This is a genomic window from Neisseria sp. P0013.S005 (genome assembly GCF_051958425.1).
Taxonomy (GTDB): domain Bacteria; phylum Pseudomonadota; class Gammaproteobacteria; order Burkholderiales; family Neisseriaceae; genus Neisseria; species Neisseria subflava.
This window is the reverse complement of sequence record NZ_JBQCVL010000002.1, coordinates 1-57,671: the sequence shown is the minus strand read 5'-3', so window position 1 is coordinate 57,671 and position 57,671 is coordinate 1. Positions and strand designations below refer to the sequence as shown.

The 57,671-nt window shown below is 47.6% G+C and carries 55 protein-coding genes and 2 pseudogenes (1 of these 57 running past the window's edge); 34 read left to right on the top strand and 23 right to left on the bottom strand.

The genetic code is table 11. The annotated features are described in order from the left end of the window. Nucleotides 1–104: the 5' portion of a class I SAM-dependent methyltransferase gene (locus tag ACTHTA_RS02425; protein WP_313971064.1), read on the bottom strand. 841 nt of this gene lie to the left of the window's left edge; 104 of the gene's 945 nt are visible here — the first part of the coding sequence; its start codon is at nt 102–104; its stop codon lies off the left edge, out of view. Between the two features lie 336 nt (nt 105–440). On the opposite strand from ACTHTA_RS02425, the gene ACTHTA_RS02420 reads away from it, so the two are divergent. After that, nucleotides 441–1,850: a DEAD/DEAH box helicase gene (locus tag ACTHTA_RS02420; protein ID WP_313971063.1), complete on the top strand. Its 1,410-nt coding sequence runs from the start codon at nt 441–443 to the stop codon at nt 1,848–1,850. A 129-nt stretch (nt 1,851–1,979) separates the two neighbouring features. Here the strand turns inward: ACTHTA_RS02420 and leuB are convergent, their stop codons facing one another. From leuB to leuC, 7 genes are all read right to left on the bottom strand, one after another. Beyond that, on the bottom strand, nt 1,980–3,050 hold the full coding sequence (gene leuB / locus ACTHTA_RS02415) for a 3-isopropylmalate dehydrogenase (RefSeq protein WP_004520344.1): 1,071 nt from the start codon (nt 3,048–3,050) through the stop codon (nt 1,980–1,982). A gap of 66 nt (nt 3,051–3,116) precedes the next feature. Beyond that, nucleotides 3,117–3,980: a DUF1444 family protein gene (locus ACTHTA_RS02410; RefSeq protein ID WP_308888243.1), complete on the bottom strand. Its 864-nt coding sequence runs from the start codon at nt 3,978–3,980 to the stop codon at nt 3,117–3,119. Between the two features lie 38 nt (nt 3,981–4,018). Further along, nucleotides 4,019–4,480, bottom strand: coding sequence for a YhcH/YjgK/YiaL family protein (locus ACTHTA_RS02405; protein ID WP_308888242.1), 462 nt, complete (start codon nt 4,478–4,480; stop codon nt 4,019–4,021). Nucleotides 4,481–4,544: 64 nt separating this feature from the next. Further along, nucleotides 4,545–5,186, bottom strand: a complete 642-nt coding sequence (gene leuD / locus ACTHTA_RS02400; RefSeq protein WP_308888241.1) for a 3-isopropylmalate dehydratase small subunit — start codon at nt 5,184–5,186, stop codon at nt 4,545–4,547. Between the two features lie 45 nt (nt 5,187–5,231). Continuing rightward, on the bottom strand, nt 5,232–5,597 hold the full coding sequence (locus ACTHTA_RS02395; protein ID WP_049331002.1) for a VOC family protein: 366 nt from the start codon (nt 5,595–5,597) through the stop codon (nt 5,232–5,234). Between the two features lie 104 nt (nt 5,598–5,701). Beyond that, nucleotides 5,702–5,956 carry a hypothetical protein gene (locus tag ACTHTA_RS02390; protein ID WP_254342292.1) on the bottom strand — a complete coding sequence of 85 codons (255 nt, stop codon included), beginning with the start codon at nt 5,954–5,956 and terminating at the stop codon, nt 5,702–5,704. A 124-nt stretch (nt 5,957–6,080) separates the two neighbouring features. Beyond that, a complete protein-coding gene (gene leuC, locus ACTHTA_RS02385; protein ID WP_295862918.1) occupies nt 6,081–7,490 on the bottom strand; it encodes a 3-isopropylmalate dehydratase large subunit in 1,410 nt (469 codons plus the stop codon). Nucleotides 7,491–7,755: 265 nt separating this feature from the next. Here leuC and gshA point away from each other — a divergent pair, with 265 nt between their 5' ends. From gshA to ACTHTA_RS02350, 7 genes are all read left to right on the top strand, one after another. Further along, nucleotides 7,756–9,114 (top strand): glutamate--cysteine ligase, encoded by a 1,359-nt coding sequence (gshA, locus tag ACTHTA_RS02380; RefSeq protein WP_070632374.1) that lies wholly within the window; start codon nt 7,756–7,758, stop codon nt 9,112–9,114. A gap of 111 nt (nt 9,115–9,225) precedes the next feature. After that, complete coding sequence (corA, locus tag ACTHTA_RS02375; protein ID WP_308888056.1) at nt 9,226–10,296, top strand: magnesium/cobalt transporter CorA; 1,071 nt, start codon at nt 9,226–9,228, stop codon at nt 10,294–10,296. A 117-nt stretch (nt 10,297–10,413) separates the two neighbouring features. Beyond that, nucleotides 10,414–10,896 carry an acyl-CoA thioesterase gene (locus tag ACTHTA_RS02370; protein ID WP_308888057.1) on the top strand — a complete coding sequence of 161 codons (483 nt, stop codon included), beginning with the start codon at nt 10,414–10,416 and terminating at the stop codon, nt 10,894–10,896. 127 nt (nt 10,897–11,023) lie between these two features. Beyond that, a complete protein-coding gene (gene gyrA, locus ACTHTA_RS02365) occupies nt 11,024–13,795 on the top strand; it encodes a DNA gyrase subunit A (RefSeq protein ID WP_440364118.1) in 2,772 nt (923 codons plus the stop codon). Between the two features lie 64 nt (nt 13,796–13,859). After that, entirely contained in the window at nt 13,860–15,701 is a 1,842-nt protein-coding gene (uvrC, locus tag ACTHTA_RS02360; RefSeq protein WP_440364117.1) for an excinuclease ABC subunit UvrC, read from the top strand. A gap of 27 nt (nt 15,702–15,728) precedes the next feature. Beyond that, a complete protein-coding gene (gene aroD / locus ACTHTA_RS02355; protein ID WP_440364116.1) occupies nt 15,729–16,478 on the top strand; it encodes a type I 3-dehydroquinate dehydratase in 750 nt (249 codons plus the stop codon). 134 nt (nt 16,479–16,612) lie between these two features. Next, entirely contained in the window at nt 16,613–17,182 is a 570-nt protein-coding gene (locus tag ACTHTA_RS02350; protein ID WP_070632386.1) for an acetate uptake transporter, read from the top strand. A 76-nt stretch (nt 17,183–17,258) separates the two neighbouring features. Here ACTHTA_RS02350 and yfaE read toward each other — a convergent pair whose 3' ends face one another. The 4 genes from yfaE to nrdA form a co-directional block, all read right to left on the bottom strand. Continuing rightward, nucleotides 17,259–17,558 (bottom strand): class I ribonucleotide reductase maintenance protein YfaE, encoded by a 300-nt coding sequence (gene yfaE, locus ACTHTA_RS02345; protein WP_440364115.1) that lies wholly within the window; start codon nt 17,556–17,558, stop codon nt 17,259–17,261. Between the two features lie 105 nt (nt 17,559–17,663). After that, nucleotides 17,664–18,797: a class Ia ribonucleoside-diphosphate reductase subunit beta gene (gene nrdB / locus ACTHTA_RS02340; protein ID WP_137041604.1), complete on the bottom strand. Its 1,134-nt coding sequence runs from the start codon at nt 18,795–18,797 to the stop codon at nt 17,664–17,666. 145 nt (nt 18,798–18,942) lie between these two features. Further along, nucleotides 18,943–19,683 (bottom strand): NYN domain-containing protein, encoded by a 741-nt coding sequence (locus ACTHTA_RS02335; protein WP_070747802.1) that lies wholly within the window; start codon nt 19,681–19,683, stop codon nt 18,943–18,945. Between the two features lie 66 nt (nt 19,684–19,749). Then, the gene (gene nrdA / locus ACTHTA_RS02330) at nt 19,750–22,029 is read right to left on the bottom strand and encodes a class 1a ribonucleoside-diphosphate reductase subunit alpha (RefSeq protein WP_440364114.1); all 2,280 of its coding nucleotides are present in this window, start codon (nt 22,027–22,029) and stop codon (nt 19,750–19,752) included. Nucleotides 22,030–22,433: 404 nt separating this feature from the next. On the opposite strand from nrdA, the gene ACTHTA_RS02325 reads away from it, so the two are divergent. Continuing rightward, the gene (locus ACTHTA_RS02325) at nt 22,434–22,766 is read left to right on the top strand and encodes a stress response protein (protein ID WP_308888066.1); all 333 of its coding nucleotides are present in this window, start codon (nt 22,434–22,436) and stop codon (nt 22,764–22,766) included. A 51-nt stretch (nt 22,767–22,817) separates the two neighbouring features. Here ACTHTA_RS02325 and ACTHTA_RS02320 read toward each other — a convergent pair whose 3' ends face one another. Both ACTHTA_RS02320 and ACTHTA_RS02315 read right to left on the bottom strand, forming a co-directional pair. Further along, on the bottom strand, nt 22,818–23,552 hold the full coding sequence (locus ACTHTA_RS02320) for an epoxyqueuosine reductase QueH (RefSeq protein ID WP_004464372.1): 735 nt from the start codon (nt 23,550–23,552) through the stop codon (nt 22,818–22,820). A gap of 112 nt (nt 23,553–23,664) precedes the next feature. Next, nucleotides 23,665–25,107: a patatin-like phospholipase family protein gene (locus tag ACTHTA_RS02315; protein ID WP_440364113.1), complete on the bottom strand. Its 1,443-nt coding sequence runs from the start codon at nt 25,105–25,107 to the stop codon at nt 23,665–23,667. 140 nt (nt 25,108–25,247) lie between these two features. Here ACTHTA_RS02315 and recO point away from each other — a divergent pair, with 140 nt between their 5' ends. The 11 genes from recO (at nt 25,248) to ACTHTA_RS02260 (ending at nt 37,800) form a co-directional block, all read left to right on the top strand. Then, nucleotides 25,248–25,991 carry a DNA repair protein RecO gene (recO, locus tag ACTHTA_RS02310; protein ID WP_440364112.1) on the top strand — a complete coding sequence of 248 codons (744 nt, stop codon included), beginning with the start codon at nt 25,248–25,250 and terminating at the stop codon, nt 25,989–25,991. Between the two features lie 68 nt (nt 25,992–26,059). Beyond that, nucleotides 26,060–26,788 carry a pyridoxine 5'-phosphate synthase gene (gene pdxJ / locus ACTHTA_RS02305; protein ID WP_440364111.1) on the top strand — a complete coding sequence of 243 codons (729 nt, stop codon included), beginning with the start codon at nt 26,060–26,062 and terminating at the stop codon, nt 26,786–26,788. 88 nt (nt 26,789–26,876) lie between these two features. Continuing rightward, complete coding sequence (gene acpS, locus ACTHTA_RS02300) at nt 26,877–27,254, top strand: holo-ACP synthase (protein ID WP_003686416.1); 378 nt, start codon at nt 26,877–26,879, stop codon at nt 27,252–27,254. Nucleotides 27,255–27,405: 151 nt separating this feature from the next. Then, a complete protein-coding gene (locus ACTHTA_RS02295) occupies nt 27,406–28,212 on the top strand; it encodes an NUDIX domain-containing protein (protein ID WP_440364110.1) in 807 nt (268 codons plus the stop codon). 1 nt (nt 28,213) lies between these two features. Then, nucleotides 28,214–28,636: a hypothetical protein gene (locus tag ACTHTA_RS02290; protein WP_440364109.1), complete on the top strand. Its 423-nt coding sequence runs from the start codon at nt 28,214–28,216 to the stop codon at nt 28,634–28,636. A 764-nt stretch (nt 28,637–29,400) separates the two neighbouring features. Then, entirely contained in the window at nt 29,401–30,276 is an 876-nt protein-coding gene (gene prpB / locus ACTHTA_RS02285) for a methylisocitrate lyase (protein WP_308187193.1), read from the top strand. 84 nt (nt 30,277–30,360) lie between these two features. Continuing rightward, on the top strand, nt 30,361–31,515 hold the full coding sequence (prpC, locus tag ACTHTA_RS02280) for a bifunctional 2-methylcitrate synthase/citrate synthase (protein WP_440364108.1): 1,155 nt from the start codon (nt 30,361–30,363) through the stop codon (nt 31,513–31,515). A gap of 388 nt (nt 31,516–31,903) precedes the next feature. Next, a complete protein-coding gene (gene acnD, locus ACTHTA_RS02275; RefSeq protein WP_308888072.1) occupies nt 31,904–34,510 on the top strand; it encodes a Fe/S-dependent 2-methylisocitrate dehydratase AcnD in 2,607 nt (868 codons plus the stop codon). Between the two features lie 85 nt (nt 34,511–34,595). Further along, complete coding sequence (locus ACTHTA_RS02270) at nt 34,596–35,042, top strand: hypothetical protein (protein WP_308888075.1); 447 nt, start codon at nt 34,596–34,598, stop codon at nt 35,040–35,042. Between the two features lie 163 nt (nt 35,043–35,205). Next, a complete protein-coding gene (gene prpF / locus ACTHTA_RS02265) occupies nt 35,206–36,375 on the top strand; it encodes a 2-methylaconitate cis-trans isomerase PrpF (RefSeq protein ID WP_308888076.1) in 1,170 nt (389 codons plus the stop codon). 213 nt (nt 36,376–36,588) lie between these two features. After that, nucleotides 36,589–37,800 carry an acetate kinase gene (locus ACTHTA_RS02260; RefSeq protein WP_283121816.1) on the top strand — a complete coding sequence of 404 codons (1,212 nt, stop codon included), beginning with the start codon at nt 36,589–36,591 and terminating at the stop codon, nt 37,798–37,800. 75 nt (nt 37,801–37,875) lie between these two features. On the opposite strand, the gene purM is transcribed toward ACTHTA_RS02260, so the two are convergent. Next, nucleotides 37,876–38,910, bottom strand: a complete 1,035-nt coding sequence (gene purM / locus ACTHTA_RS02255) for a phosphoribosylformylglycinamidine cyclo-ligase (RefSeq protein WP_308888077.1) — start codon at nt 38,908–38,910, stop codon at nt 37,876–37,878. Between the two features lie 206 nt (nt 38,911–39,116). On the opposite strand from purM, the gene ACTHTA_RS02250 reads away from it, so the two are divergent. Both ACTHTA_RS02250 and ACTHTA_RS02245 read left to right on the top strand, forming a co-directional pair. Continuing rightward, entirely contained in the window at nt 39,117–40,187 is a 1,071-nt protein-coding gene (locus tag ACTHTA_RS02250; protein WP_308888078.1) for an AI-2E family transporter, read from the top strand. Nucleotides 40,188–40,253: 66 nt separating this feature from the next. Next, nucleotides 40,254–40,970 carry an S-methyl-5'-thioinosine phosphorylase gene (locus ACTHTA_RS02245; RefSeq protein WP_308888079.1) on the top strand — a complete coding sequence of 239 codons (717 nt, stop codon included), beginning with the start codon at nt 40,254–40,256 and terminating at the stop codon, nt 40,968–40,970. A gap of 46 nt (nt 40,971–41,016) precedes the next feature. Here ACTHTA_RS02245 and ACTHTA_RS02240 read toward each other — a convergent pair whose 3' ends face one another. The 3 genes from ACTHTA_RS02240 to ACTHTA_RS02230 form a co-directional block, all read right to left on the bottom strand. Further along, on the bottom strand, nt 41,017–41,523 hold the full coding sequence (locus ACTHTA_RS02240; protein WP_308888080.1) for a hypothetical protein: 507 nt from the start codon (nt 41,521–41,523) through the stop codon (nt 41,017–41,019). 133 nt (nt 41,524–41,656) lie between these two features. Next, nucleotides 41,657–42,091, bottom strand: coding sequence for a hypothetical protein (locus tag ACTHTA_RS02235; protein WP_308888081.1), 435 nt, complete (start codon nt 42,089–42,091; stop codon nt 41,657–41,659). Beyond that, nucleotides 42,084–43,391, bottom strand: coding sequence for a homoserine dehydrogenase (locus ACTHTA_RS02230; protein ID WP_308888082.1), 1,308 nt, complete (start codon nt 43,389–43,391; stop codon nt 42,084–42,086). The genes ACTHTA_RS02235 and ACTHTA_RS02230 overlap by 8 nt, the downstream gene beginning before the upstream one ends. A 206-nt stretch (nt 43,392–43,597) precedes the next feature. Here ACTHTA_RS02230 and ACTHTA_RS02225 point away from each other — a divergent pair, with 206 nt between their 5' ends. From ACTHTA_RS02225 to ACTHTA_RS02210, 4 genes are all read left to right on the top strand, one after another. Further along, a complete protein-coding gene (locus ACTHTA_RS02225) occupies nt 43,598–43,972 on the top strand; it encodes an Mth938-like domain-containing protein (RefSeq protein ID WP_308888083.1) in 375 nt (124 codons plus the stop codon). Between the two features lie 440 nt (nt 43,973–44,412). Then, nucleotides 44,413–44,802 (top strand): AraC family ligand binding domain-containing protein, encoded by a 390-nt coding sequence (locus ACTHTA_RS02220; protein ID WP_250589985.1) that lies wholly within the window; start codon nt 44,413–44,415, stop codon nt 44,800–44,802. Nucleotides 44,803–44,805: 3 nt separating this feature from the next. Next, nucleotides 44,806–45,114, top strand: a complete 309-nt coding sequence (locus ACTHTA_RS02215; protein ID WP_250589984.1) for a hypothetical protein — start codon at nt 44,806–44,808, stop codon at nt 45,112–45,114. A gap of 593 nt (nt 45,115–45,707) precedes the next feature. Then, on the top strand, nt 45,708–46,577 hold the full coding sequence (locus ACTHTA_RS02210) for a ferredoxin reductase family protein (RefSeq protein WP_440364106.1): 870 nt from the start codon (nt 45,708–45,710) through the stop codon (nt 46,575–46,577). A gap of 410 nt (nt 46,578–46,987) precedes the next feature. On the opposite strand, the gene ACTHTA_RS02205 is transcribed toward ACTHTA_RS02210, so the two are convergent. Both ACTHTA_RS02205 and dcm read right to left on the bottom strand, forming a co-directional pair. Further along, entirely contained in the window at nt 46,988–48,223 is a 1,236-nt protein-coding gene (locus ACTHTA_RS02205; protein WP_250589981.1) for a type II restriction endonuclease, read from the bottom strand. Between the two features lie 13 nt (nt 48,224–48,236). Beyond that, nucleotides 48,237–49,490 (bottom strand): DNA (cytosine-5-)-methyltransferase, encoded by a 1,254-nt coding sequence (dcm, locus tag ACTHTA_RS02200; RefSeq protein WP_308888087.1) that lies wholly within the window; start codon nt 49,488–49,490, stop codon nt 48,237–48,239. 94 nt (nt 49,491–49,584) lie between these two features. Here dcm and ACTHTA_RS02195 point away from each other — a divergent pair, with 94 nt between their 5' ends. The 7 genes and pseudogenes from ACTHTA_RS02195 (at nt 49,585) to ACTHTA_RS02165 (ending at nt 53,121) form a co-directional block, all read left to right on the top strand. Further along, nucleotides 49,585–50,145 carry a LysR family transcriptional regulator gene (locus ACTHTA_RS02195; protein WP_250589978.1) on the top strand — a complete coding sequence of 187 codons (561 nt, stop codon included), beginning with the start codon at nt 49,585–49,587 and terminating at the stop codon, nt 50,143–50,145. 36 nt (nt 50,146–50,181) lie between these two features. Then, the gene (locus ACTHTA_RS02190; protein ID WP_250589977.1) at nt 50,182–50,511 is read left to right on the top strand and encodes a LysR substrate-binding domain-containing protein; all 330 of its coding nucleotides are present in this window, start codon (nt 50,182–50,184) and stop codon (nt 50,509–50,511) included. Nucleotides 50,512–50,596: 85 nt separating this feature from the next. Further along, nucleotides 50,597–51,043, top strand: coding sequence for a hypothetical protein (locus tag ACTHTA_RS02185; RefSeq protein ID WP_440364122.1), 447 nt, complete (start codon nt 50,597–50,599; stop codon nt 51,041–51,043). A gap of 259 nt (nt 51,044–51,302) precedes the next feature. After that, nucleotides 51,303–51,647, top strand: a pseudogene (locus ACTHTA_RS02180) (L-aspartate oxidase); the annotation flags it as partial. 708 nt (nt 51,648–52,355) lie between these two features. Next, entirely contained in the window at nt 52,356–52,781 is a 426-nt protein-coding gene (locus tag ACTHTA_RS02175) for a PAAR-like domain-containing protein (RefSeq protein WP_250591202.1), read from the top strand. Further along, a complete protein-coding gene (locus ACTHTA_RS02170; RefSeq protein ID WP_070632444.1) occupies nt 52,742–52,933 on the top strand; it encodes a DUF6531 domain-containing protein in 192 nt (63 codons plus the stop codon). Before ACTHTA_RS02175 ends, ACTHTA_RS02170 begins: the two co-directional genes overlap by 40 nt. Next, complete coding sequence (locus ACTHTA_RS02165) at nt 52,888–53,121, top strand: helix-turn-helix domain-containing protein (protein WP_083311759.1); 234 nt, start codon at nt 52,888–52,890, stop codon at nt 53,119–53,121. Before ACTHTA_RS02170 ends, ACTHTA_RS02165 begins: the two co-directional genes overlap by 46 nt. A gap of 186 nt (nt 53,122–53,307) precedes the next feature. Here the strand turns inward: ACTHTA_RS02165 and ACTHTA_RS02160 are convergent, their stop codons facing one another. The 3 genes from ACTHTA_RS02160 to ACTHTA_RS02150 all read right to left on the bottom strand — a co-directional run bounded on the left by ACTHTA_RS02160 (nt 53,308) and on the right by ACTHTA_RS02150 (nt 57,463). Then, the gene (locus ACTHTA_RS02160; protein WP_308888089.1) at nt 53,308–54,957 is read right to left on the bottom strand and encodes an ATP-dependent helicase; all 1,650 of its coding nucleotides are present in this window, start codon (nt 54,955–54,957) and stop codon (nt 53,308–53,310) included. Continuing rightward, nucleotides 54,954–56,879 (bottom strand): ATP-dependent nuclease, encoded by a 1,926-nt coding sequence (locus ACTHTA_RS02155; protein ID WP_308888091.1) that lies wholly within the window; start codon nt 56,877–56,879, stop codon nt 54,954–54,956. The genes ACTHTA_RS02160 and ACTHTA_RS02155 overlap by 4 nt, the downstream gene beginning before the upstream one ends. Before the next feature lie 182 nt (nt 56,880–57,061). Continuing rightward, on the bottom strand, nt 57,062–57,463 hold the full coding sequence (locus ACTHTA_RS02150; RefSeq protein ID WP_308888092.1) for a hypothetical protein: 402 nt from the start codon (nt 57,461–57,463) through the stop codon (nt 57,062–57,064). A gap of 14 nt (nt 57,464–57,477) precedes the next feature. Here ACTHTA_RS02150 and ACTHTA_RS02145 point away from each other — a divergent pair. Further along, nucleotides 57,478–57,671: pseudogene (locus ACTHTA_RS02145) on the top strand (IS5/IS1182 family transposase); the annotation flags it as partial.

Below are 57,671 nucleotides of genomic sequence, written 5' to 3'. Positions count from 1 at the left end.
CGGTCGTAAATGCGCCAGGCTTCGATATTATTGCGTTTGGCCCATTTCATAAGATGTTTGATGTTTTTGCCCAAGCGGTTGGCAAAGGGGGTAATGTCGGTCATGGTTTCAGACGGCCTGAATAAGTATTGGGAAAGGTTTGGATTTTAACGCACTTGATGTCTTTTTGCTTGACTGTTGTCTATAAAATCTATATTATCCGCAGTTCGCCTTTTGATACGAAGCCATCGTCATCCAACCTAAACCGCCGTTTCGGGCGCGTTTCTTTTATTGCTTGCATATTTGCAAAGCCTTTTCTGTGCAGGTTGTCGTCGATGTTAACCACAAGCAAGATGCTTGCGACAACCCTGTAACTTCACATTTCCCGTATCGTTACTTTCCTTTGCTTCAGGTCGTCTGAAATTGTTCAGGCGTGCGCGTTGTTGTCTCTTAGGATAGATATGTCTATTAAATTTGCCGATTTGAACCTTGATAAAAACATTTTGTCTGCCGTAAGCAGCGAGGGTTATGAAAGCCCGACCCCGATTCAGGCGCAAGCCATTCCGTTTGCTTTGGAGGGCCGCGACATCATGGCTTCGGCGCAAACTGGCTCCGGCAAAACCGCCGCCTTCCTGCTGCCGACGTTGCAGCGGCTGACCAAACGCAGCGAGAAACCGGGCAAAGGCCCGCGTGCTTTGGTGTTGACTCCGACCCGCGAATTGGCGGCTCAAGTGGAAAAAAACGCGCTGGCGTATGCTAAAAATATGCGTTGGTTCCGTACTGTCAGCATTGTCGGCGGCGCATCTTTCGGCTACCAAACCCGTGCTTTGAGCAAACCGGTTGACCTGATTGTCGCCACGCCGGGCCGTCTGATGGATTTGATGCAGAGCGGTAAAGTTGATTTTGATCGTTTGGAAGTGCTGATTCTGGACGAAGCCGACCGTATGTTGGACATGGGCTTTATCGATGACATCGAAACCATCGTGGAAGCGACGCCGAGTGACCGTCAGACTTTGTTGTTCTCCGCCACTTGGGACGGCGCGGTGGGCAAACTGGCGCGCAAACTGACCAAAGACCCTGAAACTATTGAAGTTGAGCGTGTGGATGATCAAGGCAAAATTGAAGAGCAGCTGTTGTACTGCGATGATATGCGCCATAAAAACCGCCTGCTCGACCATATCTTACGCGATGCCAATATCGATCAATGCGTGATCTTTACATCAACCAAAGCCATGACCGAAGTCATCGCGGATGAATTGTACGAAAAAGGTTTCGCCGCCAACTGTCTGCACGGCGATATGCCGCAAGGCTGGCGTAACCGTACGCTGATGGACTTGCGTAAAGGCCGCTGCAAAATTTTGGTTGCCACCGACGTTGCCGCACGCGGTATCGACGTACCGACCATTACCCACGTTATCAACTACGACTTGCCGAAACAGGCTGAAGACTACGTTCACCGCATCGGCCGTACCGGCCGCGCAGGCCGTACCGGTATTGCGATTACTTTTGCCGAAGTGAACGAATACGTCAAAGTACACAAAATCGAAAAATACATTGGCCGCAAATTGCCTGAGCTGACCATCGAAGGCATGGAACCGACACGCAAACGCAAATCTGCCGGCGGCAAACCGAAAGGCAAAGGCGGCTGGGGCGATCGTAAATCCGGCGGCTGGCGCGGCGATAAGAAACCGGCTAAAGAAGGTTTCGGCGGTAAAGCTCGCGGCGAAGGCCATAAAAAAGACGGTTTCAAGAAAGATGGCTTTAAGAAAGATGGTTTCAAAAAAGCTGACGGTTTCAAAAAAGGCGGCGAAGGCTTTAAAGGCAAGCGCAAGTCTAACGACAGCTTTGGCGGCAAACACAAAAGAGGTTGATTGCTTCAATCTTAAGGCCGTCTGAATAAGACATAAGGGCGTGTGAAAACACGCCCTTTTTTATGGTTAAAAGTTTTTGCATATAAAAAAGCGTGGGATTGGTCCCACGCTTTTTTTCAGACGGCCTTCTTACAAAGCGGCCAATACGGCATCGCCCATTTCGGAGCAGGAAACCAGCTTAGTACCTTCTTCATAAATGTCGCCGGTACGCAAGCCTTGTTGCAGTACTTTTTGTACGGCGTTTTCAACTTGTTGTGCGCGGGCTTCGTCGTTCAAGCTGTAACGCAGCAACATGGCAAGAGACAATACGGTCGCCAGCGGATTGGCTTTGTTTTGACCGGCAATGTCAGGAGCAGAGCCGTGGGATGGTTCGTACAGGCCTTTGCCGTTTTCGTCCAAAGAAGCGGAAGGCAGCATACCGATGGAGCCGGTCAGCATGGAAGCTTCGTCAGACAGAATGTCGCCGAATATGTTGCCGGTGGCAATCACGTCAAATTGTTTAGGCGCGCGTACCAATTGCATGGCGGCATTGTCGACGTACATATGGGAGAGCTCGACATCAGGGTATTCTTTGCCGATTTCTTCAAAGATTTCGCGCCACAGTTCGGTGGTTTCCAAAACGTTGGCTTTGCCTACGGAGCAGACTTTTTTGCTGCGTTTTTGGGCGGATTGGAAGGCAACGTGGGCAATACGGCGGATTTCGCTTTCGCTGTATTTCATGGTGTTGTAGCCTTCGCGTTCGCCGTTTTCCAAAACACGGATGCCGCGCGGTTCGCCAAAGTAAATATCGCCGGTCAGTTCGCGTACGATAAGGATGTCGAGGCCGGCTACGATTTCCGGTTTCAAAGTAGAAGCATTAGCCAGCTCTTTATACAAAATGGCAGGGCGCAAATTGGCAAACAGATTCAAGTCTTTACGGATGGCCAATAAGCCGCGTTCAGGGCGCAGCGGACGGTCGAGATTGTCGTATTGAGGAGAACCGACTGCACCAAGCAGAACCGCATCGGCTTTACGGCAAAGGTTTTGCGTGAATTCTGGATAAGGATGGCCGTATTCGTCATAGGCTTCGCCGCCCAAAGGCGCGTATTCGTAGCTGACATCCAAACCTTGTTCGATAAGTTTGTCGAGTACACGGACGGTTTCTGCAACGATTTCAGGGCCGATGCCGTCGCCGCGCAAGATAGCGATATGTTTGGTCATTTCGGGTTTCCTTATGGGAAGGTTTTAAGTAAAGGGCAGGCCGTCAGTTTTTCAGACGGCCTTAAATCAATTTGCTCTGAAAACGCTGATTGTACCATTATGGTACTGGTAAAGCTGGGTAGAAATCGCGTAGGCAGAGTCTTCAAATGCCTGCAGGGCAATATTTGCCATCGCCTGTAAAGCCTCTTCATCGGACGGGCTGCAAACGAGCAGAGCGTTGCGTGCCGGGACTGCAAAAACAGGGTTGGCCGGCAGCATAGGATCGTCTTTAAGTACTTCGTCCAAAAGCAAAATCAGGGAAGCATCATAGTCGTTGTCCAAATGGATTTGAGCCAATGACCAACCTTCGGCATGATGAATTTGGACACGTCCATTCATCCGTTGGCGCAAATTATCCATGGCGGTACGATATAAGGCGTCTTCATCTTCAATACCGGCCTCTTTCATATGCTCACGATTGAGCGTATGCATGGATTCGTCCGTATCCACCATATAAAGCAACATGATATCGCCCGCAATCGGTTTATATACCAGATAATCGGCAGGTTCGGCTTCATCCGTATTTGTAATCAGTCTGGCGTTTTCCAAGTAAATCGTATTTTTAATCGTCGGAAGAATTTGTTGTGCTGAAACACTGGCATCAGTGTCTTGAATCTTATAGATAACCGCTAAATTGGCTGCAACAATAGCTTCCAAGGCCTCAGGATTTTGCAGATAACTTGTGTAATGGTTGCTCAAATATGTGCTGAATGATGCTTCATCGTCTTCGGAAAAATGGACGATGATCGGCGAAGACGCAATATTTTCACCCCAGTCGATTTTTGCCTCAAGATGCAATTCTTCTTGAATGCGACGGGCAAAGTATTCGACAAATTCCTGCCAAGTCATTAATTTAGGTTTGGAGCGGAACAACCTGTTGAAAAAAGACATATTTTGTCCTGAATAAGGGGGTAAGGCCGTCTGAAAAATTATAGACGTTCGGTCTCAACACGGATTTTAAAAACAACTTTGCGTATGTTCGGTCTGTCGCCGACCAATGGGGCATGCGCATCATTCGGGTAAAATAGCGCAAATTCGCCGGGCTCCAAAGTTAACCAGGTTTCCGGCTCGCAGTCGAAAAACTCGATATCGCGCTTTTCGTTGTAGCCTAAACCGTTTTTCAGACGGCCTCTGTCTATCCAGCCATACGTTTCGCTGCCATCAATCGGCGTTTGAATATCAATGTGTTTTAAGTGCGCTTCAGGCCGGGCTTCTCCCTGTGTCCTCATCGGCTCGCTGCCGATAAAAATACGGATATTGGGATTCTCGCATGGCACTTGGCCGTCCGGCAGCTTGGTAAAATCCAAGGTCTGCAACAGATGGAAGGCTTCGGCAAAGTCGGGATGCAAGGCAGCGTAGCGGGTGGCATTGCTTATGGTGTCGGTAATCATAATATATTTGTGTAGATTAAAGGCCGTCTGAAACACTTAAATTTTTCAGACGGCCTTTTGTATATCAACCGTTAAACAGCCAAGGCTGGCTTTGACGGCGTTTTTCTTCGAAGGCGTGGATTTCGTCAGCGTGTTGCAGGGTCAGGCCGATTTCGTCCAAGCCGTTTAAGAGGCAGTGTTTGCGGTGTTCGGTAATATCGAATGTGAATGTTTCGCCGCTAGGGGTGGTCAGGGTTTGCTCGGCAAGGTTGATGGAGAGCTGATAGCCTTCGTTGGCTTCAACTTCTTTGAAAAGCTGGTCCACCTGTTCTTCTGTCAAAACGATAGGTAAAAGACCGTTTTTGTAGCAGTTGTTGAAGAAGATATCGGCAAAGCTGGGGGCGATGATGGCGCGGAAGCCGTAGTCGTCCAATGCCCAAGGGGCGTGTTCGCGTGAAGATCCGCAACCGAAGTTTTTACGCGTCAACAGGATTTGTGCGCCTTGATAGCGTGGTTGGTTCAGGGAGAAATCAGGATTCAACGGGCGTTTGCTGTTGTCCATGCCCGGTTCGCCGTGGTCGAGGTAACGCCATTCATCAAAGGCATTGGGGCCGAAGCCGCTGCGTTTGATGGATTTCAGAAATTGTTTGGGGATGATGGCATCGGTATCGACGTTGCTGCGGTCGAGCGGGGCAACGATGGCGGTAATTTTGGTAAAGGCTTTCATGTCAGATTCTTATAGTAATAATGGGAAATTTTATGGCTATTCGGGTTAGCGTGTACTGTGCAAACCGATTCGGTTGCCTTCTGTATCTTCGATAAATGCTGCAAAGCCGTTGGCAATGCGGAATTTCTCTTGTAACAGTTTGCCGCCTGCTGCAACGGCTTTTTCTGCTGTTTCGGCACAATCCGGGCAATTGAAGAAAATGGTTGTACCGCCGTGGCCGGGCTGAGCGTTGCTGTCGTGCCAAATCATGCCGGCCGTACCGTGTTGGGTGTAATCGGCTGGAAAAATGATGAAACGGAATCCGTTGCCGCCAACGTCTTGCAGGGGTTTGCCGAATACGGATTCGTAAAAGGCTTTGGCGCGATCCAAATCGTGAGCGTGAATACCAAACCAGCTTGACGGATTACTCATTATTTCTTCCTTTTGCTTGGAATCGTGAAAATGTCTGAACAAGTAATAAAGTATCAGGCCGTCTGAAACGGAGTTTGGAGCTTCAGACGGCCTGATTTACCGGTTTATTCGGTAGCGGCTTCAAGTTTTTCGCCGACATGAGTCATGCCCCGACCTACGGCATTGCCGCCTTTTTTAACGGCTTCCTCAGTCTTGTCGGCAACATGTTCAGCGGTTTCTTTGGTTTTATCGGCTACGCGCTCGGCAGTCTCTTTGGTTTTGTCCCAATTGCGGTTGGCATCGTTTTTTGCGCCGGACCAAGTGCTGGAACAAGCTGACAGGATGAGGGCTGCGGCAGCCAATGCAAACAGTTTTTTCATATTAGATTCCTTTCAAGTTATCAATGATTGAGAAGGTTTTCGGACGTTTTGCGCAATAGGAAAACTTACTTGAGCAAGATGTTGTTTCAGACGGCCTGATGAATAAAGGCCGTCTGAAAATATTTTAAGCCATAGTGCGGATGTCGGTAAAGTGGCCGGTAACTGCGGCCGCGGCAGCCATGGCAGGGCTGACGAGGTGGGTGCGTCCGCCGTTGCCTTGACGGCCTTCAAAGTTACGGTTGGAAGTGGAGGCGCAACGTTGTCCCGGGGTCAGGCGGTCGGCATTCATGGCCAAGCACATAGAGCAACCCGGCTCGCGCCATTCAAAACCGGCTTCGATAAATACTTCGTGCAAGCCTTCTTTTTCGGCCTGTTCTTTAACCAAACCTGAGCCGGGAACAATCAATACGCGTTGTACATTGTCCGCTTTTTTGCGGCCTTTGGCGATGGCGGCGGCTTCGCGCAAATCTTCGATGCGACTGTTGGTGCAAGAACCGATAAAGACGATATCGACAGGGATTTCGTTTAATGGCGTACCGGCTTCCAAGCCCATGTATTCAAGGGCGCGTTCCATGCCGCTGCGTTTGACCGGATCGGTTTCTTCGGCAGGATTAGGCACTTTGCCGCTGATGTCCAAAACCATTTCAGGCGAGGTACCCCAAGTTACTTGAGGCTCGATGTCTTCGGCGTTGAAGTGGTATTCTTTATCGAATACGGCGCCTTCGTCAGACACCAGCGTGCGCCAGTATTCGACGGCTTTGTCCCACGCTTCGCCTTTAGGTGCAAAAGGTTTGCCTTTTACATAGTCGATGGTGGTTTGGTCTACGGCAACCATGCCTGAGCGCGCACCGGCTTCGATCGCCATATTGCACAGGGTCATGCGGCCTTCCATAGAAAGGCTGCGGATGGCTTCGCCGCCAAACTCGATGGCGTAGCCCGTACCGCCGGCCGTACCGATTTGGCCGATGATATAAAGTGCTACGTCTTTGGCGGTAACGCCGGGTTTCAGACGGCCTTCAACGGCAATCAGCATGGATTTGGATTTTTTTGCGGTAATACATTGGGTCGCCATGGTGTGCTCGACTTCGGAAGTGCCGATACCGTGCGCCAATGCGCCGAATGCGCCGTGGGTGGAAGTGTGCGAGTCGCCGCAGACAACGGTCATGCCGGGCAGGGTAGCGCCTTGCTCCGGGCCCATAACGTGTACGATGCCTTGGCCTTTATCCATAAACGGAAAGTAGGCGAGTGCGCCAAACTCTTTAATGTTTTTGTCCAAAGTATCGACTTGCAGTTTGGAAATCGGATCTTGGATACCTTTGTCCCAGTCGCCGGTCGGGGTGTTGTGGTCGGCTGTAGAGACCACGCTGTCGATACGCCAGAGTTTGCGGCCGGCCATTTTCAAGCCTTCAAATGCTTGCGGGCTGGTTACTTCGTGAACCAGGTGGCGGTCGATGTAAAGCAGGACAGTGCCGTCTTCTTCTTCGCGGACGACGTGGCTGTTCCAAAGTTTATCGTAAAGGGTTTGTGCGCTCATGATGAGTATTCTTTGCTATTGTTAGGTATGAATGATGGTTTGTGTTTATGGGCGGATTTTAGGCTTTTTATAGGGGCTGTGCAATAGAAATTTGTCCAATTTTTAAAATTTGTTGCAAAGTTTCAAAAAACCTTATTAAAAATTAGACAAATTGTAGAATTGTTGACAAAAAGATGCATCTTATCTGAAAGAATACTTGTCGAAATGCACTAAAAAGTTCTATCATTCTCACTCAATATCCACACTTAACAAAGAGGTATAGAGAATGAAATTACCGGTAATGGCTGCCGAACATCTGTCGCAACTTCAGGCGTTTGAAGCGAAAATCTTGTGCAACCACGCCAAAATCGAAGCATGGTTCCGTTCGCAATGGAACGAACACCGTCCGCCGTTTTATGGTTCGGTTGACATCCGTAATGCCGGTTACAAAATTTCATCTATCGATATGAACCTGTTTCCGGGCGGCTTCAATAATTTGAATCCCAACTTTATCCCGCTGGCGGCGGTTGCCGCGCAGGATGCGGTACAGCGTGCCTGTGAAACAGCCAAATCCGTATTGATTATTCCTGAAAACCACACGCGCAACACGTTCTACCTGCAAAACGTTTACGCACTCAGCGAGATTTTGCGTTCGGCAGGGTATGAAGTGCGTTTGGGTAGCTTGAATCCTGAAGTAACCGAGCCGACCGAGTTTGAAACTGCATTAGGCGATAAAATCCTGCTGGAGCCTTTATTGCGTACCCGCGAGCGCGTTCATCTTGCAGACGGCTTCTCGCCTTGCGTCGTCCTGTTGAACAACGACTTGTCCGCCGGCGTTCCCGATATTCTCAAAGACATCAACCAAACCGTATTGCCTCCGTTGCACGGCGGTTGGACGACGCGCCGCAAAACAGAACATTTCAGCGCATACAACCAAGTCGCCGCCGAATTTGCCAAGCTGATTGACATCGACGAATGGCAAATCAATCCTTATTTTGAAAAAATCAGCGGTTTGGATTTCCAAGAGCGTGAAGGCGAGGATGCGTTAGCAGGCGCGGTAGAGCGCGTATTGGCGAAAATTCAAGCCAAATACGACGAATTGGGTATTACCGACCAGCCTTTCGTTATTGTGAAAGCCGATGCAGGCACTTACGGCATGGGCGTGATGAGCGTTAAATCTGCAGATGAAGTGCGCGGATTGAACCGTAAAAACCGCAATAAAATGGCGAAAGTCAAAGAAGGTTTGGAAGTTAGCGAAGTCATTGTCCAAGAAGGTATTTATACCTACGAAACCATGAACGGCGCCGTGTGCGAACCCGTCGTTTATATGATGGACCGTTTCGTTATCGGTGGCTTCTTCCGCGTACACGAAGGACGCGGCGCGGATGAAAACCTTAACGCCGGCGGTATGGTGTTTGTTCCGCTGTCCAATAGCATCCCCACCGGTAGCGGCGATAATTCCCAAGAAGCGCCTGAAGCCTGCAAACGCGTATTCGAACAATGGGACTCGCTCGGTATGCCGCGCTCCGAAAAAGACTGCGACGTGGACAACGAACACAACCGCCTCTATGTTTACGGCGTAATGGCGCGCCTGTCCTTGCTTGCCGCTGCATTGGAGCTGGAGAAAACCGCGCCTCAAGCCTAATAAAGCCTAATAAAGCGTTGATCGATATTGTCAGGCCGTCTGAAAATCAGTTTTCAGACGGCCTTTTCTGTCTGTACAATTCATTCTAACTAAAAAACATGATTTATCTTTATGAGCAAACCAGCCAATCCAGTTGAAACAACCGACACTTTGCAAGACCAAGCCATACAGCGCAGCAATACCGACAATGCGCCGCGCTCTGCCATTCATCAAACCTTGTATTCCGCCGATACCTTTGTTCAGCATGATTATCTTGCCGGAAAAAACTTGCCCGATATTGTCCGTCCGCAAGAAGGTCAAATCAACTGGCTGCATTTTGTCGGCATCAATGATGTCACCTTGCTTAAACACGCGCTTGAGCCTTATGGTATCCATGAGCTGGTTATTGAAGATATTCTTAGCCGCAAACAGCGTCCGAAAATTGAAGACTACGGCAGCTATGTTTTTACTGCCGCACAGGTTTACCACTATACCTCCACAGGCAAGCTCCATTCTGACCAAGTGTATGTGATTATCGGCAAAGATTTTGTGTTGTCTTTCCAACAAAAACCGCTGGGTTTGTTCAGCCATCTCCGCCGGCAGATGCACGAAAATCCGCACAATATTTTGAACAAAAATACAGCGTTTCTTGCTTATTGCCTGCTTGACCGTATTGTGGACGACTATTTCATTGTTTTGGAGTCGTACAACAACCGTGTAGAAGTAATAGACAAGTCCCTGTTTAAAAATGAAAACAGCGATATTCTCAGTAAGATTCACCGCCTCAAGCGCGATGCCGTCCGTCTGCGGCGCACGCTTTTGCCATTGCGTGATGTGTTCTACCAACTGGCCGTGCGCGGTGATTTTGCTATTTTCAAAGGCGAATCGACCGTCTATCTGCGCGACGTGTACGACCACAATATGCAGCTTATCGAATCGCTTGATGCCTCGCGTGATATGGTGTTGAGCATGATGGACATTTATCTTTCCTTCCAATCCAACCGCATGAACCAGCAAATGCGCGTGTTGACGGTTATCACCATCATCTTTATGCCGCTGACCGTCATCACCGGCATCTACGGCATGAACTTCGACAATATGCCCGAACTGCATTGGCATTACGGCTATTTCATGGTTTTGGGTGTGATGCTGTGCATCATCATCGGACTGCTGATTTTCTTTTCGCGTAGAAAATGGCTATGATCAGGTGCGCCAGATTGAATTTTTCCACTCAAAAACGGTAGAATCAAAATTCCTACAAAACATGCCGTCTGAAATAACAGGCGGCCTTAAAAACAAACCACTTCAAGAGGTCAAACCATGGAACAAGCACGCCAACTTCCTTCTCACGAACTCATCATGTCCGAGCTGATGATGCCGGATACGGCAAACTTCAGCGGCAACGTCCACGGTGGCGAATTATTGCGCTTGCTCGACCAAGTCGCTTATTCCTGTGCCAGCCGATACAGCGGCAACTACTGCGTTACCTTGTCTGTCGATAAAGTTTTGTTTAAAGAGCCTATCCATGTCGGCGAACTGGTAACCTTTTACGCCAGCATTAACTACACCGGCCGCACTTCTATGGAAGTCGGCATCCGTGTAGAAGCGCAAAACATCCGCACCGGTGAAGTGCGTCATACCAACAGCTGCTACTTCACCATGGTTGCCGTTGAGGACGGCAAGCTGGTTCCTGTACCGCCTTTGGAAATCAATACACCGCGCCAACGCTGCCGTTATGAAAGGGCTAAAAAACGCAAAGAATTGAGTTTGCAGGCTGCGGACAAAGATTCTGGCTGCAACTAAATTCAATTTATTAAATAATGAAGGCCGTCTGAAATCCTGTTTCAGACGGCCTTCACGCAAAAGCCATAAACCGCTTGTTTTGTGGTAGAATCAACAAGATTTTTGCCATACGAAATTACAGATAATCATGACCGACGCAACCATCCGCAACGACCATAAATTTGCACTTGAAACCCTGCCTGTCAGCCTTGAAGACGAAATGCGCAAGAGCTACCTCGATTACGCCATGAGCGTAATTGTGGGCCGAGCCCTGCCGGATGTCCGCGACGGTCTCAAGCCGGTACACCGCCGCGTTTTGTACGCGATGCACGAGTTGAAAAACAACTGGAATTCCGCCTATAAAAAATCGGCGCGTATCGTCGGCGACGTTATCGGTAAATACCACCCCCACGGCGATACAGCCGTTTACGACACCATCGTCCGCATGGCGCAAGACTTCTCCATGCGTTATGTACTGATCGACGGTCAGGGCAACTTCGGTTCTGTCGACGGCTTGGCCGCAGCAGCCATGCGTTATACCGAAATCCGCATGGAAAAAATTTCCCATGAAATGCTGGCGGATATCGAAGAAGAAACCGTCAATTTCGGTCCCAACTATGATGGCAGCGAGCATGAGCCGCTGGTATTACCGACCCGTTTCCCTGCGCTGTTAGTCAATGGTTCGTCCGGTATTGCCGTCGGTATGGCAACCAATATCCCGCCACACAATTTGGGCGATACCATCAATGCCTGCCTGCGTTTGTTGGACGAGCCTGAAACTGAAATCGACGAGCTGATCAATATCATCCAAGCGCCCGATTTCCCAACAGGCGCAACTATTTACGGTTTAAGCGGCGTTCGCGAAGGCTATAAAACCGGCCGCGGCCGCGTGGTGATGCGCGGTAAAACCCATATTGAGCCTATCGGCAAAAACGGTGAACGCGAAGCCATCGTTATCGATGAAATCCCATATCAAGTCAACAAAGCCAAGCTGGTTGAGAAAATCGGTGAGTTGGTACGCGAAAAAACGTTGGAAGGCGTATCCGACCTGCGCGACGAGTCCGATAAATCCGGTATGCGTGTCGTGATCGAATTGAAACGCAATGAAAATGCCGAAGTCGTTTTGAACCAACTCTACAAAATGACCCAGCTGCAAGACAGCTTCGGTATCAACATGGTAGCCTTAGTTGACGGTCAGCCGCGTTTGCTGAACCTGAAGCAAATCCTGTCCGAGTTCCTGCGCCACCGTCGCGAAGTCGTTACACGTCGTACTTTATTCCGCCTGAAAAAAGCGCGTCATGAAGGCCATATTGCCGAAGGTAAAGCAGTTGCCTTGTCCAATATCGACGAAATCATCCGTCTGATCAAAGAATCTGCCAATGCGCCGGAAGCCAAAGAAAAACTGCTGTCCCGCCCATGGCGCAGCAGCTTGGTTGAAGACATGCTCAGCCGTACGGATTTAGACCTGCACATGATGCGCCCTGAAGGCTTACCAGAGAATTTGGGTCTGCACAGCCAAGGCTATTACCTGAGCGAATTGCAAGCCGATGCCATTTTGCGCATGAGCCTGCGTAACCTGACCGGCCTCGATCAGGAAGAAATTGTCGGCGAATATAAAAACCTGATGAGCAAGATCATTGATTTCGTGGATATTCTTTCCAAACCTGAGCGCGTTACCCAAATCATCCGCGAAGAATTGGCAGACATTAAAGCCAACTTTGGCGATGAGCGCCGCAGCGAAATCAATCCGTTTGGCGGCGATATCGCCGATGAAGACCTGATTCCACAACGTGAAATGGTCGTTACCCTGACTCATGGCGGCTACATCAAAACCCAGCCGACAACCGATTATCAGGCGCAACGTCGCGGCGGCCGCGGCAAGCAGGCAGCGGCAACCAAAGACGAAGACTTCATCGAAACCCTGTTTGTTGCCAACACGCATGATTATTTGATGTGCTTCACCAATTTGGGCAAGTGCCATTGGATTAAAGTGTACAAACTGCCAGAAGGTGGCCGTAACAGCCGAGGTCGTCCGATCAACAACGTTATCCAATTGGAAGAAGGCGAAAAAGTCAGCGCTATCTTGGCCGTCCGCGAGTTCCCGGAAGAACAATACGTCTTCTTTGCCACCGCACAAGGTATGGTGAAAAAAGTCCAGCTGTCTGCGTTTAAAAACGTCCGCAGCCAAGGCATCAAAGCCATTGCGCTTAAAGAAGGCGATTACTTGGTCGGAGCGGCGCAAACCGGCGGTGCGGACGATATTATGTTGTTCTCCAACTTGGGCAAAGCCATCCGCTTTAACGAATATTGGGAAAAATCCGGTAACGATGAAGCAGAAGATGCAGATATTGAAACCGAAAACGAAGATTCAGACGGCCTGGATGATGAAAATGCCGAAAACGCATTGCCAAGCGGCAAACACGGTGTCCGTCCGTCCGGTCGCGGCAGCGGCGGTTTGCGCGGTATGCGCCTGCCGGCCGATGGCAAGATTGTCAGCCTGATTACCTTTGCCCCTGAGGCCGAGCAAAGCGATTTGCAAATATTGACCGCTACCGCCAACGGCTATGGCAAACGCACCCCGATTGCCGATTACAGCCGTAAAAACAAAGGCGGCCAAGGCAATATCGCCATCAATACCGGCGAGCGCAACGGTGATTTGGTTGCCGCGACTTTGGTCAGTGAAACCGACGACTTGATGCTGATTACCAGCGGCGGTGTCCTGATTCGTACCAAAGTTGAGCAAATCCGTGAGACCGGCCGTGCTGCCGCAGGTGTCCGCCTGATTAATCTGGATGAAGGCGAAACCCTGGTCAGCTTGGAACGCGTGGCCGAAGAGGCTGAAGATGAAGCCGCTTTGGAAAGCGATGTAGTTGAAAACCAAGCAGTAGAAGCTGAAAATACTCCGTCTCAAGAATCTTAAACGTCAATGAAAAAGGCCGTCTGAAAAGTTTTCAGACGGCCTGCTTATTCCAAAAGAAAATCCCGTGAGCGCAACCGAACCGTTCGATTTACCTCTTTTTCTGAAAAATCTGCCTAATCTGCCGGGCGTGTACCGTTTTTTTGACGAAGACAACAATGTTTTGTATGTCGGCAAAGCGGTCAATCTCAAGCGGCGCGTTTCCAGCTATTTCCAAAAAAACGACCATTCGCCGCGCATCGCATTGATGGTAAAACAGGTTCACCACATCGAAACCACCATCACGCGTTCCGAAGCCGAAGCGCTGATTCTCGAAAACAACTTCATCAAAGCCTTGTCGCCGAAATACAATATCCTTTTCCGCGATGACAAAAGCTATCCTTATTTAATGCTCAGCGGCCATCAATATCCGCAAATGGCGTATTACCGCGGCACGCTGAAGAAACCAAATCAATATTTCGGCCCGTATCCCAACAGCAACGCCGTGCGCGACAGCATTCAAGTGTTGCAAAAAGTCTTTATGCTGCGTACCTGCGAAGACAGCGTATTCGAGCATCGTGACCGTCCTTGTCTGCTGTACCAAATCAAACGCTGCACCGCGCCTTGTGTCGGCCACATCAGTGAAGAAGATTATCGTGACAGCGTGCGTGAAGCCGCGACTTTCCTCAATGGCAAAACCGACGAATTGACGCGTACCTTGCAACACAAAATGCAAACCGCCGCCGCCAATCTGCAATTTGAGGAAGCAGCCCGTTACCGCGACCAAATCCAAGCGCTCGGCATCATGCAGAGTAATCAGTTTATCGACAGCAAAAATCCGAACAATCCCAACGATATCGATTTGCTTGCGCTGGCGGTTTCAGACGGCCTGGTTTGCGTACACTGGGTCAGCATCCGCGGCGGACGGCATGTCGGCGATAAAAGCTTTTTCCCTGACACCAAAAACGATCCCGAGCCAAACGGACAAGATTACGCCGAAGCCTTTGTCGCCCAACATTATTTGGGCAAAAGTAAACCCGACATCATTATTAGCAACTTTCCCGTTCCCGATGCGCTGAAAGAGGCTTTGGAGGGCGAACACGGCAAGCAGATGCAGTTTGTCACCAAGACCATAGGCGAACGCAAAGTCTGGTTGAAAATGGCGGAACAAAACGCACAAATGGCGATTGCACAACGCCGCCTGCAACAAAGCAGCCAGCAACACCGTATTGATGAACTGGCCAAAATCCTCGGCATGGATTCAGACGGCCTCAACCGCCTTGAATGTTTCGATATCAGCCACACGCAAGGCGAGGCCACTATTGCGTCCTGTGTTGTGTACGATGAGCAAAACATCCAGCCTTCGCAATACCGCCGCTACAACATCACGACCGCCAAGCCTGGCGACGATTACGCCGCTATGCGCGAAGTGTTGACGCGCCGTTACGGCAAAATGCAGGAAGCCGAAGCCAACGGCGAAAGCGTCAAATGGCCGGATGTCGTGTTGATTGACGGCGGCAAAGGGCAAATCGGCGTAGCCGTATCGGTATGGGAAGAACTCGGGCTGCACATACCTTTGGTCGGTATCGCCAAAGGCCCCGAGCGCAAAGCCGGCATGGAAGAACTCATACTGCCTTTTACCGGCGAAGTCTTCCGCCTGCCGCCCAATAGCCCGGCTTTGCATTTATTGCAAACCGTACGCGATGAGTCGCACCGCTTTGCGATTACAGGCCACCGCAAAAAACGCGACAAAGCACGCGTTACTTCCTCACTCAGCGAAATCCCCGGTATCGGCAGCAAACGCCGCCAAGCATTGCTCACCCGATTCGGCGGTCTGCACGGCGTGATTGCCGCCAGCCGCGAGGACTTGGAAAAAGTGGAAGGCATCAGCAAAGCCTTGGCAGAAACTATTTACGAACATCTGCACTGATAGGTTTAAAAAGCAAAAAGGAACAATATGAAATCTGTCATCATCAAAAATATCGAGATCGGCAAAGGCCTGCCTAAAATTGCCGTGCCGCTGGTGGCCGCTAATACGCAGGAATTGGAGCAGGCTTTGCGCGTATTGAAAGAGACGGCTTTTGACATTATTGAATTTCGTGCGGATTTTTTCCAAACTGCGCTTGATGCCGATTTTATTGCCGAGCAATTAGGCATTGTCCGACAGGCTTTTCCTGACAAGCCTTTGCTGTTTACGTTTAGAAGGACGCAAGAGGGCGGCAATACGCCTTGTTCTGACGACTATTATTTTGAATTATTGGAAAAAATCATCCGTTCCAAACAAGTCGATATTATCGATATCGAGCTTTTTGCCGAGGAAAGCGGCGTAAAACAAACCATTGCTTTGGCGCATGAGTATCAAACTGCCGCCTTACTTTGTAATCACGATTTCCAAGCCACGCCGTCTTTGACAGACATTACAGGCCGTCTGAAAACAATGGCCGAGTGGGGTGCGGATATCTGCAAAATTGCCGTGATGCCGCAATCGCCGCAAGATGTATTGACCTTATTACAGGCAACATATAATGTTTCACAAATTATCGACCGCCCGATTATTACTATGTCTATGGGTAAAATCGGAGCTGTCAGTCGCTTGGCCGGCTCGACTTTCGGCTCGGCCGTAACCTTTGGTGCGGCACAAAAAACGTCTGCACCCGGCCAGATTAATGCCAATGAATTAAGGAAAATTTTGGCAATTTTAGGATAGTTTAATTATTAATATTTAAGGCCGTCTGAAAAATATTTTTCAGACGGCCTGATTTTTTTAAATTTATTTCTTTTAATTTTAAATAAAACCTGTAACAATAGGCTTCCTATTTTAATAACTAGAGGAGAAATAAAATGACTACTACTAAAGAAAATCTGGCGAACCCAGGTCCAGTAGGCCTGTGTGGCTTTGCATTGACAACTTGGTTGCTCAGTCTGATTAACGGCGGCTTTTTTACTGCTCAAGAGGGTGTCGGCTTAGTTTTGGGCATGGCTCTCGCCTTTGGTGGTATCACCCAAGTTATTGCCGGTATGTTTGAGTTCAAGAAAGGCAATACGTTTGGCTTTACCGCTTTTATCAGCTATGGCGCCTTTTGGTGGACATGGGCTTTGTTTACCATCTTTTTTAAAGGTGAAACAGCCCCGGCATTTATCGGCTGGTATCTCTGCGCATGGGGTATGTTTTCGCTGATGATGTTTGTGGCTACCTTGACCAAACCTAAAGTATTAAGTGGTATTTTCTTTTTCTTGACGCTGACTTTCTTTGCATTGGGTATTGGCGATGGCATGGAAAATCATAGCATCGTCCATATCGGCGGTTGCTTAGGCTTGGTAACTGCACTTGGTGCGTTCTACTTGGCAGCGGCAGAAGTCATCAACGAATCTTTCGGCAAGACAGTTTTACCAGTTGGCGAGCGTAAATAAGCTTAACCATAAAAATGCCGTCTGAACAGTGGAAATGAAATTAAAGATTTCGGCCACAATGTTCAGACGGCATTTTTTATTTGTCTTCAAATAAATCGACATCAAATAAATCCGGCTCTTTGATGCGCTCCCGACAATCAAGCTTGATGTCTTCAGTAACTTGGCAGCAGCACGGCAAAATTTCTCCGGGTGCGACAAAAGCGAGTGGAAAATTATCATAAGAGACTTTCCCATCCAAGATTTTGACCCGGCATGAACCGCAATAACCGCTGCGACATTGGTATTCAACTTCGTGTCCAGTGCGCTCCAAGCCCTCCAATAAGGTTTCGCCTTGTTGGAGTTGGAAGGTTTTGTCGTGTGTGCTAATTAGTGCCATGTGATTTGTTTGGATTGGAAAGGCCGTCTGAAACGGTGTAAAGACGAAATCAAAGATTTCTGCCACACCGTTCAGACGGCCTTGATCATAAAACCGAATGTTCAATTACAGCTCGAAATCGCCCAAATCGTCGGCATTGACTTCCGAATCAATCTGACCAATCAGGTAAGAGGAAATTTCCACTTCCTGCGGCGCAACCTGTACATTGTCAGAAGACAGCCATGCGTTGATCCAAGGAATCGGGTTTTGGGTTGCACCTTCAAATCCGGCAGGAAGGCCAACCGCCTGCATACGAAGATTGGTAATGTATTCAACGTATTGAGCCAGAATTTCTTTGTTCAGGCCAATCATTGAGCCGTCTTTAAACAGATAGGCCGCCCATTCTTTTTCCTGCTCCGCTGCTTTTTTGAAGAGTTTGAAACATTCGTCCTGCAATTCGACAGCGATTTCCGCCATTTCAGGATCATCGGCACCGGCACGCATCAGGTTGAGCATATGCTGGGTGCTGGTCAGGTGCAGGGCTTCGTCACGGGCAATCAGTTTGATGATTTTGGCGTTGCCTTCCATCAATTCGCGCTCGGCAAAGGCGAACGAACAGGCGAATGAAACGTAGAAACGGATGGCTTCCAATACGTTGACGCACATCAGGCAGAGATAGAGTTTTTTCTTCAACTCGCGCAAAGACACGGTAACGAGCTTGCCGCCGACATTGTGCGTGCCTTCACCCAACAGATTGTAATACTGGGTGTATTCGATTAAATCATCGTAATAGCAGGCAATGTCTTCAGCGCGGGCGATGATGTATTCGTTCTGCACGATGTCGTCGAACACGACCGACGGATCATTCACGATATTGCGAATGATGTGAGTGTAGCTGCGCGAGTGGATGGTCTCGCTAAAGCTCCACGTTTCAATCCAAGTTTCCAACTCGGGAATCGACACCAAAGGCAGCAAGGCAACGTTCGGACTGCGGCCTTGGATGGAATCGAGCAGGGTTTGGTATTTCAGATTGCTGATGAAAATATGTTTTTCATGTTCGGGCAGGTTGGCATAGTCGATACGGTCGCGCGACACGTCGATTTCTTCCGGCCGCCAAAAGAAAGACAGTTGTTTTTCAATCAGTTTTTCAAATACTTCGTATTTCTGCTGGTCATAACGGGCAACATTTACCGGCTGACCAAAAAACATTGGCTCTTTCAGCGCGTCGTTTTTGGTTTTGGAAAAGGTGCTGTATGACATGACTAGGTGTTCGCAGGACATGGTGTTTCTCTTTTTAAAAAATAATATTTAGTTTTCAGAGTGCCTTTTGATATTTAAAACAAGACCATCTAAAAATTATTCACAAACCTCAATCATAAGCCATTATTTAAATAACTTTCATTTTTTACTTTGCTCTTTTATTTCGGATATACATTTGTGAACGATTTTCTGACAACCTAGTTTCAAAAATATCAATTACACGCACTAAATCTCCCAACTTCGTATAACCATAATTTTTACTATCAAAAGATGATTGGTTATTGATAATCTTCCCAACATTACTTAATGATGCCCAACCGTCTTCATCACAACTATTGGCAATGGCTTCTCTTAATAAATTCATTAATGTAGTATCACATTTAAGTTCATTAGCAGCTCTCTTCCGAATTTCAGCTGGTTGAGCATTTGTCCCACTGCTTTTATCAAAACTTGCATCTAAAAATAAAAATTTGCTACATGCAGCAACCAACGACTTAGGTGTTTTATGTTCGCCAAAACCAATGACTTGTTTCCCTTCCATTTTTATTCTCATTGCTAACGGTGTGAAATCACAATCGGAAGAAACAATGCAAAAAACGTCTATTTTATCTTGAAATAATAAATCCATTACATCTATGGTCATCGCCATATCCGTTGCATTCTTACCCTTTGTATAATCAAACTGTTGAACAGGTGCTAGAGCATAATCCAATAAGACAGCTTCCCAACCTTTTAATTGTTCACTTTTCCAATTCCCATAAATTTTTCTTATCATTACTGAACCATAATTTGCAAGCTCATTAAGAATAAAATCAATTTTCCCAAAAGGTGCGTTATCTGCATCTATAAAAAGAGCGACAATAGATTGTTCAGGTATATTCTTCAATTTGTTTTCCCCCTATGTTATTTATTATTTCAGACGACCTCGTGAGGTCGTCTGAAATCCCTCTTATCAAATCTTACAAGCCCCCCCAGCACAGCCGTCATCCTGAATATCGGTCTGCGTATCATCCGCGCCGTCTCGGGTGTTGTGGTAGTACAGAGTTTTGACGCCGTATTTGTAGGCGGTCAGCAGATCTTTGAGCATTTGTTTCATGGAAACTTTGTTGCCTTCAAATTTACCCGGGTCGTAGGCGGTATTGGCGGAAATTGCCTGATCGACGAATTTTTGCATTACGCCGACGAGTTTCAGGTAGCCTTCGTTGCCCGGAAGCTGCCATAGGGTTTCATAGGCATCTTTCAGGGTTTCAAATTCGGGCACGACTTGTTTCAGGATGCCGTCTTTTGATGCTTTGACCGTTACCAAGCCGCGCGGCGGCTCGATGCCGTTGGTGGCGTTGGCAATTTGCGAACTGGTTTCAGACGGCATGAGAGCGGTCAGGGTGGAGTTGCGCAGACCGTATTTGACGATGTCGGCGCGCAGGCTTTCCCAGTCACACAACAGCGGTTCGCTGCACACAGCATCCAAGTCTTTTTTGTAGGTGTCGATGGGCAGTTTGCCTTGAGAATAAACGGTCTGGTTGAACAGCGGGCATGCACCGTATTCTTTGGCGAGGTTCACCGATGCTTTGAGCAGGTAATACTGCATGGCTTCAAAGGTGCGGTGGGTCAGGCCGAGGGCGGAGTCGTCGCTGTAACGTACGCCGTTTTTCGCCAGATAGTAAGCGTAGTTGATGACGCCGATGCCGAGTGTGCGGCGGTTCATGGTTGCGGTGCGTGCTGCTGCAACCGGATAGTCTTGATAATCCAGCAGGGCATCAAGTGCGCGCACGGTCAAATCGGCAAGCTCTTCCAGTTCGTCCAAGTTGTTCAATGCGCCCAAGTTGAAGGCGGACAAGGTACACAAGGCAATTTCGCCTTCTGCGTCGTTGATGTTGTCCAGCGGTTTGGTTGGCAGGGCGATTTCCATGCACAGGTTGGACTGGTGCACGGGCGCGACGCGCGGGTCAAACGGGCTGTGCGTGTTGCAATGGTCAACGTTTTGGATGTAGATGCGTCCCGTTCCGGCGCGTTCCTGCATCAACGTGGAGAACAAATCGGTAGCCGACAAGGTGCGCTTGCGGATGTTCGGGTCTTGCTCGTATTTCGTGTAGAGACGTTCGAATTCGTCTTGATCGGCAAAGAACGCGTCGTACAGGCCGGGAACTTCGTTGGGCGAGAACAGCGTGATGTTGCCGCCTTTAATCAGGCGGGTGTACAGCAGGCGGTTGATTTGCACGCCGTAGTCCAGTTGGCGGATACGGTTGTCTTCTACGCCGCGGTTGTTTTTCAATACCAACAGGCTCTCGGCTTCGATGTGCCACAATGGGTAGAACAAGGTTGCCGCGCCGCCGCGCACGCCGCCTTGCGAACAGGATTTGACCGCCGCTTGGAACATTTTGAAAAACGGAATGCAGCCGGTGTGTTGCGCTTCACCGCCACGGATTTCGCTACCCAAACCGCGGATACGTCCGGCGTTGATGCCGATGCCCGCACGTTGGGAAACGTATTTCACAATCGCGCTGGTGGTGGCGTTGATGGAATCCAGACTGTCGTCGCATTCAATCAATACACAGCTTGAGAACTGGCGCGTAGGCGTGCGCACGCCGCTCATAATCGGGGTTGGCAGCGATACTTTAAACGTAGAAACGGCGTCGTAAAAACGTTTGACGTAATCCAAGCGCGTCTCTTTCGGGTATTTGCTGAAGAGACACATTGCTACCAAAATGTATAAAAACTGCGGCGTTTCATAAATCTGGCGGGTCACGCGGTTCTGCACCAGATATTTGCCTTCGAGCTGCTTCACGGCGGCATACGAGAAAGTCATGTCGCGGCTGTGGTCGATATAGGCATTCAGCTCGTCGAATTCTTCACGGCTGTAATCTGCGATGATGTGGCGGTCGTATTTGCCTGCTTCGGTCAGTTTTTTAACGTGATCGTAGAGATGAGGCGGTTCGAATTCGCCATAAGCGATTTTGCGCAGATGGAAAATGGCGAGGCGGGCGGCCAAATATTGATAATCGGGCGTATCTTGTGAGATCAGGTCGGCCGCGGCCTTGATGATGGTCTCATGGATATCGTCGGTACGGATACCGTTGTAAAACTGAATATGTGATTTGAGCTCGACTTGCGATACGGAGACGTTTTGTAAGCCTTCCGCCGCCCAAGTAACAACGCGGTGGATTTTGTCTAAATTGATATCTTCCAAGCGTCCGTCGCGTTTGGTTACTTTAATATTCGTTGCTGCATTCATTGTTCAGTCTTCCCATTAAAAAACACAAGATACGGTATGTGATTGCTTTGAACGGCACAATATAATGTATTTTTCTTTGTTTAACTAGACTTGACAATGCGCTTTTTTCGGGATGTGGATTAGGGAATAGGAGGCCTAAACTAGATTTTATGTGGCTTTGTGGCGATTTGGCATTATTTTGCATTTGCATCACATTTATTCAAACATTGGCTAGAGGCTTATGAAATAAAGAAATTTATATTCGGCGTCTGTCTAAATAGAAGGTGTGTTAAATTTTGCAAAGCAAGAAGGATAATGTCGTAATTGATGACAATCGCCTGTCATGCAACACATCAGGCGGTTTGTTGATGTATCAGGCGAGGCATATAATGGAAGAACTATCCAACCTAAACTGGGAGTAAATCATGTTGACACTGAAAACTTTAGGTTCTGCACTGGCTGTGTTTGCCCTATTGAGCTTGGGTACTTATTCTGCCGAAGCGGCGGCCAAACCGCATGGCCATCATGTGAGCAAACACCAGCAGGCGAAGAAAAATAAATTGCATCCTGCTTGTAAGAGATACCTTGAGCGCCGTGCCGCTTGGTATCGCTACAAAGGCAACAAGGCCGAGTTGAGGGAAAACCGTAAAGCGGCCAAAGCGTTCCGAGGTTTGCCTTATGCCGAGCAAAAAATTCAATGCCAAGCTGCTTATCAGGCTTTTGATGATTTTGATCACGGTAAATTCCGCCGCCGTTAATCGTCTGATTTAAACAAAGGCCGTCTGAATGTTTCAGACGGCCTTTGATATTTATTTCTCAACAATGATTTTGTTTTCGGCTTGAGGCTCGTATTGGGTAGATTCATCACCGTAATACAACACGCCCAGCTTAATGGGGATGCGGCCTTGCGATTTGCGGTGGGCATTGGAATCGCGCAGGGAATAGGCGCAACCGCAATATTCTTGTTGGTAGAAATGCTCACGCTTGCTGATTTCAATCATGCGTGCGCTGCCGCCGCCTTTGCGCCAGTTGAAATCCCAATAAACCAAGTCATCATAAGGCTCGGCGGCGCGATGGCCGCAGCCGTTGATCTGTTTCATGTCTTTCCAGCGCGAAATGCCCAGTGAGCTGGTGAAAACATGAAAGCCGTTTTCATGGGCATATTGAGCCGCTTTTTCAAAACGCATGTCGAAACACATGGTACAGCGGATACCGCGTTCGGGTTCGAATTCCATGCCTTTGGCTTTGGCAAACCATTCTTTGCGGTCGTTTTCGTAGTCGTCGTCTTTATCGACAAAGGGAATGCCGAATTTGTCCGCAAAGCGCATGTTTTCTTCTTTGCGTAACATATATTCTTTGTGCGGGTGGATATTGGGGTTGTAAAAATAAATGGTGTAGTCGATGCCGCTGGCAAGCATGGCTTCCATCACTTCGCCGGAACATGGGGCGCAGCAGGAATGCAGCAGGACTTTCTTATGGCCGCCGGGCGGAACGAGGATGGGGCGGTCAATATCGGTAACGATAGGAGTATTTAATTCGGTCATGGTCGGATTCTATTTATTGTTAAGTGTTTCAGACGGCCTTGGATATCGAGGCCGTCTGAAAGATAAAATGAAGCAGATATTTTAACAGAGCTGCACTTTATGGAACAGTTTGCTACTGCTTTTTCTTTTCGTTCAATGGCTTGAACTCTTGCGCATCCGGAGGCGGGGCTGCGAAGATGGTGTCTGGATTGGGGTGTGCCGCAAATTCTGCCAGCAAGTTACGATAGTCCAGCGACTGCTTCATCAGTTCGGCAGCGGCGGTGCGCAGGTTGTCCACGTCTTCCGGCGGCAGATAAAAGCTGGTCGGAATATTCAATACCTTGTCCCTCAGCTGGGATGGCGGAAGGTCTTTGAGGTTGAGGCTGACGAAGGAGAAGCTGATGCCGTCGGTTTGTTTGTCTTTATTCCACTGATCGACGAAGGCACGGAAACGGCGCAGGGATTCTTGCGAGTTTTGGTCGATGGGGATATTGACGATGGAGGAGACGACGTCGCGGAAACCGGGAACGGCTGCGGTTTTGTCCAAATTGCTGCTGACTTGGTTTTGCGCATTGACGTTGATGACGACGATATGGCGGATGTTGTTTTGCAGGATTTTGTTTGTCAGGATTTTTTCCGGATACATTTCCGTCATATCCAAAAGGCTGCGCATACCCAGATTGTCGGTCAGGCCGCCGTCTATCAGGTGGATGTAGGGTCGGTTTTTCCCGTCTGCGTATTTTTGGAAGCGCTCGTAAAATTCTTTTATGGTGCGGCTTTGTTGTCTGCCTGTTTTGCTGTCGTCTGCATCTTCGATTTTGATCGGCGGTGTGTAGTTGCAGCGTCCGCCGTTGTTGTTTAGGGTAATCGGTGCAAATACCATAGGCACGAAGCTTGAAGCTGCGACGGCGCGGGCAAGTCGCAAGTCGCCCAAGTCGATACACATCGGGTCGAAATATTCTTGCGTGAAATTGAAACGCTCGCCTATGCCCATGTCGGTGGCGGAAATGATGGCAAACGGGCCTTTGCGGTTCATTTCCAAATCGCGGAAAGTGGTTTTGCCGAAAAGGTAGTTTTCAAACTGCTCCTGTAACAGATCACCGCGTCCGTATTCAGGCGAGGCCAGTCGGGGCAGGTTGGACATGGAAAATGCTTGTTTGACGACTTGGCGTTGGAAGTTTTGGTGTAGGAAACGTTTATAAAACAAGGGAATGGTTTCTTCGCCCTTGAGTGCAAAATAAGCCGCCAAAACTGAGCCGCCGGATACGCCGACCACCACATCGACATTCGACATCAAAGATTGTTTTTTACCGCCGATGGTAATCTGTTGCTTATGAAGCTGCTCCAACACGCCATAACCCAAGGCCGCCGCGCGCGTACCGCCGCCGGAGAACATCAACACAACAAGCGTATCGTCTTCGTCGTTGTGCTGAGGCCGGCTGGTTTCAAAGCGGTAGCCACGCTGCAGGTCGACCGTATCAATACCGGCGACAGGCTGATATTTCACCAGCGAACAGGCGGATAATAGGGCTGCAGAGAGCAGGGAAAGGGCAGATTTAAAAGGGAATTTCGGCATAAACATAGGAAAGTCGGTTGTTCATTCAAAACGGATTATAAAGGTTTTCAGACGGCCTTTATAGAAGGCAGATTTTCAGACGGCCTTTTTGCGTCGATTTTCCGTTATAATCGACACAATCTTTATCTTTCCAAACCCTTATGGCGCAACCGAACCGCATCAACCACGAACCTATCTTTCTGCTTGCTTCCGCCCCGTGGCGTGAGAGTAGCTTGTGGGTGGAGGCCTTCAGCCGCCGTTATGGGCGGGTGGCTTTGTTGGCAAGAAGCGCGCGTAAACGGCAGAGTGAATTGCGCGGTGTGTTGGTGCCGTTTGTGCCGGTGAGTGCGTCTTGGTATGGTTCGCAAGAGTTGAAGACCCTGCATCGCGCCGAATGGATAGGCGGTTGGCCGCAGCCGCAGGGCAGGGCTTTGTTCAGCGGATTGTATGTGAACGAGTTGATGCTAAAGTTGACCGTCCGCGAAGACCCGTTGCCCGAGCTTTACGATGTTTTGGCGGAAACCATGAAGACCATTTGCTGCGAGGCCAACCACATTGCCGCTTTGCGCCGTTTTGAATGGACGCTGCTGACACGCTTGGGATTTGCCCCCGATTTATTCCATGACGGCAACGGCAATGAAATCAACGGCGAAGAAACGTATTGGCTCACGCCGGAAGAGGCTGTGGTTCCCTTGGAAGAGGCCGACCGTTTTCACGCGCTCAATAAAGGCGTTGCCGTATCGGGTGCGACGTTAATTGATTTGAGGGAAGGCAGCTTCATTCATCAGGAAAGTCTGGGGCAGGCTTTGAAAGTAACGCGGCTTTTGATTGACAACCTTCTGCCCGAGGGCATCAAGTCTCGGCAGGTTTTGCAGCAGTTGCAGCAGTTTGGCTTGGGCAGTTGAATTTTTTCAGACGGCCTTTGATAGGTAATGACTCAGGCCGTCTGAAACCTTAATGAAAGGACATTATTATGTTGTTAGGCGTAAACATCGACCATATTGCCACCGTCCGCAATGCGCGCGGTACGATTTATCCCAGCCCTGTCGAAGCGGCGCTGATTGCGGAAACCCACGGCGCAGATTTGATTACCATGCACTTGCGTGAAGACCGCCGTCATATTAAAGATGCGGACGTGTTCGCCGTTAAAAACACCATCCGCACGCGCCTGAATTTGGAAATGGCGCTGACGGAAGAAATGCTGGAAAACGCGCTCAACGTCATGCCGGAAGATGTGTGCCTTGTGCCTGAAAAACGTCAAGAAGTGACCACCGAAGGCGGTTTGGATGTATTGGCGCAACAGGATAAAGTGGCCGAATTCACCAAAATCCTGACCGACGCAGGCATCCGCGTGTCCTTGTTTATCGATGCCGACAACGCGCAAATCCAAGCCGCTTATGATGTCGGCGCGCCCGTTATTGAGTTGCACACCGGCGCATATGCCGATGCGCACAGCCACGCCGAGCAAATGAAACAATTCGAGCGTATTCAAAACGGCGCGCATTACGCCAGCGATTTGGGTTTGGTCGTCAATGCCGGACACGGCCTGACCATTCACAACGTTACGCCGATCGCTCAAATCCTCGCCATCCGCGAACTGAACATCGGCCATTCGCTGATTTCCCAAGCACTCTTCCTCGGCCTGCCAGAAGCAGTCCGTCAGATGAAGGAAGTCATGTTCAGAGCCAGAATGCTGCCTTAATGGCATCAGCCATACCGGCTAAGGCAATTGGCTTTGGCCGGTATCCACACTTTCAGACGGCCTGACTATTTAAACAAGGAGCAGACCCATGATTTACGGAATCGGTACAGACATTGTTTCCCTCAAACGCATTATCCGCCTGAACAAAAAATTCGGACTGGCATTTGCGCAACGCATTCTCAGTCCGGAAGAGCTGTTGGAATTTCCGCAGGCAGGCAAACCGGTCAACTATCTTGCCAAACGCTTTGCCGCCAAAGAGGCTTTTGCCAAAGCCGTCGGTACGGGCATACGCGGCGTGGTGTCTTTCCGCAATATCGGTGTCGGGCATGACGCATTGGGCAAACCTGAATTATTTTTTGCACCGGCTTTGACCAAATGGCTGGAAGAACAGGGTATCCGAAGCTGCCATCTCAGTATGAGCGATGAAGAGGATACCGTTATGGCTTTTGTCATTGCAGAAAAATAAGGCCGGATTCTAAGTATTCTGAAATAGAGTATCCTTTTCAGACGGCCTGAAGGGTTAGGTATTTGTTGAAGGTCGGGCGTATAGGCCCGACATCGTTTTTTTACGCATAAATCGGCAGGTGTCACTGCCTGCCGTATATAAGAATAATCTCATGATAACTGAAGACACACGTCCATTGGTGCAGGTGGTTGCCGGAATTTTGCTCGACCAAAACGGCCGCTACCTGCTCAGTTCCCGCCCTGAGGGCAAACCGTATGCCGGTTATTGGGAATTTGCCGGAGGCAAGGTTGAGGTAGGCGAAAGCGATTTTCAAGCCTTGCAACGCGAGTTTGAAGAAGAACTCGGCATCCGTATCCTTGTCGCTACGCCGTGGCTGACCAAAGTCCATTCCTACGAACACGCACATGTACGCCTGCATTTTTTATGGGTAGAAGCCGACCAATGGACAGGCGAAATCCAATCAAGGGAAGGGCAGAAATGGGCATGGCAAAAGGCAGGGGATTTTACCGTTGCGCCGATGTTGCCTGCCAATAGCGCATTATTACGCTCCCTATCTATTCCGCGCCAGCTTCAAGGCCGTCTGAAAAGCGGCTTGAGCGGTCAAAACAGCATGGGCGAATATCATGTTGTGCCATATCTGTCGGCTCAGCATCAAACCGCATCAGCGGTATTGCTGGATTTTGCCGATTGGCAACAAGGCAAGCCGATAGAAGCGCCCAGCGTGTGGCCAATCATTGAAAATGTCGAACAATGGTTGCAAGTGCAAAATGCCGATGCTGTCGTATGGAAAGTAGCGAATGAAGTGGCAGCCAAGCAAGTTGTCGATATTTTGGCTCAAGGCGTGGCTATGCCGCTGATTGCGGCTACTCCGGAAAGTATGGTTTCCATTTATCGCGAACAGTGGCAGAGCATGGGTGCGCATGCCGTTTTGACCGATAATGACATTGAGGCCGTCTGAAATGAGTAAAAATCAAAAACTACTAATTGCCGCTGTTTTACTGATTGTGTTTGCGGCGGCCAAACTGCTGCTCCTGGATTGGTGGCAGCGGCAACAGACAAAAGCGAATGTAGTCGAATGTAGTCTGACACAAGGCTGCGTCCTGCCTGACGGTTCAAAAGTGCGAGCGACCTCCATCAATACACACGAGCCGTTTGATATTGTGGTGGAAAATGTGCCGAAGAATACGGGCGCGGTCAGTATCAGTTTCAGTATGAAAAACATGGACATGGGCTTCAATCGTTACAACCTGACGCAACAATCGCCGCAAAGTTGGCAGGCTGTGCAAGTCCGCTTGCCGTTTTGCATCGAAGGCCGCCATGATTACACTGCCGACATTACCATTGGCAAACAGACTTTTCAGACGGAATTTAGTGCAGAGTAGTCATCATGCAAAGGCCGTCTGAAAATTTAAAGGCTAAAATTTTAAATTTTTCAGACGACATATGTAAAAGTTCCTTATAAATGAATCAATTATAAATTATTTTTAGATGGATTGTTTACAATCATTCTGACTATCAGTCAAAAGTACAAAACGAACAGAAGCTAGGCCACATAAGGGTTTGATGTGGTACAGCCTGTCCGTTTTTTACATTTGTTTCAAAAAAATCGTTTATTAATAACTGAATTTTTTATAATTTTTTTGAAAAAAGTGTTTGACAAGACCGGTTTTATTTTTTAAATTTGTTTCCATAAATAAAAACTACATAGCACTACAAAGGAACATCATCATGAATCTGTATCAAACCACTCTCTCTTGTTATAGATTTTCTCCCATCTCTGCCGCTCCCGTCGTCGCCAGCTTATTGGCAGTCCCGACGGTCTGAAGGCTCTCGACCCGAATCTAGTTTCCGCATTTCTACAAACGCTTCGGGTTTTAAAATATCTGTATCCCCAACAGCCATTCATATATTGATTAATAAAAATTAAAAAACGTATACCTCCGCTTCAGCCTTATTGTATTTATTGGTTTTTATAACTACTTGTATTTATTGATTTTAAATTTTCAGATGGTTGATGATTGAAATTTTATAGGCCGTCTGAAAACAGTTTTTAGAACGATTGTTTCTTTTTAAACGGTTCGTTTCAATTTGTGAAAAACCGAGCCGTCCGATTAATACTGAAAAAAGTCTATAAAGGAGAAATATGATGAGTCAACACTCTGCCGGAGCACGTTTCCGCAAAGCCGTGAAAGAATCAAACCCTCTTGCCGTGGTCGGTTGCGTCAATGCTTACTTTGCACGATTGGCGACCCAAAGCGGTTTCAAAGCAATCTATCTGTCTGGCGGCGGCGTGGCAGCTTGCTCTTGCGGTATCCCTGATTTGGGCATTACCACAATGGAAGATGTGCTGATCGACGCGCGACGCATTACGGACAACGTGGATACGCCTTTGCTGGTGGACATCGATGTGGGTTGGGGCGGTGCATTCAATATTGCCCGTACCATACGCAACTTTGAACGCGCTGGTGTTGCAGCGGTTCACATCGAAGATCAGGTAGCGCAAAAACGCTGCGGCCACCGTCCGAACAAAGCCATCGTTTCTAAAGATGAAATGGTCGACCGTATCAAAGCTGCCGTAGATGCGCGTGTTGATGAGAACTTCGTGATTATGGCGCGTACCGATGCGCTGGCGGTAGAAGGTTTGGATGCCGCTATCGAACGCGCTCAGGCTTGTGTCGAAGCCGGTGCGGACATGATTTTCCCTGAAGCCATGACCGATTTGAAAATGTACCGCCAATTTGCAGATGCAGTGAAAGTGCCTGTATTGGCCAACATTACCGAGTTTGGTTCTACTCCGCTTTATACCCAAAGCGAGCTGGCTGAAAACGGCGTGTCGCTGGTGCTGTATCCGCTGTCATCGTTCCGTGCAGCAAGTAAAGCCGCTCTGAATGTTTATGAAGCGATTATGCGCGATGGCACTCAGGCCGCAGTGGTTGACACTATGCAAACTCGTGCCGAATTGTATGAGCATCTGAACTATCATGCCTTCGAGCAAAAACTGGATAAATTGTTTCAAAAATAAGTAACCGCTTTCAGACGGCCTTTCAACAAATCCGCATCGGCCGTCTGAAAAATAAAACCCATAAAAATACAAAGGAGAAATACCATGACTGAAACTACTCAAACCCCAACGTTCAAACCTAAAAAATCCGTTGCGCTTTCTGGCGTTGCGGCCGGTAATACCGCATTGTGTACCGTTGGCCGTACCGGTAACGATTTGAGCTATCGCGGTTACGACATTTTGGACTTGGCACAAAAATGCGAGTTTGAAGAAGTCGCCTACCTGCTGATTCACGGCCATCTGCCCAACAAATTTGAGCTGGCCGCTTATAAAGCCAAGCTCAAATCCATGCGCGGCCTGCCTATCCGTGTGATTAAAGTTTTGGAAAGTCTGCCTGCACATACCCATCCGATGGACGTAATGCGTACCGGCGTATCCATGCTGGGCTGCGTTCATCCTGAACGTGAAAGCCATCCGGAAAGCGAAGCGCGCGACATCGCCGACAAACTGATCGCAAGCCTCGGCAGCATCCTGCTGTACTGGTATCAATATTCGCACAACGGGAAACGCATTGAAGTTGAAAGCGACGAAGAGACCATCGGCGGTCATTTCCTGCACCTGTTGCACGGCAAACGCCCAAGCGAATCACACATCAAAGCCATGCACGTTTCACTGATTCTGTATGCAGAACACGAGTTCAACGCTTCTACCTTTACCGCCCGCGTAATTGCCGGTACAGGCTCTGATATGTACTCCTGCATTACCGGTGCAATCGGCGCATTGAAAGGTCCGAAACACGGCGGTGCGAACGAAGTGGCTTACGATATTCAAAAACGCTACCGCAATGCCGACGAAGCCGAAGCTGACATCCGCGAACGTATCGGCCGCAAAGAAATCGTGATCGGTTTCGGTCATCCGGTGTACACCATTTCCGACCCGCGCAACGTTGTCATTAAAGAAGTGGCACGCGGTTTGAGCAAAGAAACCGGCGATATGCGCCTCTTTGACATTGCCGAACGCTTGGAAAGCGTGATGTGGGAAGAGAAAAAAATGTTCCCGAATCTGGACTGGTTCTCTGCCGTTTCCTACCAAAAATTGGGCGTACCGACCGCTATGTTCACACCGCTGTTCGTAATTTCCCGTACAACCGGCTGGGCGGCACACGTTCTCGAGCAACGCAAAGACGGCAAAATCATCCGTCCGAGCGCAAACTACACAGGCCCTGAAGATTTGGCATTCGTGGAGATTGAAGACCGCTAATACGCGTAACAGCAGGGTGGGCCGCCTGCCCGCCCCATCTCGAAATGCCGTTTGAAAACAATGAATAAATGATGTTTTCGTTTTTCGACGGCCTAGTGCAGTATGCGAGAGAGAGCCGGCCGTTTGGAAAACATGCTGCTCTGCTGTCGTCATTCCCATACAGGCAGAAATTCAAAATTCTGCTGTAAAGAGTACTGAAAGATTTAAGTTTGGATTTCCGTCTATACGGGAATGATGGTAGCGGAGCAGCAATTTTTTTCATACCGCAAATAGATTTCAGATAACAAGCAATAAAACAGAATTTATGGTTTCAGACGGCCTGAAGGTCCGAATCAACAGGCCGTCTGAAACCTCAAACCAAAAAAATAATAGATTTAGGAGAACCGACATGACTGCCAACCAACGCTACCGCAAAGCTTTGCCCGGTACGGATTTGGAATATTATGACGCGCGTCAGGCGTGTGAAGACATCAAACCAGGCTCTTACGACAAGTTGCCTTACACAAGCCGTATCTTGGCTGAGAACTTAGTCAACCGTGCAGACAAAGTCGACCTGCCTACGCTGCAAAGCTGGCTGGGCCAGCTGATTGAGGGAAAACAGGAAATCGACTTCCCTTGGTATCCTGCACGCGTGGTGTGCCACGATATTCTGGGTCAGACAGCGTTGGTGGATTTGGCAGGCTTGCGTGATGCGATTGCCGAAAAAGGCGGCGATCCTTCCAAAGTGAATCCGGTGGTGCAAACCCAGCTTATCGTTGACCACTCTTTGGCCGTTGAATGCGGCGGTTACGATCCTGATGCCTTCCGCAAAAACCGCGAAATCGAAGACAGACGCAACGAAGACCGTTTCCACTTCATCAACTGGACAAAAACCGCATTTGAAAATGTGGACGTGATTCCGGCGGGCAACGGCATTATGCACCAAATCAACTTGGAAAAAATGTCGCCGGTTGTCCAAGTTAAAAACGGCGTAGCATTCCCTGATACTTGTGTGGGTACTGACTCCCATACGCCGCACGTCGATTCATTGGGCGTAATTTCCGTAGGCGTGGGCGGTTTGGAAGCCGAAACCGTGATGTTGGGCCGTGCATCCATGATGCGTCTGCCTGATATTGTCGGCGTGGAGCTGACCGGCAAACGTCAGCCGGGCATTACTGCCACCGACATCGTGTTGGCACTGACCGAATTCTTGCGTAAAGAGCGCGTGGTTGGTGCATTTGTCGAATTCTTCGGCGAAGGCGCAAGAAGCCTGTCTATTGGCGACCGTGCCACTATTTCCAACATGACCCCTGAGTTCGGCGCGACTGCCGCGATGTTCGCTATTGATGAGCAAACCATTGATTATTTGAAACTGACCGGTCGCGACGACGCGCAAGTGAAATTGGTGGAAACCTACGCCAAAACTGCAGGCTTGTGGGCAGATGCCTTGAAAACCGCCGTTTATCCTCGCGTATTGAAATTTGATTTGAACAGCGTAACGCGCAATATGGCAGGCCCAAGTAATCCGCATGCCCGTTTTGCGACCGCCGATTTGGCCAGCAAAGGCTTGGCAAAACCTTATGAAGAGCCTTCAGACGGCCAAATGCCTGACGGCGCAGTGATTATTGCCGCAATTACTTCGTGTACCAATACTTCCAATCCGCGCAACGTTGTCGCTGCCGCGCTGTTGGCACGCAATGCCAACCGTCTCGGCTTGCAACGCAAACCTTGGGTGAAATCTTCGTTTGCCCCGGGTTCAAAAGTAGCCGAAATCTATTTGAAAGAAGCAGGCCTGCTGCCTGAAATGGAAAAACTCGGCTTCGGTATCGTTGCCTTCGCATGTACCACCTGTAACGGCATGAGCGGCGCGCTGGATCCGAAAATCCAGCAGGAAATCATCGACCGCGATTTGTACGCTACCGCCGTATTATCAGGCAACCGCAACTTCGACGGCCGTATCCATCCGTATGCGAAACAGGCTTTCCTCGCTTCGCCTCCGTTGGTTGTTGCCTACGCGCTGGCAGGCAGCATCCGTTTCGATATTGAAAACGATGTACTCGGCGTTGCAGACGGCAAAGAAATCCGCCTGAAAGATATTTGGCCTACCGATGAAGAAATCGATGCCATCGTTGCCGAATATGTGAAACCGCAGCAATTCCGCGACGTTTATATCCCGATGTTCGACACCGGCACAGCGCAAAAAGCACCAAGCCCGCTGTACGACTGGCGTCCAATGTCCACTTATATCCGCCGCCCACCTTACTGGGAAGGCGCACTGGCAGGGGAACGCACATTGAGCGGTATGCGTCCGCTGGCAATTTTGCCCGACAACATCACCACCGACCACCTCTCACCGTCCAATGCGATTTTGGCCAGCAGTGCCGCAGGCGAATATTTGGCGAAAATGGGTTTGCCTGAAGAAGACTTTAACTCTTACGCAACCCACCGCGGCGACCACTTGACCGCCCAACGCGCCACCTTCGCCAATCCGAAACTGTTTAACGAAATGGTGAGAAACGAAGACGGCAGCGTACGCCAAGGTTCGCTGGCACGCGTTGAACCTGAAGGTCAAGTGATGCGTATGTGGGAAGCCATCGAAACCTATATGAACCGTAAACAGCCGCTCATCATTATTGCCGGTGCAGACTACGGTCAAGGCTCAAGCCGCGACTGGGCTGCAAAAGGCGTACGCCTCGCCGGCGTGGAAGCGATTGTTGCCGAAGGCTTCGAGCGTATCCACCGCACCAACTTGATCGGTATGGGCGTGTTGCCGCTGCAGTTCAAACCGGGTACCAACCGCCACACCCTGCAACTGGACGGTACGGAAACCTACGATGTTGTCGGCGAACGCAAACCGCGCTGCGACCTGACTCTCGTCATCCACCGTAAAAACGGCGAAACCATCGAAGTTCCGGTGACCTGCCGCCTCGATACCGCAGAAGAAGTGTTGGTATATGAAGCCGGTGGCGTGTTGCAACGGTTTGCACAGGACTTTTTGGAAGGTGTGGTAGCATAAAGGTAGACGGTCTTTTTATGATTTATGAGAAGACCGTTTGAAAATTATTTATGGTTAAATTTTCAATTTAAATTAAACAGTAAATATGAAGACACAAGAAGATAAGGTAACCAAGCAGAAAATTTTTAATCATATGATTAATAATAAATCATTTTTAAATTTCCAGTTTTGGACATTTGCTGCTTTGAGCGCAGGTTCATTTGCCTTCCTAATAAGTGCAGCAAATATAGATTCTAAAGATAGAGACTTGACACTTGAAATAGCCATTGTTGGATATTCAGTAAGTTTAATATTAAATTCCATACTATGTTTTTTAATAAAAGGTATAGAAGACGATGAGTTATCGATTAAAATGTTAAATGAATTTAACTTAGATAAGCATACTTTTTGGATTCCCATTCTGGCAACGTGGAGTTTTGCGCTTTCGACACTTTTCTTATTGTTTACCATTAGCCTAGTAGGAGCAATTACTGCTCTTATAATGGCTGTTTTAGCAATAATTAGTTTTATAAAATTTACAAAAAAACCATAGATTTTTACAATTTAAAGTGGTGCGTAGGTCGGGCATTGATGACCGACACAGAAGTTGTAGGTTGGGTTAAGACCCAACATTTTGTGAAATCCAACGGTTTTTTGGGGTTTGCAACCCAACCTACCTCTGCTGCTAATCTGCATCACACAAGGAGAAACTCAAAATGCCGCAAATCAAAATCCCTGCCGTTTACTACCGCGGCGGCACATCAAAAGGCGTGTTTTTCAAACGTTCCGACCTGCCCGAGGCGGCGCGGGAAGCGGGTAGCGCGCGCGACAAAATCCTGTTGCGCGTACTCGGCAGCCCCGACCCCTACGGCAAGCAGATAGACGGTTTGGGCAACGCCAGCTCGTCCACCAGCAAGGCGGTGATTTTGGACAAATCCGAACGTGCCGATCACGATGTCGATTACTTGTTCGGACAAGTTTCCATCGATAAACCTTTTGTCGATTGGAGCGGCAACTGCGGCAATCTGACCGCCGCCGTGGGCGCATTTGCCATCGAGCAAGGCTTGGTCGATAAAGGCAAAATCCCTTCAGACGGCCTGTGTACCGTCAAAATCTGGCAGAAAAACATCGGCAAAACCATTATTGCCCATGTACCGATGCAAAACGGCGCAGTTTTGGAAACAGGCGATTTTGAGCTTGATGGCGTAACGTTTCCGGCAGCCGAAGTACAAATCGAATTTTTAGATCCGGCCGATGGCGAAGGCAGTATGTTCCCAACCGGCAATTTGGTCGATGAAATTGATGTGCCGAATATAGGCCGTCTGAAAGCCACGCTTATCAATGCCGGGATTCCAACCATTTTCCTGAATGCCGCAGATTTGGGCTACACAGGCAAAGAGTTGCAAGACGACATCAACAACGATGCCGCGGCTCTGGAAAAATTTGAAACCATCCGCGCGTATGGCGCGCTGAAAATGGGTTTGATCAGCGATGTATCCGAAGCCGCCACCCGCGCCCATACTCCGAAAGTCGCTTTTGTTGCTCCCGCGGCCGATTACACTGCTTCAAGCGGCAAAACCGTCCAAGCTGCCGACATCGACTTGTTGGTACGCGCGCTGAGCATGGGCAAATTGCACCACGCCATGATGGGTACTGCTTCAGTTGCCATCGCTACCGCCGCCGCCGTGCCCGGAACGCTGGTCAACCTTGCAGCCGGAGGCGGAGCGCGTAAAGAAGTCCGTTTCGGTCATCCGTCGGGCGCACTGCGTGTCGGTGCCGCTGCCGAATGTCAGGACGGACAATGGACGGCCACCAAAGCGGTCATGAGCCGTAGCGCACGCGTGATTATGGAAGGACAAGTCCGAGTGCCGGAAGATTGCTTTTAAGTTTTCAGACGGCCGCAGCATTAAACAAGGCCGTCTGAAAACCAAATAAGCAGATTTTAGTCGGGTAGCGATACCTGCAATGGAGATTAGGATTGGGCATTAAGCCTGACTAAACACCAAACCAAAGGCAATCTGGAAAGCGCTCAAAGATTCTTGCTCTTTTCAGACGGCCTGAAGCCAAAAAAACAATCAAAAATTCAAAGGAGAAACACCATGTCCAACCAACTCATTCTTGTTCTGAACTGCGGCAGCTCTTCACTCAAAGGCGCCGTTATCGATCGTAAAAACGGTAAAGTTCTCTTAAGCTGTCTCGGCGAACGTTTGGGTACGCCCGAAGCAGTCATTACGTTCAGCAAAGACGGCAAAAAATGCCAAACAGCTTTAACCGGCCGCAACTGCCACGCCGGCGCGGTGGGTATGTTGTTGAACGAACTGGAAAAACACGGCCTGCACGACCGCATCAAAGCCATCGGCCACCGCATCGCCCACGGCGGCGAAAAATATCACGAGTCCGTCCTCATCGACCAAGACGTCCTTGACGAACTGAAAGCCTGCATCCCGCTTGCCCCGCTGCACAACCCCGCCAACATCAGCGGCATCCTCGCCGCGCAGGAACACTTCCCCGGCCTGCCCAATGTCGGCGTGATGGATACATCGTTCCACCAAACCATGCCGGAGCGCGCCTACACTTATGCCGTTCCGCGCGAATTGCGTAAAAAATACGCTTTCCGCCGCTACGGTTTCCACGGTACCAGTATGCGTTACGTTGCCCCTGAAGCCGCACGCATCTTGGGCAAACCGTTGGAAGACATTCGCATGATTATTGCCCACTTAGGCAACGGCGCATCCATTACCGCCATCAAAAACGGCAAATCCGTTGACACCAGTATGGGCTTCACGCCGATCGAAGGCTTGGTAATGGGTACGCGCTGCGGTGACATCGACCCGGGCGTATACAGCTATCTGACTTCACACGCCGGTTTGGATGTTGCCCAAGTTGATGAAATGCTGAACAAAAAATCAGGCTTGCTCGGTATTTCCGAACTCTCCAACGACTGCCGTTCTTTGGAAATCGCTGCGGATGAAGGTCATGAAGGCGCACGTTTGGCTTTGGAAGTCATGACTTACCGCCTTGCCAAATATATTGCTTCGATGGCTGTGGCTTGTGGCGGCGTTGACGCGCTCGTGTTTACCGGCGGTATCGGCGAAAACTCGCGTAATATCCGCGCCAAAACCGTTTCCTACTTGGATTTCTTAGGTCTGCACATCGACACCAAAGCCAATATGGACAAACGCTACGGCAACTCCGGTATCATCAGCCCGACAGGTTCTATGCCGGCTGTTTTGGTTGTTCCAACCAATGAAGAGCTGATGATTGCCCACGATACGGCTCAGTTGGCCGGTTTTATGGAAGAAGCAGGCTAGGGCGGAGATTTGCTTAGACCATAAACAATAAAAAAGTGCGGATTCATCATCCGCACTTTTTTAATTACATCTTAATCAAGCCACTTGGGTTTGATGTTCGTCGCCGTTGCGCTCACGAACTGCGCCCAAACGGTAAACGGTTTCGCCTTGTTCGCTCAAGAATGCCTGTACTGTATCGGCATCTTCTTTGGCAATGATAACAACCATGCCGATACCACAGTTAAATGTACGGTACATTTCTTGGGTTTCCACATTGCCTGCTTTTTGCAGCCATTGGAACAGTTTAGGCAATTCCCACGCTTTGGCATCGATTTGTGCAACGGTATTTTCAGGTAAAACACGAGGTACGTTTTCGGTAATGCCGCCGCCGGTAATATGGGCCATGCCTTTAATGGTGAATTTTTCCAAAGCGGCAAGGATAGGTTTCACATACAGGCGGGTAGGGGCGATGATAGCTTCGCGCAAGGTTTTGCCGTTGTCGAATTCCGCATCCAAATCGGGGTCGTCGCGCTCGATGATTTTGCGTACCAAAGAGTAGCCGTTGGAGTGTGCGCCGTTGGAAGCCAAGCCCAAAACAACGTCTCCGGCCTGAATGCTGCGGCCGTTGATGACGCGTTCTTTTTCAACCACGCCGACGGCAAAACCGGCCAAGTCGTATTCGCCTTCGGGATACATGCCCGGCATTTCGGCAGTTTCACCGCCAATCAAAGCGCAACCGGATTCTTCGCAGCCTTGGGCGATGCCTTTAATCACATCAGTCGCGCGGGCAACATCCAGTTTGCCGCAAGCGAAATAGTCCAAGAAGAACAAAGGTTCCGCACCTTGAACCAAAATGTCGTTGACGCTCATGGCAACCAAATCGATACCGACGGTATCGTGTTTATCCCAGTCGAAAGCCAGTTTCAGCTTGGTGCCGACGCCGTCCGTACCGGAAACCAATACCGGATTTTTGTATTTTTTGCCGATTTCGACCAAAGCGCCGAAACCGCCCAAATCACCCAACACTTCAGGGCGCATAGTACGCTTGGCAAAAGGTTTGATGTTTTCGACCAGTTGATCGCCTGCGTCGATATCCACGCCTGCGTCACGATAGCTCAAAGAAGTGCTCATTGGATTTCCTTATTCGGGTATGGGGGTAGATTGTCGGAGCGTATTTTATCTTAAATTGGAGGATTCAGGCTGAATTTTTTTTGGCATTATTGTCAACAATTTTTATTTTATCTTAATAGCCTCGCGCATTCAGACGGCCTTTGTGAATCTGTTATACTGCTTATTTATTTTGAAAACCTTAAGCATCAACTGGGGAACACCTTTTTATGTATCAAAAGAAAACGCGCGGTGCAAAACCGTGGATTATTATGGCTTGCGTCATCGCAGCCTTTATTTGGCTTTTATATGCTTTGGGCGATGTTTTGACGCCGTTTATTGTGGCTGCCGTTTTGGCCTATGTTTTGAATCCCTTGGTTGAGTGGCTGCAATTGAAGCGTATCCGTCGCGCGCCGGCCTCTATGATTATTATGGCGTTTGCCTTACTGGTATTGCTGTCGTTGGTACTGATTATCGTACCTATGTTGTTGAACCAGTTTAACAATCTGGCCGAACGCCTGCCGCAAATCGTGGGCTTTGTTCAAAACAAACTGCTGCCGTGGCTTAACAGCGTCAGCGGGGATTATATTCAAATCGATCAAGAATCGATTATTGCATGGTTGCAGTCGCATACGGATGAGTTGAGCAATACGCTCAAAGAATGGATTCCTACCTTGATGCGTCAAAGCGGCAACGTGATCAGCGGCGTCAGCAATTTGGTGTTGTTGCCTTTGTTGCTATATTACTTCTTGTTGGATTGGAAACGCTGGTCTTCCGGAATCAGCAAATTGGTTCCACGCCGTTTTATCGAGACCTACACGCGTATCAGCGGCAATATGGATGAAGTCTTAGGCGAGTTTCTGCGCGGCCAGCTGATGGTTATGATGATTATGGGCTTGGTCTATGGCTTGGGCTTGATGCTGGTCGGTTTGGATTCCGGCTTTGCCATCGGTATGATTGCCGGTATTTTGGTATTTATTCCGTATTTGGGCGCATTTACCGGCCTTTTGCTGGCGACAATTGCCGCGCTTTTGCAATATGGCTCATGGCAGGGCTTGTTGATGGTCTGGGCTGTATTCGGTGTCGGACAATTCTTGGAAAGCTTTTTCATTACGCCTAAAATCGTCGGCGACCGCATTGGTTTGTCTCCGTTCTGGGTGATTTTCTCGTTGATGGCTTTCGGACAGCTGATGGGTTTTGTCGGTATGCTTGCCGGCCTGCCGCTTGCCGCCGTAACATTGGTTTTATTGCGTGAAGGCGCATCTGCCTATTTCGGCAGCCATTTTTACAAACATAAATAAATCGATAATATTAAGGCCGTCTGAAATCCAAGTTTCAGACGGCCATTGATAACAAAGGAAGTCTATATGTTAGCCATTATCGGTGGCAGCGGCTTGACCAAACTGCCGGAACTCGAAATTACTGAGCGAAAAATCGTACGTACTCCATACGGCTTAACCAGCAGCCCTATTTTGTTCGGCAGGTTGGGGCGCTTGGACATTGTTTTCCTTGCACGACACGGCTTCAGTCATACCATCGCGCCACATGAAATCAACTACCGCGCCAATATCTGGGCGTTACATTCTTTAGGCGTTGAAAACATCATTGCCATTTCCTCAGTCGTCGGTATCAATCCTGATTTTGAAAACGGCAGTTTGGTGTTGCCGGATGATTTGATCGACTATACCTATGGCCGTAAAGATACTTTTTTTGAAGGTCAAGAATGCCCGGTTGTCCATACCGATTTTTTCAACCCTTATTGCGATGAATTGCGACAAGAATTGTTGAATATCACGAAAGCGCACAATGTGCCGATTTACGACTCCGCCGTTTATGGCTGCTTGCAAGGCCCACGTCGTCCAACCCGCGCAGAAATCGTCCGTTATCGACGTGACGGCGTAGATGTACTCGGTATGACCGGCATGCCCGAAGCCGTTTTGGTTAGAGAGTTGAAAATGGCCTATGCCCACTTTTGCAGCGTCAGCAGCATTGATTGCTTTGATAATGGAAAAGGAAATGACGGCTGTAACGAACAGGTTTCTATGACAATGACCAAAATCCGACAATTACTGAATGGTTTGTAATTGATAATGCCGTCTGAAATGATGTTTTCAGACGGCATTGTTTTATTTAAGAAGCTGTTTCTCGCGCCCAATGGGGCAGGGAGGCTTTTTGTTTGCGGAACGAGGCAAGTTTCATACCCCGACATTTTTCAAAAATCAATTCAACTCCGCTTTGCAGCTGTAAAATCAAATTAGTATGCGTTTCCGTTTTAATAAAATCGATATTGCGTTGCACCAAGCGCTGAATGACAGCGTATACATCAAGGCAGCCATTTGCAAAAAACCACGGATTCAACTTTACCCAACGGCCGCCGCTTAATGCAGTATCAGGCTGAAAATCAGCACGAATCTGTGTCAAACGATTGTCGGAGAAATGCAGTTCAATGTCACCATAAAGCCAAATATTCCAGCCTTTTTGCACTAACAAGCCTTTAGGGACGCAATCAGGCGCTGGAAACATCTGCAAAATAGACTCTGCCGATTGTCCGATTTCCAAATAGTCAAACCGGCCGGTATACAAAAAATCATAAATATCAATGGCAATAGGAAAATGGTAGCGCATGGCAACAACCATAGAAAGCAATTAACAAAGCTATCTTAAACTTAAAATATAATGAAATCAATTCTTATTACTATTTATTCAATATAAAAAAGGCCGTCTGGAATTTCAGACGGCCTTGTAGCTTTGATTTAAACCGATACTTAGTTTACTCAGCCTTTAAATCAGCCACGCATTTCTTATCGCGTGCCTCAAAAGCTTCCGCGCCACCCAAGAGCTTGAGTTGCTCCTCAGTGCTGATTTTGCCGAAGTTTCGGATTTGCTCGTCAGAGAGTTTGCTCAAAGGCTGATCCCACATGCAGACACAATAGTCTTGAGCCAATTTCTCGTTTTGCGCATCCAAACCTTTTGCCTTCAAATCAGCTTGCCATTTTTCAGCAAAAGGAATGTTTTTCACGCAAGACTCCACCACATTTTGTTTCATCTGCGGCTTGTTCATCGCGCATTGTGAGAGCAGGGCGGTCAGAGCCAGCAAAGACAAAATAATCCATGCCCAAATACGGATGGTGCGGATTTTTGCCTTAGCTTTTTTTCTGGCCGCCAGTTGCTCTTCAGACGGCCTTTCCGTTTGTTGCTCAGTCATGCAGGCTTTCCATGCGGATCATGGTGATCGGAGCATCCACGCAGCTCAGTGCCTCAATTGCTGCGATAGCGCGTTTGATATTGTGTTCCACTGTGGTATGGGTCAGAATCACGATTTCAGCAGTGCTTTGATTGATCACGCCTTTTTGAATCAAAGCCTCGATAGAAACATTTTCTTTGGCCAAAAGTGCGGCAATTTGACCCAAAGTGCCCGGTTCGTCAGTTGCTTGAACGCGCAGATAGTAGCTGCTGGTGATTTCATCCATAGGCAGAATATTTTGCGCTTGAACTTGCGAAGGTTGGAATGCCAAGTGAGGAACACGATGGTCAGTTTCCGCTTCAATCAGTCGGGCGATATCAATGATATCGGCAACCACGGCAGAGGCGGTCGGTAATGCACCGGCGCCCGCACCGTAATACAAGGTTTCACCAACCATATCGGCATTGACGCGGACGGCATTCATCACGCCGTTAACGTTAGCCAACAGACGGCTTTCAGGAATCAGAGTAGGGTGTACACGCAACTCGATGCCTTTGTCGGTTTTACGGGTAATACCCAACAATTTGATACGGTAGCCAAGTTCTTCAGCGTATTTGATATCGCGGCTGTCGAGTTTGCTGATACCTTCTAAATAGCAGGCAGAAAAGTTCATCGGCGTTCCGAATGCCAATGCGCTCATAATGGTAATTTTATGGCCGGCATCATGACCTTCGATATCAAAAGTAGGGTCAGCTTCTGCATAGCCCAAAGCCTGAGCTTCTTTCAATACGTCTGCAAACGCGCTGCCTTTTTCACGCATTTCAGTAAGAATGAAGTTGCTGGTACCATTAATAATACCGGCGATACTGCGGATTTGGTTTGCAGCCAAGCCTTCACGCAAAGCCTTGATAATAGGGATACCGCCGGCAACAGCAGCTTCAAACTGCACCATGACATTTTTTTCTTCCGCCAAAGGGAAAATTTCATTGCCGTATTCAGCCAGCAGTTTTTTATTGGCAGTAACAATGTGTTTGCCGTTTTCAATCGCTTTCAATACCGCATCTTTGGCAATACCGGTACCGCCAAACAATTCAACAACAACATCAACATCTTGATGTTGAACCAGCTCAAACGGATCTTCGATAAAAGCAGCATTCGGGCAAATTTGTTTGGCTTTTTCTTCGTTCAAATCACAAACAGCAGAAATACGGACTTCACGTCCCAAACGGCGGCTGATTTCCGCAGCGTTGTCCTGCAATACAGTAGCCGTACCACCACCGACTGTACCCAAACCTAAAAGACCGATATTTACTGGCTTCATTGTGTCTCCTTTTGAGCCGATACTTTAAAATAATCACGAAAAACCAAGGCTTGTTATAATCGCTTGCAATCGTAAATTCAGAGCAAAGCATCAATGCACAAGGTCAAACGTTGAATCCTACCTGATATTGCTTGATTTTGCACCTTTTTTTGCAAGGTTTCCAAAGGCCGTCTGAAAATCGTTCTACCATAAAAACAGGAATTGCCATGAAAATCACAGAAAACCATATCGATGAAGCCGCATCATTTTTTTCATCCTCACAAGGCATATTGCAAATCGGTGAACAAACATACTCAGAACCCATTTGCTGGCAAGATGGCAAAATTAGCATCATTCCTCAAGCAACCATCGAAGAATTAAACGAACAAATTTTTATATCAGCAATTGAAACAGCAGAAAACCGTCCAGAAGTCATTATCATAGGTACAGGAGCAAAACAAAAATTTCTGCATCCCAAAATTGCTGCAGCCTTATCAGCCTACGGAATCGGCTTCGAATGCATGAACACAGCCTCAGCTTGCCGAACTTTAGTTTTACTGCAAGGAGAAGGACGAAGCACATGGGCTTGGTTGTGGCCATAATCTGTAGAAAAGACTATTGCATCACACTAGTCTAAGTTCGCATAATTTATATTATGTTAAATTAATAATAGTGATATTTAATCCTAACTTGCAACTCTAATTTGTATTTTTTAATTTTTTATTTCTAGTCTCTACCAAAGAATATATTTGTCGCTTTCTTATAATTCAAAAAAGCCGTTTGAACTTCATTCTTCAAACGGCTTTTAATCTATACGTTAGACTATTTTCGCTTTTCCATTGCCATGCGCGACATTTTCAATACAGTTTTACGCGACAGAAACGGTATTACCCAATCTGATGCAAATTTCAATTTGGCGTCGTTAAATGCAACTAACTCACCACGCTGCATTGCCTGATAACCGTATTCGGCAACGGATTGGGCGGATTTGGCATTTTTCCACGCATCAACATCCTGTAAATCACCTGCCTGTACAAATCCCGTGGCAACGGCTCCGGGGCAAAGCCAGCACCCTGATGACGAACAGGCGCGCACCCAGTTAGGCAGCCAACACCGCTTTGACCAATATATTTGGCTATGGGTAACCGAGGGCGAATGTCGGCATCTTTTGGATTTTGAACAGATAGTGCAAAAGACAGGAGAATGGCTGCTGATACGTCCCAATCAGGTACACCATTTTTTATCTATGCAGGGCTGGGATGGCTGGGGATTGTCCTTTCCTGCCGAACTTCTGCCTGCGCATCTGACCCAAGAATGGCAAAACCTTCCCTATCGCCAAGTGGTCGATGCATCACACGCAGAATTGCTGCTGCCTGCCTTGATGCAACTCAAACGTTGCCGCTATGCCGACTGGCAAAACATCAATGCCTAACCTTTGATTCAAGCGCAATTACAGGCTTTTCTCACGCTGTTGATTACGCTCTACGCGCAAAACATGCAGCCTGAAGATAAACAAAACCTGCGTTGGCAACAATTCAACCGATTATTAGAACAGCATTTTTCTACGCAACACCAAGTCGGGTTTTATGCAGCGCAACTGGCGTGCAGCGAAAAAACGCTGGGGACGCTCTGCCTTGCCCAAAGCGGACTGTCTACCAAAACCGTCATCACTGACCGCCTGCTGCTGGAAGCCAAACATTTATTGATTCATACATCGCGAACAAAGTGCAGGCTGCTTTGGTAATGCGCAGTTTATCAATCCAGCTTCACGATTTCTCCGTCTTTCGGAACGTTCACGCGGCTTTCAATGCCTTAACCGCGTATAAATTTACGCGTATCGGCGCGGCTGACGGCGGTATAATTCACGGTATCCATGTGTACGGTGATGATTTTGGCTTACTGTAAAGCCAAATTTAAAATCAATCCCTTTGCCTGTGCTGCACTTGCGGCACAAGCCTTTTCAATCAGCTCTCTGATCCAGTGATACGCAGGATCTTTATGGGTCCTTTCGTGCCAAATCAGTGTTTTGGTAAAGCCTTGAATTTTAAGAGGCGGCTCAAAGCGCTTGAGATTGGACAAGTTAGCAATCAACCACTCAACTTTCAGCAGGTGCTAACTTTGTTTTTGCTACGTTTGGTTTTCATGTAACTTGCAAAGTAGAAGAATTTGATATCAGCGAAGATGGCAATCTTGTTCGCCTTGCGTGGTCCGGCACCTTTGGTGAAGTCGAAGATTTCAGCGATGTGTATCATGCTTGGATTTTAGAAAACCTGCCGAACAACCGCGTGCGTGTACTAACCGAAGAAAGCCAAATCGGCAAACTTGAGCATACTGGCCATGAGTGGCTGTCTAATACTTGCTGTGCGCCCCAAAATACTGGAAACCCCGCTTGGCGGGCTGGACAAAATGTACCGCCTGCATAAATGGCTCGGCATCATTGCCCTTTCAGGCAGCATCCTGCATTGGATCTGCAAACAATTCCCCAAATGGCTTATCGAACTTAGTCTGATTGACGGAAAACGTCCGCCACGCCCGCCGATGCAGGAAATATTGACGTTAAAAGATTGGCTGGCTACCCAACGCCACTTTGCCGAAGAAGTTGGCGAAATTGCTTTTTATGTCGCAATCATCCTGCTTGTCGCCGCCCTCATCAAACGTATACCTTACCGCTGGTTTGCCAAACTCCACATACTTATCGTCCCCAGTTATCTCGCGCTCGTGTGGCACACCATCGTACTGGCAAATTTTGCCTATTGGTCGCAACCGCTGGGCTGGCTGCTCATCGCCGCCTTGCTTGCAGGCATCGCCTGCTCGCTGATTGCCCTATTCAAGCGCATCGGCAACCCGCAAAACGCCACCGTATCCGCCCTGAATCAAAACGACAAACTGCTCTCTCTGACCCTGAACGCCCCGAAATGGCAAGGACACCGCGCAGGACAATTCCTCTTTTTACGCGAACACGGAGAAAGCCACCCCGTCACCATCGCCTCCAACTGGCAGCCTGACAACCAAGAGCTCACGCTCGTGATCAAAGACTTGGGCGACTACACCCACCGCCTGCCGCAGCGCCTGAACATCGGCGACACCGTGCAAATCGACGGCGCATACGGACGATTCGACTTTTCTGATGGAGAAGCGCAAATCTGGGTTAGCAACGGTATCGGTTTTACCCCATTTCTCGCACGACTCAATGAACTGGCCAAATAGCCCGCTACCCAGCCGACAGACTGGTTTCATGCCGATAGAAACCTACCTGCCGAAACGCTCGCTCACTGGCAAAATTTAGCACAACAAGCCAATGTCTATTTCCACTATATCCCCTCCGAAACCCAAAGACTCACCACCGAACATATCGGTCAAACCGTCCGAGACAGTGCAAACCGCAACCTGTGGCTCTGCGGCAGTCGCAGTTTCACACGTAGCATCTCAGACAGCCTGAAAACGCGGTCGCAACATTTGGAGTTGTTTGAATTCCGATAAACGGTCGTAGATGCAAGGCAGCCTGAAAGCATAACTTCAATGAAGTTATAAGTCTAAAGCTACCTGAAACTTAAAAAAGCAGCCTGCACTTTCAAATGAAGTTGCAGGCTGCTTTTTGCTTTATTTGATTTAAGGTGCTAATGCTGAAGGGTCTTCACCCAATCAAGGAAACCGCCCACATCCATCAGCCATTGCTGCTGCTTCTGCGTATAGGTGTTATGCAGGCCTTGGGGTAGGACAAGCTGTATGTTTTCGTCTTGCATTTCCGCCGTTTGGTTTTCGCTGATACTCGGTTCCAAGGTAAGCAGGTGTTTATGTGGGATACGGTCGGCTTCATTTAAAATCTGTCGCCAACGGTCTTTGCAGGTGGATTTCGCGCCCAACATGGTCAGTCGTGAAGCGGGAAATTCGAGATTGTGGTAGTCGGTAATGGAAGGCAGGATAAAATCTGGTTTCTTTTTTCCTTCGGTAACGGGCGTGCGGGAATAGCACAGTTTATGGTCTTGAAAGATTTGTTCCATATGGTTTTCCAGCGCTGAGCCTGCCCGTGATTTACGCCGTTGCAAGGTGCTTTGCACCAGTTTGATAAAGGCTTCGGTGTCTTCCGCGTGGTTTTGGGTCAGTTCGCGCAGGCTGTTGCCCAGCAGGTGTTTCTCCAAAGTTCGGAACAGGATTTCTTCACGCTCCATCCATCTTAAAAGCGCATTGTCGGGGTCTTCAAAACCAGACAAATCAGGTAGGGTGCTTCGTGCGTAAACCGAAAATTCGGTAGTTTTGGGGAACGTACCGTTAAATTTCAACAGCATCTCATCGAGATAATTGGGTGCTTCATCTTCTATCTCTACCCCGATTTGTTCCAAAACTACTCTGGCAGCAAAGCTGATTCTGTCCTGTTCGTTTTCTAATTCGGATTTGACGGAAAATCCGGGATGGGTCAGGTCTGAAAAACCGAACAACCATAAAATCTGATGTTCTATGGTTGTCCCTTTTTCGGCAACAACGGCCAGCAAAGTATCATCGGATTTCTTTGCGATAACCAACAAGTCCCCTTCTGCGGCGCATTGTGAAACCAAATTAGTCGGGAAATAAAGCCGATATTCCCAACGCATGACACCACGTTCGATTCTCGCTCTTTGCCGGGCGTCATACCATGTCAAAAAGCCGTCTTCCGCTATCGGTTCGTCGTCTTGGTCTGTCAGATATAAGAATTTGGCGGCAAAACGCATCTTGCCGCTCGGCTCGCCAAGAATATTTTTCAAACCTTCCACGCCATTAAATTCATGTTGGTTTGAGCGGATAACATCGGCTTCCACCGCACTCAACCTTTTAACGGCAACGCCTTCGAAATAATCGGACAAATAACCGCGTTTCATGAGTTTCCCTTTCTTACACGAATAAAGGCAAGGTAATCGGCGTACTTTCGGCTTCAATCATGGCGCAGATGCGCGGCAGCATAATCCGCGCCACCTCCCGAATAACGGGCATGACGACGCTGTTGCCGAACTGCCTGTACGCCTGCGTATCACTCACCGGTATGCGGAACGTATCGGGAAACCCCATCAGGCGGGCGCATTCGCGCGGGGTCAGACGACGCGGACGTTTGCCTTTCCCCTGCCAAATCAGGATTTCCGAACCGTCTTTGTAATAACGGGCGGAAAGGGTACGGGCGATACCATCGGGGTAAGCCATGCCGAAACCGAAACCGTTGCCTGCGGCGCGGTGTTTTTCCGCATACGCCTGTAAATATGCCCATAGTTTTGGGGTAAGCGTGTATTTGTCCTGCACTTTGCCGCTTTCATGATTGAAAAAACGGTTTTCATCCCACGGCAGTACGGGTTCGTATCCGTCAGTATTATGCAGAATGGTGGCCAGCTTATGATCTTGCTTGGGCAGTTGCAAATCATCCCAAGAAAAATCGGTTTTTTCGCGGAAACCTACAATAATGATGCGTTCGCGGTGTTGCGGCGTAAAGTGTTGTCCGTCAATAACGCGGTAATGGACTTCGTAGCCCAATTCATCGCGTAGAGTATGCAGAATAACGTCAAACGTATTGCCCTTGTCGTGCGACAACAGGTTTTTCACGTTTTCCAATAGAAAGGCTTTCGGGTGTTTGGCAGCAATAATGCGGGCGACATCAAAAAACAGCGTGCCCTGCGTGGTGCATTCAAACCCGTGCGGCCTGCCGAGTGCGTTTTTCTTGCTGACCCCGGCAATGCTAAACGGCTGGCAGGGAAATCCGGCCAGTAGCACGTCGTGGTTTGGGATGCTTTCAGCAGGAAACGGCACGATGTCGCCGACAAACGGATGCCCGTTACCGTAGTTTTCCAAATAGGTTTTTTTGGAAAAATCGTTCCATTCACTGGTAAAAACGCATTCTCCGCCATGTGCTTCAAAACCCATGCGGATGCCGCCGATGCCCGCAAACAAATCGATAAATTTAAACCTGTATGGTTTATTGCTGTGCTCCGTTTGGCCGAGCAAATCACGCAAAGCAGCTTCCAGCATCGGGGGGCAAGGCGTTTCCCCCTTCTCCCACCGCTGGATGGTTTTGGCAGTTTTGCCGATTTTCTGTGCCAATTCCCGCTGCGTATAACGGGTACGCGCCTCTTGGAGCAAGGCGAAAGAAGATGTATGTTCCATAGTTTCCTCTGGGAAATTTTGCGGACATTATGGCTTATTTTTCTCCCCGTATCCAGTATGGATTTCACTATCAGGCAAAATTTTCTAGAAAAGCATGTTATATTTTTCAGGTAGCCTTGCCGTAATTATTCTAAACATGGACAAACTCAACGCCCTAAAATACTTCTGTTCCACCGCCGAAACCCTGCAATTCCGCAAAACCGCACTGCGCCTGTCCGTTTCGCCGCAAGTGGTAACGCGCGTGATTGCCGAATTGGAACAACATCTCGGCGAACAGCTTTTTACCCGCAACACACGCAATATCCACCTGACCGAGTTTGGCGCAGCCTTCCTGCTGCGCGCCCAGCAGCTCCTTGCCGACAGCGAAAACCTGTTTTCTGCCGCCAAAGAAAAAGACGAGATACGCGGCATCGTCCGCATCACCGTACCGCAGTGGAACGATAATGGCCGCATACTCGCCCACCTGCTGGAAAAATGCGCTGACTATCCCGAACTTTATATCGATTGGCGCAGCAACGACGCCAAACTTAACGCGGTGAAAAACCAACTCGACATCGGCATCCGCATCGGCACACAGGCGGAAGATTTGATGATTGTCCACAAAATCTGCGACACCACCGACAAAATCGTCGCCACGGCACGCCGCAAAGCCTAGACGAATTAACCGGCCGTTTCCCCGCATCGTCGCTCATTGACACCAACACCAACCGCCCGTGGGGCTGGCCGCTCAACGCAGAAATGCACGTTTTTCCAAAAAAACATCCGTTTCATCACAGACGACCTTGCCAACGAACTCGCCGCTGCGCTGTCAGGCTGCGTTGCCGCCTATATCCCGGAACATCTGTGCCGAACCTACCTGCAAAACGGCAAACTTGTGGAACTCTTCCCCGAAATCCCGCGCCGCCCGTGGCAACTCTATATCTACTGCCCGCAACGCACAGTAACTTCCGGGCGCGTGTTAAAGGTGTTCGACTGGCTGACGGAGGTGTTGCGGGAAATGTATGATAAAGAGGCTACCTAAAAATCAAGAAGGCTCAAGCGACATTCATCGTCTGTTTCCGCTTGCCTTCAGGTCGTCTGAAAACTACATTTGGAAATTCAAACCGATGAAGATAAACCCTGAAAACGGCAGCATCATCTTGCCGGACTGCAATATTATTAGTGCACGAACCACGCTTGATGACTGGATTGCATGTTTCCCAAAATCAAGCCCGAATCATCTGCAAACGGGAATAACATTTTTCGGTTTGTCATTTACCAAGCAATCCGAACAATACACCCTTACCGCCCAGTTCGATCAGCAGCGGCTGGAGCGCTTATCCATATTCTTCTACCCGATAGGCGAGGACAATAGCTGGGCAGCATGGTCGGAGGAGCGCGAATTGCAACGCAGAAAACAATTTGATCGATGGCTGGATAAGCAGCTGGGCGATGCCCCTTGCTCCATTGAAACATCGGCAGCAGGCAAATGCCGCCGATTTACATGGGGCAATGCGGGCGCGTATTACTACAATAAAGACGGCAGTACGATGATCGTCATCAGTTATCGCTGAACGCCTTTCAAAGGATACACCCCATGCACTACCGATCGCTCAACGCCGTTCTGGAACAATACGCAGCAGACTGCCCCACCATCCCTCCTCCCCAAACAGCCTCGCCCTGCATATCGACCGTCAAACGCAAGTCTACCTGAAACTCCATACACCCGACGGCATCAGCCTGACTTATCAGGACGAACCCGTGTTCTGGTCGTTCTTCAGCCACGATTTATACGACGCTTACCTCATCCGCAGCTACGCCGAAAGCTGGCAGGCATACCAGCCCGTCGCAGATGGACAAGCGTTCCAAACCGCACCGTCCAAAAGGTCGTCTGAAAACCCCTCCGCCGGAGCAGACATCTTTTCAGACGGTCTCCAAAACGCATTCAGCCGCCCCACCCTGCAAGCGTTCAACCAACGCCATCTGGGTATCCTCCGCAACGATACCGACCTGCGCCGCGCCATCGCCCAACTGCAGTTTTGGAAGCAAAACCAAAGCGAGCCGCACACCGCGTCTGAATATGAAAACCGCAACCTACTCGAATGCAGCCTCGCCGTAGCCCAAGCCGCATACAGGCGGAGACAGAACATCGGAGCATATTTTAATAGTGATTGTTAAGGCTGATAGTGAAAACTTTTCTCCAATAAATAACGTCATTGACTGAAAAAGCAAAGGTTCACACATGATTAAGGAAAGATTGAAAAAAAGTAGGAGAAACGGTGGAAACTAAAATGCATGGATTGAAAGTAGTTATAAGTAATAATAACTAATTGTAGAGAGAAAAAAATAGAATTAATGAAAATAAGACCATCTGATCGGTTTTGAATAAGTTTAAACAAAGTTAGCACAATTCACTATCTTTGCCCTACTTTATTTCATCAGGCTACAATTAATGATAGGGTCACAGTAAAATTAAACAGCCAAATTTCTATTAAAACCTATTGATTTGATACTAAAAATTGGAGTACTATGAGCACACTCTCTAGAGTATCATTAATTCTCATTTGACATATAGGAATAAAACAGCAGAATTTGTGAAAAATAGGGAAAAGGAAATTAATTTATATTATGTTAAATTAATAATGCTAGTATTTAAGTCTATTAATTCCTGTGTTACAATTACTTACAAGAAAAGGTCATCTGAAAAATTTCAGATGACCTTTTTGTGTTTCACATTTCAGTAAGCGCAATTGATATTATTTCAACTCAGCTATCCTCTTTTTTTCTCACTACGCTTTTCTTTTCATATCCCAATAAAGTAAGATTCAGTCAACGGATATCAATCTTCATATCACCATCCAAGCTCTGGAGTAAAGCGTCAATAAAATCGCCCGTAAAAGCAGCAAGTTCTGCGTTGTATTTACTCTCCCTAATTTCTGTTGGCCGCCTCCACCAACTCCTCCTTCTGTTCCGCTCATTCCATTTCCACTCTTTGCCATTCTCGGAGGTGCCAAGAGCGTTGCCAAAGATATACGCCTCAACCGTAAGTCTGCTTTTGTCTTTAAAGCCAGTAAGACGGACAAGACTTATGGCGACGAAATCGCCCTTCCCGGCCGCAAAGGGGTAAAAAGCCGTACCGCTACCAAACCGGTCTGGCCGATGCGTCATTCTTCCTCGGTTAAAATCCTCAAACACTATATCGTGCGCACTGGCGATATGTTCCATATGAACGGCAAATTCAGTAAAAAACCTGTCTATTCTGTAAGGGTGCAGTGGGCGCTAGTCAGCCGGTCAATCCGATACATGGTTTAAAGTTTCTGACAAACAAAACCGTCTTTGCCTTTGAATGCATTCTGCCGCTGGTATGGAGCCACAGCTATAATTCCGACCAAGAAGGTACCGGCTGGATCGGTGAGGGTTGGAGCGTACCGGGCTGCCAACGCATCATCCGTATGCGGGGCTAACGGCAAAACAGTTCATTAATCAAAGGATTTTATTGGAAAGCAAGCGATTATTAGCCTATACGAAAGCGTCCGTCAAAGAAATCGCGTGGCAACTCGGCTTTGAAGAGGCTACGCATTTTGGCAAATTTTTTAAGAAAGAAATGCAGCAAGCACCGTTGGCATTCCGCAAGGAATTTCAGCAGTTGTAGCCTAGTTCCAACAAATACCTTAACAAGTTACAGCTGACATTCTAATGTATTTAAGTCGTAAATAATTCAAACATAAAAGGCCGTCTGAAACTTAAATTTCAGACGGCCTTTTTTATGCTAAAGAGCGGTCAAATTTTCAGGTGTTTTTGCAACTATTTCTAGACAAACTTTGGGTTTATTAGAAAGCTATATGAAATATTCCCAATACTCAGCATGTTTATTTCTGTGACAACTCCACCTCCTTTCACCTTCTGGTTTTTGTCTTTCCTTGGAATTAGTTATTAACAATCTTTGCTTAGCGCGAGATACGCCCACAAAGAATGCACAACGTTCAGCATCTTTATCTCCCCAAAATGTTTCCTCTTCTACAGCCAACATAATAACAGAGTGAAATTCCAATCCCTTACTTTTATGGATAGTCATAATCCTAATTGCCTGATCATCTAAAAAGGATTTTAGCACTTTAATTAAATCAGATTCTTTTTCTAGTAATTCTTGAATTTTCGTTGTTGTTGAATTTACGATTTCTCTTAATCTAGATTCTGATTCATAATCGGAAGATAGTGCGGTTATTGTTTCAATACTAAGTTGCTCTAAAAAAGAACTCATAACTTGTCTCCAGCAAGTAAACCTTCCTGATGTACTTTCAGATTTTTTAATGATTTTCTTTTGGTTAATAATAAAATCTTGAAGATAATGGTGTTTACTAAATTCTAATTCCTTGTCATCAACAAATGGTAGTATTTGCTCTTGTAATCGCAACCAGGATTGAGGCTCTCTATCTCCGTAAAAATAAAGAAGATAATCAATTATTAACCTTGTTATTGGTTCTGTAGATATATCCTGTAATTGCTGTTCATTACGATAGGGAATATTTTTTTCTTCAAGATTTTTCATAATAACTGCAGCATATGATTCAGCTTGTTTAGATACCAATATTGCAATTTCATGTAATGGGATTTTTTCATTGGATATCCATTCGCTAATACGTTCTACTATGCTTTTAGCCTCTTCAACATCATTTTCAAATTCACAAAGTAAAATTTCTCCTTCATCGCCTCTCAATAACTCCTCAGGCATAACAGAATTAGGATCCAGATTTTGAATAATTCTGTTTTGTAACCTTAATAGGCGAGGTTTAGATCTAAAATTACGATACATATTTAATGGTTCAGCTGAAAAGTCTTGAGCAAATGTTTCAAAAACTCCTTCCAATGCACCAGCCCAGCCCATAATTTTTTGCTTCGTATCTCCTACGGCAGTTAATCTAGCTGAAGTTCCCTGAAAAGCTAGTTTAATTAATTCATATTGAAGGTCAGTACAATCTTGGAACTCGTCTAAAAATACATCTGAATAAGTTTGCCGTATAACGTTTCTTGCTATGTTCGAAGTTTTTAAAATTTCAATAGCCAAAGGAACAAGATCGTTAAATGTAATTTGTGTTCCTGTAATTTTTCTATTACCAATAGAATAATTTTCCGACAAGGCATCATCGCCGGTTAATACTATTCTAAATCTATCAATAATCCGTTTAGCGAATGCATGAAAAGTATAACTATCAAAACGAGAAGCTAATTCAGAACCACATCTGCGTTTAACACGCTCTTTTAAATTCGTGCTTGCATCTACTTTAAAAGAAATTGCAAGAATTCGCTTTGGATAACGGCACGTACCTGTACGAAAAAGAAAATCAGCTCTTTGAGCTAGCATTTCAGTTTTTCCTGCACCGGGACCAGCGGTCAATGCTAAGCATTTTTCTTGCTCTTTTGCAGCTTTCATCGCATTAGGTTCTAGCGTTAATCCATCTGCAGGCAGCCATTGTTCAGATGAAATCATTCCGGAATCCCCAATAATTTAGTTTTCACAGCGTCCGCCAAACGAGAAAGAGATTCTGGCATGTTCTTTAATAATTCTTCATCAATTAAATCAGCAAGTGCCTGAATATGATTTACCGGCTTACTACCTAATTTAAATAATTTATGATAACTAGCAAAAAGTTTTCTTTCTTCTTCGGTGTATTGTTCAGGATTATGATGTTTTTTACCTAAAACAGATTTAATAAGATCTTGGTCTGGTAATGTTTCTGTGTCTGTTATTTCAAATTTATTAGGAAATGCGCTTAACATTGCAAAGTCTAGATCCATTGGAGTAGAAAAAAATACACCTAGACTTTCCAACCTTTGAAAAAGATTAAATGATGGTTTGTTTTTTGGGTAATAGCAGTGCTTCTCTCTAATTAAAGTATCATTATTATTCCAATCTGGTATAGAGATATCTTCCCATAAAGTGATCTTTTTATAATATTCTAATTGTTCCTTTACATATTTAATTCTTCCCCATCCCCCACCAAATCTAGCAACATCAAGATCCAATAAAGTTATGTGAGGGATTTCTAATTGAGACAGTAATCTCCAAAAATGATTAACATGTCTTCCCCCAAGAGGAGCAATTGTGATAGCAGATGAATCAACAGGAATCCCTTTAGCACTTAAGATCCGAGGCAATACAATTTCTTCACTATCTCCTTCTCCTAATACAACTAAACGTGAAAAATAAATTTCAGGGAATGCCTGAATTGCTTCTCGAACAAATTTATGTGCATCATCTGATTCATCTGGTAAACAAATCATTCTAATCATTGTTGTTCTCAAGCCATTTAAGCGTAGATAACGAATATGTTTAGGGGAAACTCTACGTAACATTGCGGGCGAATGAGTTGCAATAATAGCTTGAGCATCATTATGCTGTGTCGTTTGTTTCAATGCTTCTATTACTCTCCCTAAATAATGAGGAGATAAACTATTTTCAGGTTCTTCTAACGCAATTAAGGTAAAGATAGGAGGGCGTAGTTTTTCAACATAAAAAGAGTTATTTTCATTATTCCTAACAGAATGGTAGATTGACTGTGATATTAAAACTAATGATAGGTATAACATAGATTTTTGCCCATCACTTAAGCGAGAAAAATCGACAATCTCCTTATCATGACCAGGTGTAAATGAAACAGACATGTGGCGCAAGATATTTTCAATTTCAGAATGAGCAAAAGAAATTTTAGGCTCTTTAAAATAGCTTCCTTTATGAACAATTTCCCAAGTCTTTTTCAAAGCGTCACTTATAATTTGAACAGATGTGTTATTTTCAAGACACGAGTTTATTTGTTCTGTTAGTGTCCGCACATTTTCAGACTCATGTTTCCAATTTACTGCCCGTAATAGCCGACCTAATAAAGCATTTGTATTATAGGCTATATGATCTGATGGGTTTCTTTGAGCGGGTAGATAATGTAGCTGGATAAGGCTTCTATCAGCTCTAGAAACTGATTGTGTTGTTTTTCCATCCTGAGTTAAAACATATTCAAATTTTTCTTCAATTTCTCCAATAAAATCCATTGTTGCTGTCAAACGAAAACGTACACGGGGCAAACCAGTTACCCCATCTAATCTCATATGACTAAAGAAAGGAGCTACTGTCGAATTATCGTCAGCATTTGCTGTTTCAGGAAAAATAAAATCAGCTTCAATACATAGCGTTCTTTGATCTGGGGGAGAAGATTCATTCTGTGGAATATGGAAATCAGTTCGCTTAACTCGACGCAAAGATGGATCAAAAGCAAATAATCTACATAGTGCTTGTAAAACAGCCGTCTTTCCTGAGCCATTTGGACCAATTAGGTAGGTGATTTCTTCTAATGTAAATTTTGTTGGCTTCTCACCAAAACTTTGGAAATTGGTAATTTTTATCGAATGTAGTTTCATATTGTCACCTTTATTTTTAAATATTTATATTTATTGATAGTTTATTCTAGATTTGTTTTAGTGCCAATCTACATCATCCCCTTAATTTTTGAAGGCAAGTGCAGGCTGCTTTTTTGGGTTTCAGACTACCTTAAAAGCAGCCTACACTTGGTTTTAGGTAGCCTGAAAGTTGTGCTTGAAGCTTACTTTTCGCGCCGCTGCTGCATCAACCAATCACGGGCAGGTTCGAGTAAATAGGCGTAATCAAATGAGTACATATGCTCTGCACCTTTGTGGGTTGAGTTTTCCGGAATTACGGTATTTGGTGCGAAACGGATGAAGTTAATACGTTTGACTTGGGCAAGCATTTGTTGGACTTTTGCGTCTTGTTCGGTCTGCGGTAATTTGGCAGAGAACTCAGTTTCGGCGTAGCTGACTTTATCTTGTTTCAGCATTTTTCCAACTTGAGCCATGCCTGCAGAGGCTTTTGAATCACCAGCTGAAACGGTATAAATAAATTTCGCTTTCTCCAATGGTTTTAATACGTTGATATCCCGAGACCTTTGCAAAATCCCCCAAAATCCCCTAAATTTCCACCAAGACATTTAGGAGATTTCTCATGAGCACCTTCTTCCAGCAAACCGCCCAAGCCATGATTGCCAAACACATCGACCGCTTCCCACTATTGAAGTTGGATCAAGTGATTGATTGGCAACCGATCGAACAGTACCTGAACCGTCAAAGAACCCGTTACCTCCGAGACCACCGCGGCCGTCCCGCTTATCCCCTGTTGTCCATGTTCAAAGCTATCCT

Bases quoted from the DNA above. Each gene is read 5' to 3' on its own strand.
- ACTHTA_RS02420 (WP_313971063.1), top strand. From the start codon at position 441: ATGTCTATTAAATTTGCCGATTTGAACCTTGATAAAAACATTTTGTCT.
- leuB (WP_004520344.1), bottom strand. From the start codon at position 3,050: ATGACCAAACATATCGCTATCTTGCGCGGCGACGGCATCGGCCCTGAA.
- ACTHTA_RS02410 (WP_308888243.1), bottom strand. From the start codon at position 3,980: ATGTCTTTTTTCAACAGGTTGTTCCGCTCCAAACCTAAATTAATGACT.
- ACTHTA_RS02405 (WP_308888242.1), bottom strand. From the start codon at position 4,480: ATGATTACCGACACCATAAGCAATGCCACCCGCTACGCTGCCTTGCAT.
- leuD (WP_308888241.1), bottom strand. From the start codon at position 5,186: ATGAAAGCCTTTACCAAAATTACCGCCATCGTTGCCCCGCTCGACCGC.
- ACTHTA_RS02395 (WP_049331002.1), bottom strand. From the start codon at position 5,597: ATGAGTAATCCGTCAAGCTGGTTTGGTATTCACGCTCACGATTTGGAT.
- ACTHTA_RS02390 (WP_254342292.1), bottom strand. From the start codon at position 5,956: ATGAAAAAACTGTTTGCATTGGCTGCCGCAGCCCTCATCCTGTCAGCT.
- leuC (WP_295862918.1), bottom strand. From the start codon at position 7,490: ATGAGCGCACAAACCCTTTACGATAAACTTTGGAACAGCCACGTCGTC.
- gshA (WP_070632374.1), top strand. From the start codon at position 7,756: ATGAAATTACCGGTAATGGCTGCCGAACATCTGTCGCAACTTCAGGCG.
- corA (WP_308888056.1), top strand. From the start codon at position 9,226: ATGAGCAAACCAGCCAATCCAGTTGAAACAACCGACACTTTGCAAGAC.
- ACTHTA_RS02370 (WP_308888057.1), top strand. From the start codon at position 10,414: ATGGAACAAGCACGCCAACTTCCTTCTCACGAACTCATCATGTCCGAG.
- gyrA (WP_440364118.1), top strand. From the start codon at position 11,024: ATGACCGACGCAACCATCCGCAACGACCATAAATTTGCACTTGAAACC.
- aroD (WP_440364116.1), top strand. From the start codon at position 15,729: ATGAAATCTGTCATCATCAAAAATATCGAGATCGGCAAAGGCCTGCCT.
- ACTHTA_RS02350 (WP_070632386.1), top strand. From the start codon at position 16,613: ATGACTACTACTAAAGAAAATCTGGCGAACCCAGGTCCAGTAGGCCTG.
- yfaE (WP_440364115.1), bottom strand. From the start codon at position 17,558: ATGGCACTAATTAGCACACACGACAAAACCTTCCAACTCCAACAAGGC.
- nrdB (WP_137041604.1), bottom strand. From the start codon at position 18,797: ATGTCATACAGCACCTTTTCCAAAACCAAAAACGACGCGCTGAAAGAG.
- nrdA (WP_440364114.1), bottom strand. From the start codon at position 22,029: ATGAATGCAGCAACGAATATTAAAGTAACCAAACGCGACGGACGCTTG.
- ACTHTA_RS02325 (WP_308888066.1), top strand. From the start codon at position 22,434: ATGTTGACACTGAAAACTTTAGGTTCTGCACTGGCTGTGTTTGCCCTA.
- ACTHTA_RS02320 (WP_004464372.1), bottom strand. From the start codon at position 23,552: ATGACCGAATTAAATACTCCTATCGTTACCGATATTGACCGCCCCATC.
- ACTHTA_RS02315 (WP_440364113.1), bottom strand. From the start codon at position 25,107: ATGCCGAAATTCCCTTTTAAATCTGCCCTTTCCCTGCTCTCTGCAGCC.
- recO (WP_440364112.1), top strand. From the start codon at position 25,248: ATGGCGCAACCGAACCGCATCAACCACGAACCTATCTTTCTGCTTGCT.
- pdxJ (WP_440364111.1), top strand. From the start codon at position 26,060: ATGTTGTTAGGCGTAAACATCGACCATATTGCCACCGTCCGCAATGCG.
- acpS (WP_003686416.1), top strand. From the start codon at position 26,877: ATGATTTACGGAATCGGTACAGACATTGTTTCCCTCAAACGCATTATC.
- ACTHTA_RS02295 (WP_440364110.1), top strand. From the start codon at position 27,406: ATGATAACTGAAGACACACGTCCATTGGTGCAGGTGGTTGCCGGAATT.
- ACTHTA_RS02290 (WP_440364109.1), top strand. From the start codon at position 28,214: ATGAGTAAAAATCAAAAACTACTAATTGCCGCTGTTTTACTGATTGTG.
- prpB (WP_308187193.1), top strand. From the start codon at position 29,401: ATGAGTCAACACTCTGCCGGAGCACGTTTCCGCAAAGCCGTGAAAGAA.
- prpC (WP_440364108.1), top strand. From the start codon at position 30,361: ATGACTGAAACTACTCAAACCCCAACGTTCAAACCTAAAAAATCCGTT.
- acnD (WP_308888072.1), top strand. From the start codon at position 31,904: ATGACTGCCAACCAACGCTACCGCAAAGCTTTGCCCGGTACGGATTTG.
- ACTHTA_RS02270 (WP_308888075.1), top strand. From the start codon at position 34,596: ATGAAGACACAAGAAGATAAGGTAACCAAGCAGAAAATTTTTAATCAT.
- prpF (WP_308888076.1), top strand. From the start codon at position 35,206: ATGCCGCAAATCAAAATCCCTGCCGTTTACTACCGCGGCGGCACATCA.
- ACTHTA_RS02260 (WP_283121816.1), top strand. From the start codon at position 36,589: ATGTCCAACCAACTCATTCTTGTTCTGAACTGCGGCAGCTCTTCACTC.
- purM (WP_308888077.1), bottom strand. From the start codon at position 38,910: ATGAGCACTTCTTTGAGCTATCGTGACGCAGGCGTGGATATCGACGCA.
- ACTHTA_RS02250 (WP_308888078.1), top strand. From the start codon at position 39,117: ATGTATCAAAAGAAAACGCGCGGTGCAAAACCGTGGATTATTATGGCT.
- ACTHTA_RS02245 (WP_308888079.1), top strand. From the start codon at position 40,254: ATGTTAGCCATTATCGGTGGCAGCGGCTTGACCAAACTGCCGGAACTC.
- ACTHTA_RS02240 (WP_308888080.1), bottom strand. From the start codon at position 41,523: ATGGTTGTTGCCATGCGCTACCATTTTCCTATTGCCATTGATATTTAT.
- ACTHTA_RS02235 (WP_308888081.1), bottom strand. From the start codon at position 42,091: ATGACTGAGCAACAAACGGAAAGGCCGTCTGAAGAGCAACTGGCGGCC.
- ACTHTA_RS02230 (WP_308888082.1), bottom strand. From the start codon at position 43,391: ATGAAGCCAGTAAATATCGGTCTTTTAGGTTTGGGTACAGTCGGTGGT.
- ACTHTA_RS02225 (WP_308888083.1), top strand. From the start codon at position 43,598: ATGAAAATCACAGAAAACCATATCGATGAAGCCGCATCATTTTTTTCA.
- ACTHTA_RS02210 (WP_440364106.1), top strand. From the start codon at position 45,708: ATGAGTGGCTGTCTAATACTTGCTGTGCGCCCCAAAATACTGGAAACC.
- ACTHTA_RS02205 (WP_250589981.1), bottom strand. From the start codon at position 48,223: ATGAAACGCGGTTATTTGTCCGATTATTTCGAAGGCGTTGCCGTTAAA.
- dcm (WP_308888087.1), bottom strand. From the start codon at position 49,490: ATGGAACATACATCTTCTTTCGCCTTGCTCCAAGAGGCGCGTACCCGT.
- ACTHTA_RS02195 (WP_250589978.1), top strand. From the start codon at position 49,585: ATGTTATATTTTTCAGGTAGCCTTGCCGTAATTATTCTAAACATGGAC.
- ACTHTA_RS02185 (WP_440364122.1), top strand. From the start codon at position 50,597: ATGAAGATAAACCCTGAAAACGGCAGCATCATCTTGCCGGACTGCAAT.
- ACTHTA_RS02160 (WP_308888089.1), bottom strand. From the start codon at position 54,957: ATGATTTCATCTGAACAATGGCTGCCTGCAGATGGATTAACGCTAGAA.
- ACTHTA_RS02155 (WP_308888091.1), bottom strand. From the start codon at position 56,879: ATGAAACTACATTCGATAAAAATTACCAATTTCCAAAGTTTTGGTGAG.
- ACTHTA_RS02150 (WP_308888092.1), bottom strand. From the start codon at position 57,463: ATGTCTTGGTGGAAATTTAGGGGATTTTGGGGGATTTTGCAAAGGTCT.